Here is a 54,910-nt window from a genome sequence, read left to right as displayed (position 1 = left end):
TATATTTACAATGCTGCCGCAAGCGGTACGCCGATCGAAGAAATTTTTGAGTCATTAAAAATAGCCTAAAAATCTGTTTTTTTATTCAACTGTAAAATTATTCAAGTAAAAATGCACTATTATAGTACAAACTATAAATTTGATAATACTGGATATACAGTCCATTTGACTTATAAAGAATATATAAAATAATATCTTATCTTATATTATGAATATAAAACTTATAATAAGTAAAAAATATAATAGAGGTGAGAAAAATGACAAACTATAAATTTATTACAAATAATGATGAAAATACGCCATCAAACCCATCGAAGACAAATAATCCAGCGAAAAATAGGAAAAGGCATAAGCCTGTAAAAGGCCTTCCTAGAGTGTAAAAAACATAAAAATATACAGTACTAAATTTTATTGGTATGTTATAAGTGGTAGTTTTAATGTTAGAAAAAATTAAAACTATCACTTATTTTTTTATCATATAAAAATAATATTACCTAATAAGAGATACTATGAAAACAGCAGTAGCAACAGAAGTATATTTCACCTGGAATTCAACCACCATTTATAATAATGGAAAAATTGTATAAAAAAATCGAATAGAGTCTTGTTTGAAATTAATTTTAGATTAATTTACTAATATAGTCTAATGATAGGTAAAAATATATAATATTGTAATATAGTAAGTAATAGGTTATAATTGATTTTGAAAATTATAAATTAGCTTTGGAATGGAAATGATCATATGAAGGATATAAAAATTAATCAATGTATTAAATTTGGACTTGCTATGGTTTTATTGTATATTTTTTATAATATAGTTGGGATTGGATGTCCTATTAAATTCTTCACTGGTATTTCATGTGCTGGTTGTGGAATGACTAGAGCATGGATTCACTTAGGTCATTTAGATATTAGGGGAGCATTCCATTATCATCCACTGTTTTTTTTACCTATAATTTACCTTTTTTTATATTTATATAAAGACAAGATACCACATAAAACATTTATTTATGTAGTGGCTATTGGGATAACAATATTTTTAATAATATATATATTTAGATTATTAAATCCAGATGATATTGTTAACATAAATATTGAAAATGGTTTTATTTATAAGATTTTTAAATTTATACGAAAAGGGGAATTTTAATGATTAGCACAAATAGGGGACTTGGAAAATACATATTATTTACTATTTTAACTTGTGGAATATATAGTTACTGGTTTATTTACAAATTGGCTGAAGATGTTAATACAATATGTAATGGAGATGGAAAAAATACTGGAGGACTTTTAAAATTTATTTTATTATCTATAATTACATTAGGAATTTATTCGTGGTTTTGGTATTATAATATTGGTAATAGGTTAGCTGAAAATGCACCACGATATAATTTAAGTTTTTCAGAAAATGGAACATCAATACTATTATGGATTGTGTTAGGTTCTTTTTTATGCGGAATAGGTCCATTTGTTGCAATGCATATTCTAATTAAGAACACAAATGCATTAGCCTTTGCATATAATACACAAAAAATCCAAAAATAAATTATATAAATATCAATAATTTTGTTTAATAGTTAATTTCATGTTTAATTAATTTAACTTGAATTAGAGAATATATTAAAAGAATATAAATTAGAATATTGTAAATGGCTAATATACTGGATTTATTAGTCATTTTTTTAGATAACTGGGGCTATTTAAAGTAAGTTATAGGAGGAATTTTCCGACCTATAACTCTAAACATGGTTGCTCAATTAAATTTATATTATACTTTTAACTCATATTAATTTACCTTTTTAATGGGTATCCATATTTCACTTAAGTAGTCATCACCATCCATGTTTTCATTGGAATACCATTCAATTTCAGGACCATCTGCATGTTCATATCCTGAAGTTGGAAACCATTCAGTGTAGATTCTTTTCCATACACTTTGTTGAGCCTCTGGAAGTTTACCTCGACATTCAAATTTTACCCAAGTAAGTGATGGTACAATTAATTCTACGAAGCCTTCTGGTAATTCATAAGCTGATTCTACAGCTATCATATAATCAAACTCATCCGTGCGGAAATTACAACATACACCAAAATATTCTGTATGTGCATTCTTACCTAATTTCATGATTTTTTCACAGGTACCATCTTTGTAAATATCATCCCACATTTGTGGTATCAGTTTAAAGTTATCTCCGTTAAGTGTTGTTATAGGTCGCATTACACCAGCCAATCTAATTTCTTTAACGTCCTCATCAATACGATATTTCATTTCTTCCACTCCTTTGATTGTTATTTTGAAAGAGATTTTTGGATAGGATTTTAAGCTTGAACCTTTTTTCTTTGCTTCAGTTGGTGTCAATCCATTTAGATTCTGAAATGCTCTTGAAAAAGAACTTGGCGAATCATATCCATATTTAAGAGCAATATCAAGTACTTTGCTGTTTGTTTTTTGCAAATCAAAACCTGCTTGTGTTAATCTTCTTCGCCTTATATATTCAGAGAGACTAACATCTGCAATAAAAGAAAATATTCTCTGAAAATTATAACTAGAGCAGCATGCTTTTTGAGCAATCAGTTCATTGTCAATTGTGCCAACAAGATTTTCTTCTATATAATCAAGTGCAACATTCATTTTATCAATCCATTCCATTTATTTCATCCCCTCACAATTTAATCATACTAAATATAAATCTTTTATTCGCAACTATTCTTGCACAAATTTGCTACAATTATCATTTTAAGTGTAAATGCACAAAATATAAATCTTAAATTTACCGTTAATTATAAATTATAGCATATTTAAACAATATATTATCTAATTTCAAATTTTAAATTTACGCTAATTATATAAAGTTTTTGCACAATATTATGCTAATATTTATAAAGCAAGGTTTAAATAATAATTTAGAAATATTCACAAAAACAAATAAAAAACATTAAAAAAAGTACATAAAATGATAAAATTGAATAAAATAAAATTTCAAGCTAAAAGATTGAAAAAAATGTAAAAAATGAGAAGCATTATCATTTAGCTTAACTTTAACAAAGTTTGTGTTATAATATTATCTTAATGGCACTATTAAGTAATAGTAAATATAAACAGAATTAAAGTATAGTAAATAACATATTTTTAAATAATGTTAAGAAGTAAATGGAGGAATGACAAAATGTTTAAAAAAGTAAAAATATCGCAAAAATTAATTGGAATCAGTTTATTAAGTACATTATTTTTAATTGCAGTTGGTATTGTAGGTTTACTAAGTATGAATAAAATGAATATTAATACAGAACAAATTTATAACACTAATTTATTGAGGCTTCAAAAATTGTATTCCGTAAAAAGTAATATAAATTTAGGATTATCAGATATGGAACATATAATTAATAGTAATTTTAAAGGGGATATAAATAAGTCAGAAAAAGATCTTGAAAATCTATCAAGTTCAAATAATAAGCTTTTTGAAGAAATTGAGAAAATGCCGTTTTTGAGTACCAAAGAGGAAACGGATTATAAAAATGTAAAAACTGTATTATCAAAATATAGAGATTTGAGAGTAAAGATATTAAAAGATGTGGATAATGGCAATTATGAAGAAGCTATTACATTATATAACTCTGAATATGTTACTTTAAGAGAGGAAGTAGTAAGCAAGATAAATATCATTATAGACGATAATGTTGAAGAGGCAAAAAATACTTCGGAATCAAGCAAAATTGTTTTTAAAGATTCATATGAATTTTTAACCAATTTCATATTAATTTCTGCAGTAATATTAATTGCGTCAGGACTTTTTATGGCAATTTGGTTAAGAAAGAGAATAACACGAGTCGTAAATTTTGCTAATGATTTAGCAGATGGAAATTTAACAGAAGAAATTACAATAAGTAATTATGATGAGTTAGGTTATATGTCTAGAGGTTTAAATATTGCTATAGGAAATATGAAAAAGTTAATAATACAACTTACTAATGATATGGAGGATATGAGAGAGTCCAATGAGTCTTTAACTTCAACAATGGAAGAGATGTCTGCTACAATGCTTAACATTAATGAAGCAACTCAAGGAATTTCAAATACGAGTCTAGAGTTAAGTTCATCAACTCAAGAGGTCAGTTCATATACAATGTTAATAGAGAAATTAACAGAGGAACTCAATCGTAAAGCAAAAGAAAGAGAAGTAGATTCAAATGAAATAATGAATAGAGCAATGGTGATAAAAGAAAATGCAGAAGCATCTTCAAATAAGGCTATAAACTTATATAATGAAAAAGAAAGTAAGATTAAAAAAGCAATAGATGATATAGAAATAGTTAAAGAAATAGATAATATGGCAGAGGCTATTGGACAAATAGCAAATCAAACTAATTTATTATCTTTAAATGCGTCAATTGAAGCAGCTAGTGCTGGTGAATCAGGTAAAGGTTTTGCTGTAGTTGCAGAAGAAATTAGAAAATTAGCAGAACAATCAGGACAAACTGCTAATGAAATAAAGAAAAATATTGTTCAGGTAAGAGCTGTTATTAAAAATTTCATAAGTAATACTAATGATATATTAGTATTTATGGATAATCAGGTTAAACCAGATTATGAAAATATAAAATTAATGGGAAATCAATATGAGCAGGATGCTGAAACTGTTAATAAGATGGCAAAAGAAATATCAGTATCAGCTAGTGAAATTGCTAAGAATGTGTCAAATGTGAATAATTCCATAATTAATATTTCTTCAAAGAGTCAACAATCAGCCTCTGGCGTAGAAGAAATATTTGCAAGCATAAATGAAACTACTTCATCAGTTGATCAAGTTACTAATCAAGCTAAAGATACCTCAGAAATGGCCGAAAGATTAATTGAAATGGCACATAAATTTAAAATTTAATTAAGTAGAAAATTATTGAAAAACTCCTCTAAAATTAAGGTTTGGTGGAGTTTTTTTATTTTATATAGTTAGCTTATAGGATATAATGTAAATAAGAAGTGAGTAAGATTATTTAAAATAATATAAAGATTGGCGGAGAATGCTTATGGAATATGTAGTTGGAATAGGAGAATATATAATATCAGCCAATCAAAAAGATGTTGTTAAGACTTTTGCATTGTCCACATGTGTAGGTATAGTTATCTATGATGTAAATAAAAAAATACTTGCAATGGCACATGTTTTATTACCTAAGAGTATAAATGGGAAGGAAGCATATTCTTATAATTCAGCCAAATATGCGGATACAGCTGTTTTTAATATGGTTAGAGATATGAAAAGAAAATATAAGTGTAATATGTATGATCTTAAAGCATCGTTGTTTGGTGGAATTGATAGTGAAGTAAAAGATTATTTTAAAGTAGGAGAAAAAAATCTAGCTGTTATAAAAGAAATACTAAATAAGATGAATATAAGATATGATTCAGCTAATACAGGTGGAAGAATTTCAAGAACATTAATAGCATATACAGGTACAGGCGATATAGAGGTTAAAACAATGGCCATTCCTAATAATATGAAATAAGTTATACGGTGAAATTAGGAAAGTGACGTATAAAAAAATTAATATTTAGAGTATTTAAGAAGTGTCTAAATCTAAATAGAAATATTGAGATTTAGGCATTTTATGTTAAAAATGCTAAGGTTTAAATACGCTTAAATAGGTATTAAAAAGAGAAGTTGATAAGGTTAATATACTATCCAATAAAATAAACTATTTTTAACGTACTTTTAACTGAAAATAAAAGAAATATTGATAGATGGTAATTTATCAATAGTGCTAATATTATATTAAGGAAAGTACTCTAAATATTGTGATTAGCATCTTAAAGAAATAATAAATAGGGTAGGTGATGAAAATGAGCATATATTTATTTGCGATTATTGCAATAGTGTTTGTTGCCAACGCTAGTTTTCACGATCAGATTAAAGGGGTAAGCTCATATAGTAAGCTTGATAAAGCGGGGATACTTTTTAATATTATTTTGTCAGTGGCGTATCTTTCAGTATATGTTATAACTAATATTGTGTTTATGGCAAGTGATAAATCATATGAAAATCAATTTGAAGAAATACAAAGGGGATTTTCAGATTTTATTGAATTTGGAGTGATATTAGTTTGTGTAATAAGCATTGCTCTTTCGGTAAAACTTAGAAAAATGGGAAAAAGTATAATATCGTTTTGGATTCAATTTTTTCCTATGATTATTCTACTTACTAAATATTTGTAGGAAATATCAGGCATAGCAAAAAAAGAACAGAGTAGTATGCTTGTCATAAAATGATACCTATAGACTGAGCACATGAAAAAGTGTTTAGTTATAGGTATTTTTATGTAATGAAATAATAATGTTTTATGAAAATTAATCAAACTTCTTCTTCCTAAATACATAATTGGAATTTAGGTAAAAGAAGTTTTTTGTACAAAATGAAAAACAGAGTTTTTAAGAGATAATAAGAGAAAAAATCCTTATAGATTTAAAATATAAGCTTGTACAAGCTATTAACGATGAATATACTGGAAAAAAGACTCAATTAAAGTTGAAAAGTATACCGAAGAGGTATACTATATAAATATACGGTTTAAGTATACAATTAAAGGATTAATTTGAATATATGGATAATACAGTAAAGTAAAAGGCTTAGAGTTTTTAAACTTAAAAAGAATTTTAGGAGTCACTAATTTTAAAAAGTTTTGCTTGCTGTAACTAAGGCATGTAGCCTTATATAACTTATAAAAGGGTATTTACAAAACCGTATTCAATATGAGGAGGTGTATTTATGTTTTTTAAAACTACAGAACAACATGAAAATTTGAGGATGAAAATTAGAGCATTTGTTGAAGAGGAAGTTAAACCTATAGCATTTATGTTGGATCAAGAAAGCAAGTTTCCTTCAGAAGCAGTTCAAAAGTTAGCCGACATGGGAATGATGGGAATTCCATATCCAAAAGAGTATGGCGGAGCAGGTATGGATATAATTAGTTATGCAATCGCCGTTGAGGAACTATCGAGAGTGGATGGTGGTACAGGAGTAATTCTTTCTGCTCATACATCATTAGGAACATATCCAATTGCCGCCTATGGAACTGAAGAACAAAAACAAAAATACTTAATTCCCTTAGCGAAGGGAGATAAACTTGGTGCATTTGGCCTTACTGAGGAAAACGCTGGCAGTGATGCAGGAGGCACAGAAACTACAGCCGTTTTAGAAGGTGATTATTACACCTTAAATGGAGAAAAAATCTTTATAACCAATGGCGGTGAAGCTGATATTTATGTTGTATTTGCAGTTACTACACCAGATAAAGGTATTCGTGGTATAAGTGCATTTATTGTGGAGAAAGGCTCTGAAGGTTTTACCTTTGGCAAACATTATGATAAGATGGGAATTCGTTCTTCTGCAACTGCAGAATTGATTTTTAACGATGTAAAAGTGCCTAAAGAAAATTTACTAAGTAAAGAGGGAGACGGCTTCAAAATTGCTATGTCAACCTTAGATGGTGGACGTATTGGTATTGCGGCCCAAGCTCTTGGCATTGCACAAGGGGCTTATGAAAATGCACTTGAATATTCAAAAGAAAGAGTTCAATTTGGAAAACCTATTTGCCAGCAACAAGTAATCTCTTTTAAGTTAGCTGATATGGCAACAAAGCTTAGAGCTGCTAGATTACTTATTTATAGTGCAGCAGAACTTAAGGAAAATCATGAAAATTATAGTATGGAAGCTGCTATGGCAAAACAATACGCTTCTGATACTTGTCTTGAAATTGTCAACGATGCTCTTCAAATATTTGGAGGAAGTGGATATTTGAAAGGTATGGAAGTTGAGCGTGCTTATAGAGACGCTAAGATTTGTACAATATATGAAGGAACTAATGAGATTCAACGTGTTGTTATTGCTTCTCATATTATTGGTAAGATGCCTAAGAATGAGGCAGTAGCTAAAGTTTCAAAGAGTGAACTTGCTACAGGTTATCGCAAAAATATGATTTTTAAGCAAGGAACTTCTGAGGAGAAAGTTAATGCTCTTGTAGAAGCACTTAAGGCTGATGGTTATGATTTCACAGTTGGAATTCCTATAGATACACCTATCAGTAAGGCTGAAAGGGTAGTTAGCGTAGGTCTAGGCATAGGGGAAAAGGAGAATATGCACTTTATCGAAGAATTAGCAGCTCAAGCTGGTGCAGCCATAGGCTCATCACGTCCAGTAGCTGAAACTCTTAAATATTTACCATTAAATCGTTATGTAGGTATGTCTGGCCAAAAGTTCACTGGAAATCTTTATATTGCATGTGGTATTTCAGGGGCAGGTCAGCATTTGAAAGGTATAAAAGATGCTTCTACAATTGTAGCTATAAATATTAATCCTAATGCAAAAATTTTTAAGAACGCAGACTACGGTATCGTTGGAGATTTGAAAGAAATCTTGCCAATACTTACTGCTGCTTTAGATAATGGAGAACCAAAGAAAGAAGCGCCACCAATGAAGAAAATTAAGAGAGCTATTCCTAAGAAAGCAGTTAAAGCTTGGAAGCATTATGTTTGTAACGGGTGCGGTTATGAATACAATCCTGGCATAGGTGATCCTGAAGGCGAAGTAGCTCCAGGTACACTATTTGAAAATATACCAGAAGAGTGGACTTGTCCTGCTTGTAGTGAAGAAAAAGATATGTTTATAGAAGTCTGATTTTAAAAATAAACAAACATAATAATGTGTTTTAAGCGTGAAGGAGGAGTAAATTTTATGTATTGTGTAAGAAAAATAACAGAAGATCTTTATTGGGTTGGTGGAAATGATCATCGCCTTGCTCTTTTTGAAAATGTTCACCCTATTCCAAGAGGTGTTTCATATAATTCCTATTTACTTTTAGATGAAAAAACAGTACTTTTTGATACTGTGGATTGGTCAATTTGTCGTCAATTTCTTGAAAATATTAAAGAGGTACTAGAAAATAGAGCTTTAGATTATATGGTAATCAACCATATGGAGCCAGATCATGCAGCATGTATTGAAGAGATTGTTCTTCGATATCCAAAGGTAAAAGTTATATGCACTGAAAAAGCATTCATGTTTATGCATCAGTTTGGCTTCAACATAGAAAAAAATATAATACAGGTTAAAGAAGGTGACACTATGTCCTTTGGAAAACATAATGTTGCCTTTGTGGCTGCTCCAATGGTACATTGGCCAGAAGCCATGGTGACCTTTGACACCACTGATGGTATATTATTTGCTGCTGATGCCTTTGGCTCTTTTGGAGCTTTGGATGGCAAGCTATTTAATGATGAGGTAAATTTTGATAGAGATTGGATTGATGATGCCAGAAGATATTATACAAACATTGTAGGTAAGTATGGACCACATGTTCAAGCTCTTTTGAAGAAGGCTGGAGGTCTTACCATTAAGTATATTTGTCCACTACATGGACCAGTATGGCGTAATGATTTTGGATATCTTTTAGATAAGTATGATAAGTGGAGCCGTTATGAACCAGAGGAAAAAGGTATAATGATAGTGTATGCAACAATGTATGGAAATACAGAAGCAGCTGCCACAGATTTAGCAACAAGGTTAGTGGAAAAGGGAATGACAAATGTAGTTATGTATGATGTTTCAAAAACTCATGTATCTTATTTGATTTCTGAAACTTTTAAATATAGCCATGTAGTTCTTGCATCTGTAACCTACAATTTGAAGATTTATCCACCAATGCTTGACTATATAATGGATATGAAATCATTAAACCTCCAAAAACGTACTTTTACTCTTATAGAAAATGGTTCATGGGCTCCTCAATCTGGAAAATTAATGCGCGAACTTTTAGATGAGATGAAAGATATGACCATTTTAGATAATGAGATGTCGGTGAATTCTAGTATGAAAGAAGAAGATGGTGATGCAATGGATGCCATTGCTGATAGCATTATCGAGTCAATGAAATAATTTTAAAAAAATATAAATAAAGAAACAAAAAGCATTTTCTAAATTTCAAGAAAATGCTTTTTGTCGTCTTAGCCATAATATAAGTGGCTGCTTAAATATTTGGGACTTGTTAATTATTTTTTTCATAAAATCTATAACTAGTCCCTTTTAATTTTTATAGATTATTGTTAATTTGAGAATGTTTGTGTTCCCATATATTTACCGTTTCCGTAAATTACGCCTATACCAACTTTATTATATGAAGAGTTCATCATATTTGCTCTATGACCTGGTGAGTTCCACCATTGGTTAAATAATTCAACTGCATTACTAGTATTGTAAGCAATATTTTCTCCTGTTGAAGTATATTTATAACCTATTTTTTGTAACCAGTTTGTCCACTTTGTTCCGTCTGGATTTGTGTGGTCAAAGAAGTTGTTTTGTATCATATAGTTACTCTTATATCTCGCTACTTGTACTAAAGTGCTATCCATAGTTAATGGTTGTAGCCCTGCTTCTGTTCTTTTTGCATTCATTAATTCAAGAATTTTTTGCTCAGCAGAAGTTTGTACAGTTATAGAATAATTTGTAGGTAATTTAGGTAACCCCTGTACATCTACTGAATTTGTATTTACGGTGTTTGTAGAAGTTTTTGCACTAGTGTCTACATTATTTGTGCTCGTGCTATTTACTGAATTAGCTGCATTTGAAGTATTAGTTGTTGTTTTTTGATTATCATTTGAAGTGGTTACTGTAGACGTTTTATTATTATCTTTTACTACATTATTATTTGAATCAAATACTTTATCAATAACTGGAGATTTAGTTCCAGTAACTTGTCCGTTTGAATTAGTTGCATACGCTTTGTTATTTACTGTAACATTTCCTGTTTCCATTATACCTGATGAGTTTAAGCAATAAGTTTTATCATTAACTTTAATAACTCCTGTCTGCATTATTCCAGAATTATCAAAGTAATACCAATTACCATTATTCATAACCCAGCCTGTCTTTAAAAGATTATTAGAAATCATTTTGTAATAATCGTTTGTATTTGAATCAAAAGTTGCTGCAGATACTCCTAATGATGAGAAACTACCAATTGTTGTAGCTGCAATAAATGCTGTTACCATTGTTTTTAAAAAATTCTTTCTCATTAGTTTTTCTCCTTCTATATGTTTTATTTGCCTCCTTGATTTTTTTATAAACATTAAACATTTTTTGAATGTTTGCTGTTTTCAAGGAAGGACATGTTTCTATATTAACATCTTTTCGACATTATTCAACATGCGATATTCTTGATTAACCCTTTTAAAAGATATTAGCTCTAAATCTCTTGAGTATGTTCTTATATATTCCTTTATGCACCATGATATTATTCAATACCTTACAGTGCCATGGATAGACCCCTGAATTTTTTGTAAATAATTTAATGAGAGTTAATATTATTTATAAAAAATGTTTCAATTTTACTGGTTGGAAGCAAGTAAATGGATCATGATACTATTTTTCAGTGGATGGTTATAACTTCTTCTGCCTAATCCAAATAAATAATTATATTTAGGCAGAAGAAGTTTTTTATCAATAAACAATTCATGCTCTTTAGGATATGCTGAGGATGCTTATATTTGAATTAATTTGATTACTATAATATGATTAAACCACAGAACCTGTAAGTACATAGAATTGGTTTAATCGCACAAAATTATTTATAGAAGGTATAACTAATTATTCATACATATTTTTCTTAATGCGAAAAGATCTGCTGTATTAATTTTTGAATCTCCATTTAAATCTGAATTTGTTTTATTTATAACATTTTCAGGATTAAGTATATATTTTTGTAATTGAATATAATCTAATATATCAATTTTACCATCATCATTTACATCCCCTAATAATACTTTAGAATCATCAGCAGAATTAACAAACAACACATTACCTGCATTCACCATAGTTGACCAAGTATTGTTGCTGCTATCACACCAAAGGTTAACACCTTTTCTTACACCAGCAATTGCATCATTTACTTGTGCATCAAAACCTATAATTTGATCAATTGAACCTTTATTATTTAAAGGGATAGCCATTTCTACCATATAGCCAGTATCAGTTAGCTTAGTTGCTGATTTGAATAAAGCATTCTTTATAGCTCCATTTGCAGTACCACTTTGTTCATTATCATAATTTACTCTATATTGAGCATCATCGCTATCATAAGATGGTGCTTTTGCATTATTTTCATCTATAAATGCTTCAACGGAATCTTGGTCATATTTATTACCAGCAGTTTTATTTAAAGTATGATCAGTAACTTCATATAATGCATAAACATAATTTTCATCCCATAATAATTTAACATTAGCTTTAGCTGTATCTGCATCCTTCAAAATTACATCTGTACTTATAACATTAGCACTGCTCCATATATCATCTATGCTGCCATCAATAGTAGGAGTGCCTTTTTTAGCTTCTACTAATTTAGGCTCTTTACTAAGTGCTAATGTTCCACCGTTACTAAATGCTAAGGCGTCTTTACTAACATTATCAATCCAAACTACTGAAGAATTTAAATTTCCATTAGAATCATAATCATTAATTTTCATATCAAAGGTTAGTTTAGCGCCTATTGCAGCTTGGGTATTACTTAATGGTAATTTAGCTTGTATTTGATATCCAGTGCTTATTTTAGTAGTTTTTATTGTATCAGTGTTAGTGTTGCGGTTAACAGTATATTTATTATATTCACTATTACCGTTGTCTAAAGAGATATTAACAGTATCTGAGTCGTCAACTGTTGCATCAGTAACATCTACGAAAACATATAAATTATTTGCATCCCACATAGTTTTTACTTTTGCTGTAGCTCCATTTGTTCCTGTTACATATGTCTTAACAGAAAAAGGTATAGCCATCTGCCATTTTTTATCCACCACATCTCCTATTGTAGGTGTTGTATTTATTGTGTTTACTGTTTGTTTTGTCACAGTAGGTGTTGGTGGTGTTACAGGTATTGTAGGCTTTGGAAGACCAACAATTGAATAGTAAGCTGGTTTAGCTTGTAAATATCTATCAAAGAGTAATGGTGCATCTTTTCTACCTGCTACTGGAAAGCTATCTAGCCACGTATCATCATCTGAATTTCCCCATAACATAACTAAGCCTAAATTGCCTTTGGTAGCTTCAGTTTTAAACATATCAAATAGTGCTTTATATTGAGAGGCCTGTGTATCTAAAATATAATCATTTAATGTCTTTTCACTTTCACCGCTACTACTATAAATTGACATGTCCAATTCTGTAACTTGAACAGCAAAGTTTGGATTAATACTCTTTAAACTTGCAAATTTTTCAATACTTTCTTTGATTGTTGAAACAGCAGGGAAATACATATTAATATGCATTTGAAGACCTACTCCATCTACTGGAATGCCTTTTTGAAGCATTCTCTTAGTTAAATTATATAAAGTATCTCTTTTGGTAGCATTCCATTCTACATTATAGTCATTTATAATTAACTTAGCATCTGGATCAGCTTCATGAGCATATTTAAAGGCTAATTCAATATAATCACTATCATAACCATCGCCGTCAACATCTCCTACTATAGATTTCCACTTAGAAGCTCTTAAACCATTTGAATCAGATATAACTTCATTAGCAACATCCCAATAATCTACTTTTCCTTTATATCTAGCCATTACAGTTTCTATATGTGTTTTAAGTCTCTTTAATAACAATTCTCTTGAAGCAGGTTTAGTTGAATCACTTGGATCTTGAAAGAACCAATCAGGTGTTTGATTGTGCCAAACTAAAGTATGTCCTCTTAATAACATGTTATTATCAGCAGCAAATTGTACAACTTTATCTGCTTCATCCCATTTGAAATTTCCTTCAGTTGGCTGAAGTGCATCAGGTTTCATACAATTACCTGGTACTAACGCATTATATTGATATTTGATAAAATCTGAATGTACATCAGTACTATCAAGTTCAGTTCCAGTAACAGCAGTTCCAATTGGGAAATAATCATTAAATACATTTCTTAATTGTGGTATATCTTTTTGATAATTTTTTTCTATTTCTTTAATAGCTACATTATCTAAATAAAAATCAATTTTTTCGGCAGCTGTAATACTATCATTGGATTTATAAGGTAATTCTAAATATAATGAGTATTTAGATAAGTTTGCATCAGAAGGTATTGTGTAATCACCTTGTATTTCTGTCCAATTACCTTTTGTAGCTTTAACACTTGCAACAGATACATATTTTTCTGATTTATCTGCAGCAGTATTTGCAAATTTCAAATCAAAAATTTGATTGCTTGCTCCATTTGGATCATTATACATGATGTATAGAGAAAAATGATAAGTTTTTCCTTTAGTAAGAACATTAGTTAAATCCTTTACTGGACCTTCCCAAGTTTTTGTTCTACCTGTTACTTTTAATGAACTACTTCCATCTTTATGTTGTGATGAATCTTGTGAAACAATAGCGCTGCCTCTAGCATTCCAATTATCTAATCCATCCTCAAATGATTGATTATAGTCTTTAGCCCCAGTAGATTTATTTTCTTTTACTGAAACGGTTTCAGCTGATGCTACTATACAGTTAGTAGGAATGTACATTCCACTAAAAGTAGAAGCTCCAATAATTAAACTTATTAATTTTAGTCTCGTTTTTTTAGTAAACATTTTATAATTCTCCTTTATATATAATTTTAAATAAAAAGATTTATTTAACAAAATAATTAGTTTATTACATAATAACATGAAATTGGATGAAAAATGTGGAAAAAAATAGCAAATAAGCTATCAATTACGCTTTGTATAGACTATTTCACGATTGTAATATATATGGATATAGATTTTGCGGTAATGGATAGTTACTAAATTGAGTTAAATTAAAATTATATATAAACAAAAGGAGTGTTTATAATATACAGCGAAGGTTGATTTGAGAAGATGAGAGCAAAAAATATAAAACTGATGTATCACATTTATAAAGTGCTGCAATTGGAATGTATACAAAATGTGGTAAAATATTGATATCCAATGCTAGAGATATAAAAAAACATGAGAATAAAATATGGAATACAATTAAACAATAACTACAAATACAATAATATAATTTATGGAGGAGATTATTATGCAAAAAATAGTTCCACACTTATGGTATGACAAGGAAGCAAAGGAAGCTGCTCAGTTTTATATAAGTTTATTTGACCAGTCAAAATTGCTCAATGTGACATTAATAGAAAACACACCATCTGGAGATGCAGAGCTTATTAGTTTTGAACTGGCGGGACAACAATTCGAGGCTATTAGTGCAGGGCCCTTTTTCAAATTTAATCCATCAATTTCTTTAATGGTAGCTTGTAACTCTGTGGAAGAAGTTAATGCTAAATGGAAAGCTTTGTCTGAAGATGGGATGGAATTAATGCCACTAGGTGAATATCCCTTTAGCAAGTGGTACGGTTGGGTTCAAGATAGGTATGGCTTGTCCTGGCAATTGATGCTTATAGATAATAATCAAACAGTTCAAAAGATTACGCCCAACTTGCTTTTCTCAAATGAAGCATGTGGAAAAGCAGAAGAGGCAGTGAAGTACTACACTGAAATATTTGAAAATTCAGAAGCAGGAATTATTAGTAGATATAAAGAAGGAAAAGCAGCGTCACCAAGGGCAAAGATAAATTATGCTGCTTTTAAACTTTATGGTGTTGATTTTTCTGCAATGGATAATGGTTTTGATGTGGATTTTAGCTTTAATGAAGCATTTTCAATAATTTTAAACTGTGAAAATCGACAAGAGATTGATTACTTCTGGGATAAGCTTTCTGCTGTACCAGAAGCAGAATCATGTGGATGGGCAAAAGATAAATTTGGAGTATCATGGCAAATAGTACCAAGGATTATGAGTGAGATGATGAATTCTGGTGACAGAGAAAAAATACAGCGTGTGACCGAAGCATTTCTGAAAATGAAAAAATTAGATTTAGCAGTTTTACAAAAGGCTTATGATGGACTTTAAGGCTTGGAGATGAAAACTTAGAGGAATGAAAATCAATTGAACATAAAATATAACCAAGTGGATTTTCACTTGGTTATATTTTAGATTAAGATATTTAATTACCAAATCTGTTGAAATGTTGACTTTTAAAGCCTTCTTGCTTTATAGATTTATGTTTTGCATTAGGATTATGATTATGTCCTTCTTCAGTTATTGGAGTTTGATAATTGCATTTTTCCATTCTTGCTGTTTTATTATCTGGTTGACTATCTTTTGCCATTAAAATACCTCCTTAGCATAGTAGTTTTTACAGATTTAGTTTGTACAGTACTATATAAATTATCCACGTATCTTTAAAAATTAAGATAATAACAATTATGAAGACGTATAATACAGAGAATAGCTAGAAGTGATAAATTACAGTAACCAATCTATGTAGGCTAAAAAATTATGATAAAATAACTTCTTTATTTATAAAAAATTCATAGAAAAATGAAGAAATCATTGCAACTTTGTTAAATATGTATTAGTATTTAACAGTAAAAATTAAATTTTAACTGAAGATAAAGAGAAAATAATGGCTATAGTAATTCAGCCAATTACAAAATACTTGTAAGAAAAGGCAGTTTAAATTACATGCTTTTTGACTAAGATGGAGGGATAAAATGGATCAATTAACATCAGAAAATCAAAATTTATCAAGAGGGCTGAAAAACCGGCATGTTCAATTACTTGCAATTGGAGGTGCAATTGGTACTGGATTATTCCTCGGTTCAGGAAGATCAATTCACTTGGCTGGTCCATCTATTTTGTTTGCGTATATAATAACAGGAGTAATTTGTTTTTTTATTATGCGTGCCCTTGGGGAATTATTACTTTCTAACTTAAACTACCATTCCTTTGTAGACTTTGTATATGATTATTTAGGAAACGGTGCAGCCTTTATTACTGGATGGACATACTGGTTTTGCTGGATTTCAGTTGGTATGGCTGATTTAACTGCTGCAGGACTTTACATACAATATTGGTTCCCCAATATACCGCAATGGGGTCCCAGTCTTATTGTCCTTGTAATTTTATTAATAATGAACCTTACGGCAGTAAAATTATTTGGTGAAATGGAATTCTGGTTTGCCTTAATTAAAGTTGTTGCAATTTTAGCACTAATTATAATCGGTACATTTATGATTATTAAAGGATTTTCTACAGATGCTGGTGCATCAAGCTTTTCAAACCTTTGGAGTCATGGAGGCTTGTTCCCAAATGGAGTAAGCGGTTTTATTCTTTCTTTCCAAATGGTTGTATTTGCTTTTGCTGGAATCGAATTAGTTGGTTTAACAGCTGGTGAAACCGAAAATCCTGAGCATGTTATTCCAAAGGCTATTAATAATATTCCAATTAGAATTATTATTTTCTATATAGGAGCACTTGTGGTTATTATGAGTATATATCCATGGAATTCAATTAATCCAGATAAAAGCCCATTTGTGCAGGTGTTTGCAGCCGTAGGAATTGCAGCAGCAGCAAGTATTGTAAATTTTGTTGTATTAACCTCAGCTTCATCCGCTTGTAACAGTGCTATTTTTAGCACAAGCCGTATGGTTTACTCTCTTGCGAAAGAAAGTAATGCGCCTGAGTCAATGAAAAAATTAACTTTTAGCCAAGTACCTTCTAATGCTACAATGTTTTCAGCAACTGTTATCTTGATTTCAGTTATTTTGAACTACATTATGCCAGAAGGGGTATTTGTACTAATTACAAGCATATCAACCTTCTGCTTTATCTACATTTGGGCAATTATAGTTATCTGCCATATGAGATATCGCAAGACTAATCCTGAGCTTGCTTCAAAGAGCAAATTCAAAATGCCACTTTATCCAATAATAAACTATATAATTCTAGCATTTTTTGCTTTTGTTATAGTTGTATTAGCACTTAATAAGGAAACTCGTGTGGCTCTGTTTGTAACACCAGTATGGTTTATAATGCTTGGAGTGATTTATAATATACTTAAATCAAAAAAGAAAAATGGGGAAGAGGTTGAAAAAGATATAGTATAGGATAATTAATACCTCTCAGATCAAAAATTTAGAAGATTAATTGCTTTAAGAGAACTTGCAATTATAGATTTTCAGAATAGATTTTCAGAATAGATTGAATGATGCTAGTCATTTTAGAAAAGTGCTTATCTTATTGGGATAGGGCACTTTTTTTGCTTTTAACTTCCACATTAAGATTAAGTAATTTAACCTTAACTTTTAAAGGATATATATAAAGCTTATGTTTAAAAATTAATTTAATTTAGGTTCATGAAGTTTTGTTTTACAGATATAGGGATTGAAATTTTACATAAATTGTAGGAAAATATATTTATAAGAATATTCGGAATGTTTTTATAAGCAAGAGTTTTAAATTAATTATCAAAGATTTACTTGAATGGTATTGAGTTTATTTTAATTGAAAAAGGAGAGAGAAAAATGAGTAAACATCTTTCAAAAGAAATACGTGTTCCAATTGAGGCTGATAATCCATCAATTATGAGAATTGAAGAAAAATGTATTAAATGTCGTCAGTGTAAAACTATATGCAAGGACTACATAGGTGTTCTTGATTATTATGATTTAAGTAAAACTAATGATATTCCAATATGCATAAATTGTGGACAATGCGCAAATGTATGTCCAGTAGATAGTATTGTAGAAACTTATGAATTTAGAGATGTAATAAATGCAATTAATGATAAAGATAAAATAGTAATTGTTAATACATCTCCATCAGTTAGAGTTACTTTGGGTGAAGAATTTGGAATGGAAGAAGGAGCTTTTGTTCAAGGGAAGATGGTTGCATTACTTCGAAAATTAGGAGTAGATTATGTTCTTGATACTAACTTTGGAGCAGATCTTACAATTATGGAAGAGGCAAGTGAATTAATAGAAAGAATTAAAGAAAACAAACAATTACCACAATTTACAAGCTGCTGTCCAGCATGGGTTAACTTTGCAGAAACTTATTATCCTGAAATAATTCCTAATATATCAACTTCAAAAAGTCCTATAGGTATGCAAGGTCCAACAGTAAAATCATATTTTGCTGAAAAGATGAGTATAGAGCCTAAGAAAATAGTCAATGTTGCCTTGACCCCTTGTACTGCTAAAAAATTTGAAATACGAAGAGATGAAATGAAGGCAGCTTCTAATTATCTTAATATAGATGATATGAGAGATATGGATCATGTAATTACTACTAGAGAATTAGCCTTATGGGCTAAAGAAAAAGGAATTGATTTTAATTCCTTAGAAGATTCAGAATTTGATAAAGTAATGGGAGAAGCATCTGGTGCTGGTGTTATTTTTGGAAATACTGGAGGTGTTATGGAGGCGGCTCTTCGTACAGCATATGAATTTGTTACCAATGAAAAGGTTCCAGACACTTTATACGAACTTAAACCAGTAAGAGGAATGGAAGAAATGAAAGAAGCAAGCTTTAAGATTGGAGATTTTTCGGTAAATGTAGCTGTTATTTATGGTACTAATAATGTAAGAAAAATGATGGACAAACTAAAAACTTCTGATAAACAATATCATTTTATAGAAGTAATGACATGCCCAGGCGGTTGTATAGGTGGTGGAGGTCAAACTAAGCATAGGTTGAATAAAATTAAAGGAGCAAATGAAAAACGTATTATGAGTTTATATAATAAAGATAGTAAAATGCAGCTTAGATTAAGTCATAAAAATCCTGAAATAGCAATGCTTTATGAGGATTTTTATAAAAAGCCTTTAAGTGAATTAGCAGAAAAAATGCTACATACTTCTTATTATAGTAGAAGTAGTGATTTAGGAGAAAATTAAAAATAAAGAAAACAGAGGCGTGATTATAATAATGGAGGTTGTAGAAAAAATTCCAGAGATGAATTATAGAAAAGACAAAAAAGGAAATAATTTATCTATACTAGGTTATGGTTGTATGCGATTTACTAAAAAGGGAAATAGCATTGATATTGATAAGGCAGAAAAAGAAGTTATGGAAGCAATAAATAATGGAGTCAATTATTTTGACACAGCTTATGTTTATCCAGGCAGTGAGGCTGCATTCGGTGAAATTCTAAAAAGAAATAATTGCAGAGATAAAATATGTATTGCCACAAAGCTTCCTCATTATATGGTTAAATCAAAAAAAGATTTGGAAAAGTATTTTAATGAACAATTAAGAAGACTTAATACAGATTATATTGATTATTATCTTATGCATATGCTTACTGATGTGAAGACATGGGAACGCTTAAAAACATTAGGTGCTGAGGAATGGTTAAAGGAAAAAGTTCAGAAGGGGCAAATTCGTAATGTTGGCTTTTCTTATCATGGAAATACAGAAACTTTTATACAGTTGTTAGAGGCCTATGACTGGGACTTCTGTCAAATTCAATATAATTATTTAGATGAGCATAGTCAGGCAGGAAGAAAGGGGCTTCAAGCTGCCAATAAAAAAGGACTTCCTGTAATTATAATGGAGCCATTAAGAGGCGGAAGACTAGTCAATTTATTGCCTGAGAAAGCTAAGGAGATAATAAATGATAATTCAAGGAAGTATACCCCTGCAGAATGGGCATTCCGTTGGCTTTGGAATCAGCCTGAAGTTACCTGCATACTGTCTGGAATGAATTCTCTAGAAATGGTTCAGGAGAATATAAATATTGCAAGTAATGTAAAAGCAGGTGAATTCACTGAAGAAGATTTTCAGTTAATAGAACAAGTTAAGAACGAAATCAATAGAAACATAAAAGTAGGTTGTACAGGCTGCGCTTATTGTATGCCATGTCCTAAAGGAGTGGACATCCCTGGAGCTTTTCATTCCTATAACATGATGTATGCTGAAAATAAGAAAAATGGTAGGAGAGAATATCTTATGTGTACTGCTCTGCGAAAAAATACAACCAGTGCTTCTCAGTGCGTAGAATGTGGCAAATGTGAACAACATTGTCCACAGCATATTGAGATTCGAAAAGAATTAAAGAAGGCTCGTAGAGAGTTGGAGACACCTATTTATAAAATTGCTAAAACTGCGGTGAAATTATTTAAGGTGTATTAGAAGGGGAGTTTGGAGAGAATTAGAACTAATTGTTGGAGCAAAATGCAGATATGAAGATTCAATAAAAACTTTTTTCCAAATTAATTTAGAATAGAGAAAATGGAGTTTTATGTAGAGCTTGTGGAATATAACGAGGAAGCACCAGTCACTTTAAAGCCTATGCTTATAGAAGCAAAAGGGAAATTTCCTAAGCAGTATGGTGAAGGATATTAATATCATATTTCCTGCTTATATCTTCTTTAAATATGCAATTATGAAGGATAGGCTTATGCTCCTAGTATCAAAAATAAAATAAAAAACATATAGTTTAATTATATTAATGAATTAGGAATAGTTATGAGAGCTGAATTAAAAAATATAAGAGATAAAATTTTATATAAAATGCCCCAAATTAATGAAGTATCATATACATGGGCACAACCTTTGCAACATAATTTAAAGCCTAGCATGATAGTATATCATCATACTGTAGAAACTAATTTTACTCCTCAAAAAATAGATGAAATGCATAAGAAAAGAGGCTGGGCAGGTATAGGTTACCATTTTTATATAAGAAAAGATGGCACCATATATAGAGGGAGACCAGAAGATGCAGTAGGTGCTCATGCCACTTGCGTAAATGATAGAGCCTTTGGTATTGCTTTAGAAGGAAATTTTAATATTGAACAATTAACTCCAAAACAAATGAGTAGTCTTCTTGCATTATCAAAATATCTAATTAAAAAATACAATATTAAGGATTTAAAAAGGCATAAGGATGTAGCAAATACAGAATGTCCTGGGAAAAACTTTTGTTTTGAAGAAATCAAGGCAAAATTAAATGTAACCTAGATTTATGTCTTAGAAGCTAAATTACAAGAGGAAGGCAATATTGTTGAAATAGAAACAAGAATTTAATATAATATTGTTAATGTACCAACGGCAGGGAGGAGACATACCATGAACAAAAAAGAACAGGTCAAAATGGATTTCAGGGGCTTATTTAACAAGATGACTTAGCTTAATAAGCTTAAGATGGAAGACAGTCTTAAGGGGTATAAGTCTTCTAAAGTACATTGTATCGAATACATTGGAAGAAATGTAGATTCCAATGTGATGAAACTTGCGGAGTCCTTTTATATGACTAGAAGAGCCATAAGTAAAATAACTAAGAAGCTCATAGAAAAAGGCTTTATCGAAAGCTACCAGAAGCCAGATAACAAGAAAGAAATTTATTCTAGATTTACTGAGCAAGGGAAAGTAAGTCATAAAATCCATGAGGAACTGCTATATTTATTTCCACAATTCAATTTTGAAGATATTAAAAATATTTAGTTTTTTATAGGAATGTAGCATTATTACTAAACTATGATTTTAACTCAATAGTTTCAAGTATTTTAATTGAGACTATGGGATTATATTGATCATATGATACTTTAACTTTGAATTCTTCATGTATCATAAAATAGTATATAACATCATGGGATAGACGATAAATATTTTATAAAAATTATTGTTTTGTATAACCTGCTGGGGCGTTAACAAAATTGTGGATTTATTTACAATTTTATTAACGCCCCAGTAAAAAATATAAGAGTTAAAGTAACTTAATCAGCGATTCTAACTCTTCAGATAAAATTTTAGCAAGCTCAAAATCAGTACGTTGTAAAGCCAATTCTATTTTCGTTTCAACTGATTTTTTCTTTTGTTCAATTTCTAAATAGTCTTTATCAAAAAACTTCGTATAAATCATCCTTCTAAATTTTCGCATATTCATTTTTCTAATTGTCTTATCCTCAATGATTAAAACATAATCCATACAGTTTATTATAGAATAGTAATCATGAGAAATCATTAGAATCGCACCTTTATAATTTTTTATGGCTTTTTCAAGCGCTATTTGCGAATAGGTGTCTAAATGACTTGTTGGCTCATCGAGAAGCAACATGTTTGCTTTACTTGCAGAAATTTTAGCCAATTGCAATATATTCTTTTCTCCACCAGATAAAGATTCTATCCTTTGGTTTATGATTTCTTCGTCAAAATCATAGTTTGAAATATATGAGCTAATCTCTTCATAAGTTTCAAATCCTGCATCTAAGAATTCTTCAAGTATTGTATTAGACTCAGTTAGTATTTCTCCTTGAAGTTGAGATAAATAAGCTACTTCAATGTAAGAATTTATTTCAATAGAATCGTGATTATTTTTAAAGATGTCTCTAAGTAAAGTCGTTTTACCAGTACCATTTGAACCTACAAGAGCTACTTTATCAGTAGATTTAATCTCAAAACTAACATTTTCTAAAAGCATCTCATCAAAGCTAGTACTGTAATCAGTAACGTTTAAAGCAATGGTTTCTTCGATTTTATTATTAGTAACTAAACGGATGCCTGGTTGTTTAATCTCTACAAATGGTGTTTTAATTCTACGCGCTTCTAATCTTTCTTGAAATTTCATTCTAGCTTTTAGATATTTTCCAGCAGAAGTTTCACCTGTAATTTCTGCTCTATCTCTTAGTTTCTTGATTATGTGCTCGTTTCTCTTAATTTCATCATCATCAGCAATAGCTAATTCTTGCAACTCAATTTTAGTTTGAAGTAATGTGAAATTATAATCAATATATCTTCCATCAAACTCTTGGAGTTCCATATTTTCAAGGTGAATAATTTTATTAAAACAATGATTCAATAAATATCTGTTGTGTGTAATAATTAACATCATTCCCTTATGAGAATTAATTAGATTTTTAAGAGAATTAAGGTTTTCAAAGTCTAAAAACACATCTGGTTCATCCATAATCATTAAGTCTGGACTATTAAGCATTTCCTTAATAACTTGAATAAGTTTAAACTCTCCACCACTAAGTTCAGATACCATTAGATCTTTAAGCTTATTTAGGTTTGCAAGATTTAGTTTCTTAATAAGGTTGCTTTCGAAATCATCGCCACCAATTGCATCAAGTGATTCTAAAGCTTGTTGGTACTTTATTAGTAAAGTATCAATATCTGAAGATGTTTCCATTTCAGTACAAATAGAGGCTATTTCATCTTGCAGCTTAATAAATTCTTCCCCTATATATTCGAAAACTGTAGTTTCTTTTGTTTTGTCTACTTGTGAGAACTGACTTACATATCCAATTCTACAATCGGGATCTATCTCTAATTTACCATCGAACATATATTTTTCTGGATCCATAAGTATATCTATTAGTGTACTTTTTCCACTACCACTTGTTCCTATAAAAGCGCAATGTTGATCATCTTGAAGCGTAAATGAAATTTTATTATATAGATCTTTTTGCGGAAATGAGTAGGATAAGTTATCAACTTTTATCATATTATTACCTCGCTTTATCATTTGAAAAGAGCCTATAAAAATAAGCTCTTCAATATATATAATCTTCATGATTTTATAACTTGGAAGATTATGTAGTACCGATATTCTATTTTGGTTTACCGCTTAAAGCATAACATTTTTTTCGGCTAATTTCAATTAAAAAGCAAAAGCTAATCTTTTTGATAAAAGAAAATGATGTGGAAAAATTAGTTGTTTTTTTGGTTGCTTTGCGAAATCTAATATTGAAATAAATAGTTGTCGCAAGGTAGTATGGGACTCCTTTTCTAAGCATCTATGTTGTCAAATGTTCTATCCTCAAAAAATTGGTATCTGGGAAAAAGAACATGAAATAATTGGAGTAGTTCATTAAATTCATATTTTTCTTATTTAGGATAACAATTATTAAATGATAAATATGGCTTGCTGTTAAAGGTAAGCCATATTTTATACGCTGCTATTTTTAAGGTATTCATAATAATAATAATAATAATGAATAGCCTCACCAACAAATGAAAAACTAGTTACATCTTGAGAAACGTTGCAACCTTTATCAGTCAATTTACTTTTATCACATATAACTGATATGTCTGGTTGAATTATGTTTTTGCTATATCGTACATCTTCATCATCTTTTTTAATATTACATCAAAGAGGGCAAGATAAACTTTATCACATCTCCTTTTTTAACTTATATTATGCTATTATAGAATTACATTATAAGGAAAGTTGGGGAGAAAAATGAATAATATTGTATTTCTTAATTCAAGCAAAATAAATTTTGATAACAAACTGGATTTTTCATTACTAGATAAGTTGGGCAAAGTTACTAAATATGAAGATAGTAGTAATGAGGAAATTTTAGAGAGAGTTAAGGACCAAGGAATAGTAATTACTAAAGAGATGATAATTGGAAGAGATTTAATTGAGAAATTTCCTCCTTGTGTTAAATTAATATGTGAAGCTGGTACTGGTTATAATAATATTGATCTTGAAGCTGCAAAAGAAAAAAATATATTTGTATGTAATGTGCCAGGCTATAGTAGTGAAGCAGTAGCTCAGTTAGTTATTACATTTATATTGAACTTAACTTCATCATTATCAGAGCAGCAAAGGATGATTGAAAATAAAAATTATGATAACTTTACTAAGTATCTTCAAGTGCCTCACTTTGAAATACAAAATAAAACTCTTGGAGTTATTGGCGCTGGAGCTATTGGTCAGCAGGTAATAAAAGTAGCTAAAGCTTTAGGAATGAACATACTTGTATACAGCAGAACTCCCAAAGATTTAGGGGATTCAACTATTAAATTTGTTAGTCTTAAAGAGCTTCTTAAAGAGTGTGATTTTATCACTTTGCACTGTCCTTTGACGACTGATACAAAGCATCTTATTAATAAGTCCACATTAGAACTTATGAAGCCACAAGCTTGTATTATAAATACTTCAAGGGGTGCTATTATCAATGAACTTGATTTAATTGAAGCCCTTAGGAATAAAAAAATCTCAGGTGCAGCCCTTGATGTTCAGGAACAGGAACCTCCAGAATTAAATAATCCACTTTTTAATATGAAGAATGTTATTCTTACTCCACATATAGGCTGGAGATGCCTTGAGTCAAGACAAAGACTTACAAATCTATTGGCTGATAACATTGAAGGATTTATAAAGGGAAGTCCTATTAATATTGTTCACTAATATTATAGAAAAATGATGAAGAATTTTTGCTAAGATTTCAAATAAGCCGTTTATTGCTTAAAAAGATAGACGGCCTTCTAATTTATTATCAAAATAAGTAGTTGTTTTAAATTAAATATTTCCATTGTCGTAAACATTTCCTCAAGATCTTAAAGGGTCTTTTCTGAATTTTATAATTCCTTTTAATTTAGAATTGGGAAAAGTATTTTGAAAAGATCATAATGTTATTTGAGAAGCGTTTGCTTCTCAAATAGAAATAAAAAATGGTCAAATGGAAAGCTGTCTGCTGCTTTTAGAGGGAGAACCTGTTATAAGTTATGGGCCTTTTGTAATGACATCTGATAAAGAAATTAAGGATGCTTTTGCTGATTATAGAAGCACTGGCTTTGGAGGATGGCCATGGGAACGTGATGATTTTGTTCATCCAAGAAAAAAAGGAAGATTTGCACAATATCCTGATGGTAAAATAGAATATAGATAATATTTATATATAAGCATTAAGAAAATTTATCAACAACTATATATTTTTCACCAACAGGTACAACTAAAAAAATTATTAATTCAATTGTAAAAGGTATGGGGGTAGTTTGCAATAATCCTATGAAAAAGATAAATATTGAAATATTATAAGAAAGATTGTAATTTTAAACTACAAACGTTATCATGAGGAGATATGAAATAATAGAACTTATTTCTAAATTAAATGTATTTAGGATTGTGCTAAAATTATAATAGTTATTTTTTATCAGCATAGGATTAAGTTTGGAGTGAACAATTATGAGTTATATTGAAAAAGGCACCAGAGAATTTCACTTGACTAGTATGGCGCTATTTGCTGGTGGCTTTAATACTTTTGCAATTTTGTACTGTACGCAGCCATTGATGCCGTTTTTATCAAAAGAATTTGGGGTATCTCCTACAGTTGCTAGTTTATCATTATCAGTTACAACCTGTACTTTAGCAATAAGCATGTTGCTTTTTGGATCAATATCTGAGGTTCTAGGACGTAAGCCAATTATGTGCTTTTCTCTTTTTGCCACATCAATACTTGCTGTGTTATCAGCTTTTGTTCCTAATTTTAGCAGTCTGCTTGTTATAAGGTGTTTACAGGGTTTTGTTTTGGCAGGATTACCTGCTATAGCTATGGCTTACATTAGCGAAGAAGTTGATAAGTCAAGCTTGGGAATGGTCATGGGCTTATATATTAGTGGTAATTCCATTGGAGGAATGAGTGGACGTATTATAATAGGGGTTATTACAGACTTTTTTAATTGGAGATTAGCTTTAGGATGTATTGGCATTTTAAGCCTTATGGCCAGCTTTTTATTTTGGTTTAAGCTGCCTAAGTCAAAACATTTTGAAGCAAGAACTTTTGAGGTTAAAAAACTTATAAAATCCAGTGTGAATCACTTAAAAAATCCAAAACTTCTTTGCTTATATTGCATTGGTTTTTTAATTATGGGAAGTTTTGTATCCTTATATAATTATATTGGTTATCAATTAGTTGAGCCTCCATATAATCTTAGCCAAACCTTAGTGAGTTTTATTTTTGTAATTTATATTGTTGGAACTTTCAGCTCTACATTTATGGGACGGTTAGCTGATAAACATGGACAATATAAAATTCTATTAGTGTCATTAGTTATAATGTTGTTTGGAATAAGTATAACTTTAAATGGAAACCTATTTTTGAAGATTTTAGGCATAGCAGCTTTAACCTTCGGATTTTTTGCAGGACATTCAATTGTCAGTAGCTGGATTGGCAAAATATCAACCCATGACAAGGCACAAGCATCTTCTCTATATTTATTATTTTACTATGTTGGTTCTAGTGTAGGTGGAACTAGTGGTGGAAGGTTTTGGTCCCTATATGGATGGAGTGGAGTAGTAGGGATGATTTCAGTATTTTTAGTAATTGCATTTGTAGTTTTATTTACTTTAGCAGCAATTACAAAGCATGTATATTGTAAAGGTGAGAAATTTCATGTGAATATCTAAAACTATGGCATATAAAAAGAAACCGGAAAGCCCATTAATTTAGGAGCATCATATCCATTTTCAGTTAGTACGTAAACTAATATGTTCTTTTTAAATTATTAAAAGATTATGATATAGTAATATATATATTTTAATTAAAAATAAAGAAATAAGGGAGATATATATGTTAGCACCTAATAAAACTACAAAAGTATATGATCAAGTTATAGAACAAATTAAAAGTAAAATAAAAAGTGGAGAAATCAAAAAGGGAGATAGATTACCATCAGAAAGAGAAATGGCAGAATCAATTGGTGTGTCGCGAACATCAGTAAGGGAGGCAATAAGAGCCTTAGAGGTGGTTGGTTTGGTAGAAAGCAAGCAGGGAGCTGGGAATTACATAAAAACTAACTTTGATAATTCGTTATTTGAGCCTCTTTCAGTAATGTTTATGCTACAGGAAAGTTCTGTTAAGGAAATGTATGACTTAAGAGAAACATTAGAATTACAATGTGCCAAATTATCAGCTGAAAATATAGAAGATAATGAACTTGCACTTTTGACTGCAATAGTAGATAGAATGTATATTGCAGGAAGTGAAGAGGAAAGTCTTGAATTGGATATTAAGTTTCATTACTTAATTGCAAAAGCTTCACGAAATGTATTGTTAATAAATGTCCTTGATGTTATATCCCAGCTTATGGATGAATTTATTCAAAAATCTAGAATGCAGATTTTACATGAAGGGAATACTAAAGAAAGTCTATTGGAAATACATGAAAATTTACTTAGAGCTTTGAAATGTAGGGATGAATCAAAAGTGTGTAATGCCATGAAGGAGCACTTTAATTTAATTAGAAAATCTTACGGGTATGATAATTAGTCACAATCAAAAAAATACTTGGATTATCAATGTGGTTTATGTTGATAATCCAAGTATTTTTTTGATATTTTCAAACAACTAACATTTAAAGAAAGAATTTTAATCAGAATAATATTTTGTTAAATTAATAACAATTGTTTACAAGGAAGATTTAGGAAGGTATAATTAATTTATAAATTGGTAGTACCAATTTATAAATGGTATGATAAGTATGTGCAAATTTATAGGAGGAAAAAATTATTAATATCTTAGTTTGTATTAAATTTTGATCCTAAGCATATGTTAAATCCAGAAAAAGTATGTGAATAAAATTGCTAATATTATTAAATTAATGTAAAGAGTAAAGGAGAGGAAAAAGTTATGCAGATTCTGTTATGCGTAAAGCAAGTTCCAGATGATTCGATTGAAATCCATTTGGATAAAGAAATGAAAAAGCCTAATTTAAAAGGAGTTAGTTTAGTGGCAAATGCATTTGATACATATGCATTAGAGCTAGCGGTTCGTTTTATTGAGGCGCATGGAGGAAATGTTAGTGTATTAAGTGTTGGATCAGAGGATTCTATAAATACATTAAAAAATTGTCTTGCTGTAGGAGCTAAAGAAGCATTTTTTGTAAAGGATGATTTATATGCAGATTTAGATGCTATGGGAACAGCTGATGTTTTGACAGATGCTATTCATAAGCTTGAAAAAGAAAAGGGAGATAAATTTGATTTAATTCTTTGTGGAAAGGAATCTACAGATGAAATTACTGCTCAGGTAGGAGCTATGCTTGCTGAAAAATTAGGATTAGGATATGTTAGTAGCGCTATTGAAATCGATTTAAAAGATAATGGAATAAAGGTGCATCAAGAAACTGAAGAAGGATATAATTTAGTTTCTTTAGAATGTCCGGCTGTAGTAACAGTAAGTAAACCAGATTATGATCCACGTTATCCTACTATTAAGAGTAAGATGGCAAGCCGTAAGGCAGTTATTAAAGCTTACTCAGCAGCAGAAATTGGAGAGGTAAAACAAACAAAAGTGCGCTGCATAGAATATATTGAACCTCCAAAGAAAGAGGCTGGCATAAAGATTCAAGAGAAAGATGCTGTATTAGCAGTAAGTGTTGCTATGGAACAAATGAAAAAAGATAAGGCAATCTAATTAAGGGGGAAACAAACGTATGAAAGCATTATTGTTTATTGAGACAGATGGAGAAAAAGCATTAGGTGGAAGTCTTGAACTTATTAGTGCAGCAAAAGCACTAGATGCAGAAGGAACAGCAGTTGTAGCTGGTAACAGAGCAATTGCAGATACAGTAGCTGCTTTAGGAATTCCGGTTATTTTTATAGATACTGCCACAGACTGTGATACTTTGACAGAAGTATTAGCACAAGCTGTTAAGGAAGAAAATCCAGATCTTTTCTTATTAGCTAACACAACACTTGCTAAAGATCTTGCTCCACGTATTGCAGGACGTATTTGTCTAGGTTGTGTAAGTGACGTAATAGAATTAAGAGAAACTGATGGTAAAGTTATATATACAAGACCAGCCTATGGAGGTACAGTTTTAGAACATATTGAAGTGAACGGGCCAGCTGTAGTTACAGTTAGAAATGGGAGTTTTTCAAAGCCAGAAAATACTTCAAATGCAGTCGTTACAGAAAAAAAGGTGGAAATCCCTGCAGATGTTATTAAGGCAAAAATTGTTGACACAGTAAAAGAGATTTCTGAATCAGTTAATTTAGAAGAAGCTGAGGTTATTGTCTCTGGTGGACGTGGAATGGGAAATGAAGAGAATTTCAAACTTGTTGGAGAATTAGCACGTGTACTTGGTGGTGTAGTAGGTGCAACAAGACCAGCAATTGAAAGTGGATGGATTTCTCGTGCACATCAAGTTGGACAATCAGGAAAAATAGTAGCACCAAAACTTTATATTGCATGTGGTATCTCTGGAGCAACACAACATACATCTGGAATGTCAGGAGCTAATTATATTGTTGCAATTAATAAAGATGAAGATGCTCCAATTTTTGAAGTGGCTAATTTAAGTATAGTTGGAAATGTAACTGAGATTCTGCCTGTTATGATTGAGGAAATGAAGAAAGTAAAAGAAAAGTAGATAGGTTTAGTAAAGAGAAATATGCAGAAGTTGCAGTAATTCCAAATACTGCAGAAAGAAATAAGAATAATAATGTATATAAATTCACACTTGTACATTTAAAGAACTATTGATAGAACATAAGTGGATAAGAAACGCAGTATATAAAAAAATAATTAAATTAGAATATATGTAAAAACAGTATTCGATTAGCAAGTGAGAAGCAAGAGAATTATAATGTTATGGTCATATCAATTTTGAAAGGGTTACACACTTGAAAAGTATATAAGAGGAGGATAAGAGAATGCTGTTTTTTAAATTCTTAATGGCTATATTACCAATAATTTGGCTCATAATTGCACTTAGCCGATTAAAAATGCCAGGTTATAAAGCTTGTTCTATTGCACTTGTTCTTACCATGTTTTTAGCTATTTTTTTCTGGAAATTAAGTGGAGTTTCCACTATGACAGGAGTACTGGAAGGAATACTTAACGCATTGTGGCCAATTTGTTTAGTTATTGTTGCAGCTTTATTTACATATAATTTGATTTTACGTACAGGCGCAATGGATTTTATAAAAGAAATGTTAGCTGGAGTTTCCATGGATAAAAGGGTTTTGACATTAATTATTGGATGGGGATTCGGTAATTTTATGGAAGGAATGGCCGGCTTTGGTACAGCAGTTGCTATTCCAGCATCAATGCTTGCTGGTCTTGGATTGAATCCATTTTCAGCAGTTATATCATGTTTGGTTGCTAATAGTACACCAACTGCATTTGGATCAGTTGGAATACCTTTAGTAACGGTTTCTGCAGTGACAGGAATTGGAGCGAACACCTTGGCTGCAAATACAGCAATAATTGAAGCGATTCTTATTTTTGTCAGTCCATTTGTTATGGTATTCATTGTAGGTGGTGGAATAAAAGCATTAAAGGGAGTATTTCTTATTACAGTAGTTGCTGCATTATCATTTACAGTACCTGCTTATATTACAGCAACAGCAGTTGGAGCAGAACTCCCTGATATAGTAGGATCTATCTGCTGTATGATATGTACAGTTGTTGCAGCAAAAATCTTTAATAAAGAACCTCAAAAGGAGTATTGCATTGAAATTGGTGATAAACAAAAAAAACAAACTTTATCATTGGGTAAAGCCATGCAAGCATGGTGTCCATTTATTTTAATATTTTTAATGTTAATGTTCACGTCTACATTATGTGCACCAATTCATGATGCAATTGCAGTATTTAAAACAAGTACAAGCGTATATGCTGGTAAAGGTGGAAATACGTTGACTTTTAGCTGGATTAATACACCGGGTATTATTATTTTTATTGCTGCAATTATTGGAGGTATCATTCAAGGTGCAAAAATATCAACTATGTTTGATGTATTTAAAGGCACATTAAAAGCAAACTGGAAAACAATTGTTACAATTTGTGCAGTTATGTCAACAGCAAAGGTAATGAGCTATAGTGGAATGATTTCAGATATTGCAAGTCTTTTAGTTGTAGTTACAGGAGGAGCATATCCGCTTATATCACCATTAATTGGAGCTATTGGAGGTTTTGTTACAGGTTCAGGTACATCAACTAGTGTTTTATTTGGAGGATTGCAAGCGCAAACAGCACAAAATCTTGGACTTTCTGGAGGGTGGATGGCAGCTGCAAACACACTTGGAGCAGGTATTGGAAAGATGATTTGTCCTCAAAGCATTGCAATTGGTGCAAGTGCAATTAATCAATCTGGTTCAGAAAGTAAAATTTTAAGAAGTGTATTTAAATATTTTGTGTGCTATATAGTTATCGGTGGAATCGTATGTTTTATAGGAACACTTTAAGGCATAAACTGCAAATCGACTTTTATACTAATTATGTTAGGAAGGAATGAGTATTATGGATGAGTATAATCAATTGACAGAAGAATTAATTAAGAAATTAAAGGAGGCGGCTCCAGGGCATATTTTGACAGGTGATGATATTAATGAAGATTATTGCCATGATGAAATGCCTATTTATGGAAAGAAAGCTCCACAAGTTGTATTTATGGCACATTCTACAGAGGAAGTTTGTAAGGTAGTAAAAATATGTAATGAAAATAAGATTCCAGTAACTCCAAGAGGAGCAGGAACAGGTCTTGTAGGAGGGGCAGTTCCAATTTTAGGGGGAGTTTTAATTGATATTACAAAGATGAATAAAATACTTTCTTATGATTTTGAAAACTTTGTTGTTCATGTAGAAGCTGGTGTTTTATTAAATGATCTTGCAGAGGATTGTGCAAAACAAGGCTTATTATATGCTCCAGATCCAGGTGAAAAGTTTGCTTGTTTAGGTGGAAATGTTGCAACAAATGCTGGTGGAATGAGAGCTGTCAAATACGGGGCAACACGTGATTATGTACGTGCAATGAAAGTAGTTCTTCCAACAGGAGAAATTACAGACTTTGGAGCTACAGTATCAAAAACAAGTTCTGGTTACAGCCTTTTAAATTTAATGATTGGCTCAGAAGGTACCCTTGGAATTATTACAGAACTTACTTTGAAAATCATGCCAGCACCAAAGGTAGTAGCTAGTTTAATTATTCCTTTTGAAAATTTAGAGGATTGTATTTCTACTGTTCCTAAATTTAAAATGGAACATATGAATCCACAAGCACTAGAATTCATGGAAAGAGAAATTGTTTTAGCTAGTGAAAGATATATTGGAAAGAGTGTATTCCCACAAGTAATTGATGGAGTAAATGCAAATGCTTATTTACTTGTTACTATAGATGCAAGTAATGAAGATGAATTAAATGACCTTATTGAACAAGCAAGTGAAATAGTATTAGAGGCTGGAGCAATTGATGTTCTTGTAGCAGATACCCCTGCAAAGATAAAAGATGCATGGGCAGCTCGTTCTAGTTTCTTAGAAGCAATTATGGCAGAAACAAAGTTATTGGATGAATGCGATGTTGTAGTTCCAGTAAATAAAATTGCTCCATATCTTGCCTTTGTAAATAAAGCAGGGGAAGAGTGTGGAATAACAATTAAAAGTTTTGGACATGCAGGAGATGGAAATCTTCACATATACCAATGCAGCAATGATTTAGAAGAAGCAGAATTTAAAACAAGAGTTGATAAATTCTTTAAGATCATTTACGAAGAAGCGATTAAATGTGGTGGTCTTGTTTCAGGAGAGCATGGAATTGGTAGTGGAAAGATGAGTTATTTAGCAGATAGCATTGGAGAAGTAAATATGGAATTAATGAAAGGCATTAAAAAAGTCTTTGATCCAAATTTTATTATGAATCCAGGTAAAGTATGCTGTCCATTAGATGGTTTAAATTAATGAATCACAATCAAAATACAATTGATATTCCATAAAATAAAAAGGAAACAAAAAGAGAGGTAGGAAATTAATATGAATTTTAAACAAGATGAAAATCATGAACAATTACAAGAAATGTATAGAGATTTTGCAGAAAATGAGGTAAAACCAATTGCAAAAGAAATAGATGAAAGTATGCGTTTCCCAGAAGAAAATGTAGCCAAAATGGCTGAAATGGGCTTACTTGGAATTCCATTTCCTGAAGAATACGGCGGAGCAGGCATGGATACCTTAAGTTATATACAATGTGTAGAAGAATTATCTAAATGCTGTGCAACAACAGGTGTTATAGTTTCAGCTCACACAAGTCTTTGTGCAACACCAATTTACACATATGGTACAGAGGAGCAAAAAGAGAAATATTTAAAACCACTTGCTTTAGGAGAAAAATTAGGAGCCTTTGGATTAACAGAACCAGTCGCAGGAACTGATGCTTCAATGCAAAAGACAACAGCAGTTTTAGAAGGCGATAATTATGTATTAAATGGAAGCAAAATATTTATTACTAATGCAGGATATGCAGATATATATATTGTTTTGGCTATGACAGATAAGAGTAAAGGAACAAAAGGTATTTCAGCATTTATTGTTGAAAAAGATTTCCAAGGATTTTCAGTTGGAAGTCATGAATTAAAGATGGGAATCCGTGCATCTTCTACATGTGAATTATTTTTTGATAACTGCATAGTTCCAAAAGAAAATCTTTTAGGAGAAGAAGGCAAAGGATTTGGTATTGCAATGGCAACTCTTGATGGAGGCCGTATTGGTATTGCTGCCCAAGCTCTTGGTATTGCAGAAGGGGCAATAGAGGAAACTGTAAAATATGTTAAAGAACGTGTTCAATTTGGGCGTCCTATTGCACAATTCCAAAATACACAATTTGAATTAGCTCAAATGCGTGCAAATACAGAAGCTGCAAAGCTTTTAGTATATCAAGCAGCAAGTGCAAAAGATGATCATGAAAAATTTACACATCTAGCAGCTATGGCAAAATTAGTTTCTGCTAGAAATGCTACTGATGTAACTAATCGTTGCTTACAATTATTTGGTGGTTATGGATATACAAGTGATTATCCAATTGAAAGAATGATGCGTGATGCCAAAATAACAGAAATCTATGAAGGAACATCAGAAGTTCAAATGATGGTAATTTCAGGATGGATGCTTAGATAATATATAAATAATTAATATGCTCTCTAGTTAAACACATGAAAAAATAATGGACAAGTATATGATGGTATTAGTTTATTATTTTTGATTGTGAATTAAACCTATATAAACAAACTATGAAAATAACAAGTTCAACTATATAATGCAGGGAACTTGTTATTTTTTTGTTTTTAAAATGATGATTGTTTAATTCTTTTGCTAGCGCTGATATAGTCATTACTTATGGTAGTAAAAACACATAGTAGAACTTAAAATATGCCCAGATAAAACTTGGAAATGATATGTTTTATTGGGAGTTTACGTAAAGTAGACTCTTATTTTATCACATATAACTGATATATCTGGTTGTGCTTAATAAGTTACATATTGTGCTTTGCACTCTTTTTATATGTGTATATTTCTACTATCAATTACGTTTTCATCATTATTTTTAAGTATTACATCAAAAGGGGTAGGATAAACTTCACACGAACCATTATTGGATTCAATATATTGCTTTATTTAAAAAAGTATTTCTGATAATATTTCTTGGTGAATTCTACTTGGAGCTTGGATCATATTAATAATTTTACCTTCAATTATTTCAATTCTTTCATTTTCATCATAGGTGAGATAATCTTTATATTGGATATATTACATGAAAAAACCTCCTTGATTTATAGTATTGCCCTCTTTCATAATCTTTTAATAAAATAATAGCATTAATTGAGAGCTAATTCGATAAATAAAGAAAGAATTTATGATAGTGTTGAAGGAAGGTATGAAGCTGTAGTAAGTGATATTAATAAATGATTAAGATTAATGAAGTATCATATACATGGGCACAACCTTTTCAACATAATTGTGTAAAGTTATTGGATTTAAATGAATAAAATATATACTTCACAAGAAACAATAATATTGAATAATGGTATTGTTTCTAAAAGCACAATCTGCTATTGGTGGGAATTGATACCTATTAAGAATTATATGTTTATAATATAATTAAATGAGGAATTATATTTATAATATGTTTTATGGAGGTAATAAAATGGATGAGAAATATGTAAAAAAGTCAGTGAAAGAATTAAAAGAAAATTTGACAGAAATACAATATAGAGTAACCCAAGAAAATGCTACAGAAGCACCATTTAATAATGAGTACAATAGCTTTTATGAAAAAGGAATATATGTAGATATAACAACAGGAGAGCCTTTATTTATGTCTTCTTACAAGTTTGATTCGGGTTGCGGATGGCCTGCCTTTTCAAAGCCTATAACAAGAAAAGTTATTAAAGAAAAAAAGGATGAAAGTCATGGTATGGTACGAACAGAGGTAAGAAGTAATATCGGTGATGCTCACTTAGGGCACGTATTTAATGATGGACCAGAAGATGCAGGGGGGTTAAGATATTGCATTAATTCAGCTGCACTTAAATTTATTCCTATGGATAAAATGAAGGAATTAGGTTATGGAGAATATTTAGATGAACTAGATATTTAAAAATTAAAAAGTGTTTTTAGGAGATAAGGAGGAAAAAATGAAAGAATAAATCTAGTGTTCCAAGGCATAAAAGATTGAGAAAGTTATCGACATTACAAGCAGCAAAATGCTGAATACCGAAATATAATAGGCAAAATTTAGTTAAAGGGTATAGTAAACATTTTGCAGTAGGATAAAAATTTGGCTTTAAAATAATAAAAAACCACCATTCCTTTGTAAATCCAATTTACAAAGGAATGGTGGTTTATTTATGATTAATGATTAAAAATATATTACAGTGAATGAAAAGTAAGAAAAACATAATAAATTAATTCAGTAATGAGGATAGCAAATTTTTTGCATCTCCAACTCAATAAAGTGCAACAAAATACAATAAAATGCAATAAAATACTTGACGATGGTGAAAAGAATTATTATAATTTGACTATAGATTAATTTTGAAAGGGTAGATTTTTTATGGAGAATCAATTTTATACAATAGATAAAATCGCAGAAATACTAGGTATGCATCACAAAACTATAAGAAAGTTTATAACAGAAGGTAAGCTTGCAGCAAGCAAGGTAGGAAAACAATGGAGAATTTCAGGTCATGATTTAAGTCTTTTTATGGAAAAGAATAATGTTAATATAAATGATAAAAATATTGCCGAAGAATCAAATATTGATTTTCTTACTAATGGAGAAGTTAAAGAAACTGAAAAGCGAAAAGTAAATGTATCTACTGTTGTTGATATAGATGATGTAGATAAAGAAGAATATTTTAGAATATCCAATACTCTTATAGCAATAATAAACTGTAAAGACCCTAAAATGGGGAAATCAACAATTAATATGAAATATGATGAAAAAGAAAACAGGTTAAGAGTTTTATTATGGGGGAATATAAGCTTCATTGAAGAAATTCTAAATTCTATCTCTATGCTTGTGGAACAAAGAGATTTATAAGGAGAGAGAACTTGTTGAATTATAGAGTAGTAAATAAAAATAATATTAAATATATTGAGTTTGTTTCTGGAGCATGGAAACTTTCTTCAGAGCAAGATGTGGTGGATTGTATATCCATTTGTATGGAAAATGATGTTTATACAATTATATTTCCTTCAAATGTATTATCTGAAGATTTTTATAATCTTAAGACAAGACTTGCAGGCATGGCATTACAAAAATTTATAAACTACCATGTAAAAGTTGCGGCTATTATAGAAGACGAAGAAATATATAATGATAGATTTAAAGAAATGATTATGGAGGCTAACAAAGGAAACAATTTTAGAACCTTTAAGAATATTGCAGATGCCGAAAGTTGGATTTCAAATTTATCATACTAAGGAGAAATAGAAATAAATAAGACAATAATATTTGAAGGAATAGAAGAAAATTTGCAATTGTAAAAAGATTAAAAAATGTACACTAAATATTTAAAGGAGGGTTTATAACATGCATTCAAGAACAAAGGCAAAGATAAGTGAAGAAAAATTAATACAAATGATTGAGGTTGCTGGTATTAAGGACTTAGTTAAAATCGAGGAGTTAACAGGTGGAGAATTTAATGTTGCATACATGATTTATACAAAAGCTGCAAAGTATATACTAAAAATCGGACCAAGCGAAGGAACAATTACGCTTACACATGAAAAAGGTATCATGAACGTTGAGCTTTGGGCATATGAACAAATTAGAAAGTATACCAATATAAAAATACCTCAAATAATACATAGCGGCCATGAAGTAATAGGTAATCACTGGTTTATCATGAGCGAGCTTCCAGGAAAATTATTATGTGATGTAGATCTGACTGAAGAGCAGATGTATGGCTGGCAATATCAATTTGGTCAAGCATTAGGACAAATACATAACATTAAAAATGAGAAATTTGGTTTTACACAAGTACGTATGCACAACACTTGGAAAGATGCTTATTATGATATGATATTTACCCTAATAGAAGATGCTGACAAGCAAGGAAATATGCTTCCAGAACTGTCGGAAATACTTCGCTTTATAAGAAAATGGGAAGCAGCTCTTGAGGAGGTAAAAGTTCCTAGACTTATACATTATGACTTGTTTGATAACAATGTATTTATTGACGAAACAGGAAATTTTGCTGGTCTTATAGATACGGAAAGATGTTTCTTTGGCGATTACTATGCTGATTTTTTTGCCATAGATTATCTTGGTTACCTTGAAAATAATAAAGGGTTAATAGATGGATATAACTCCGCTGCAGAAGAAAAAATTCAATTTACCCCACATGCAAGAGCAAGAGTTGCACTTTCGCGCTTGTTACTTGGAATTATTATGTTTACGGAGGGAACCACAAGACTTGCACTTTCTGATCCACAGCACTGGGAAAGAAAGCATCTGGCATGTCTTATAATCAACTTTGCTTTACATGAACTTGACTAAATTAGGAGAGCAGTTTCTTTGAATATTACAAAGAAAGGTACAATAGTACTTTTTGGGAATAAAGGCACATTTTCGGTCTATTATTTTGTTAATTACTTAAGAGAGGCTTTCAAGAAAGCTAAAAGTATAGATATAATTACAGTCTAAAATTAAATCATATAATAGGAGAGAAAGAGGCTGACTTACGTACAGTCATTTGTATTAAGCACGCTTAATTTCTAAATAATTTATATATTTCATTATAATTACAATGGTAATTAATAAAATAAAAATCTTATAATCATATATATTCATATAAAATTCCAGGAGTTTATGTATGCAGAGTATAGAGAAGAGGATGAACATTTTTATGAAACCAATGGGAGATTAATATTATGATGAGTACTTTGGATTTACTCAAAAAGAAATTAGTAAAATCATTGATGATTATGGTTTAGGAGAAAAAGAAGAACTAACAAAATCTTGGTATAATGAATATATTTTTGGGCAAGTATAGGTATATAATTCATGGAGTGTTGTAAAGTTTGTGAAAGATTTATATAAGAATAAAAATATCTTTCCTTCATCATAGTATTAGATATAGAAGCCTATTGATGATTCAATGTATACTAAAGTAGTAATCAAGATCTTAGTGTTAACCTCTTGATTATTACTTTAGTATACATTATTCTTTTTATAAGGTTCTATAAAAAGAATAATGTATTTATCATGTAATTTAGGGAATCCGAGTTGTTTTTAATGATGAATAATAGTCAACTACATATAAGAAGTACGCCTCCATTTGGAACTAAAAAGGTGGTGAAAGAGCTACAAGAGACGACTTGACTTGCATGACATCAAATAACCAATTAAACTTTCTTCAACATATATACAGAAGTTTAAAGACAGATGGAAAAGCAAGAGTAGCAGTAGTATTACCATAATAGAGTATAGATACAAGAAAAAGATTAAAGGATGGATTTTTAAGTGAATAAAATTAGAAATACAATAAAAGATTTTGAAAAATTTATAAAATTTGTTGAGGCTGAAAAATCTATATTATCAGCGGCTCAAGAAGTATTGAGCAGAAAAGATTGTTATAATTTAAATATGTTACTTGAAAATAACAAAGATGTAGAAAAGCCTAGCCATAATCAAGATAAATATTTTGCAATAGATTTAATGTTTGAATTATCTCTTTCAAGTAAGCTTTTTATAAAAGTTAGTGATGAAAAAGGAAAAGTTCGACTTGTAAAAACAGAGAAGTTAGAAAATTATTTAAATTTAAATGAATATGAAAAATATGTTTTTATGCTGCAAACCTACTGGACTAAATATGATTTTGAAATAAAATTTGATAGACTCCACAATATAGTAGCTTTTTATAATATTTTAGCTCGTATAGCTAACGCAAAAGAAGGAGATACAATTGTAAAAGAAGTAATGAATATTTCTAATATAATGTATTCTACAGGTGCAGCATTTTTTCATCATTTAAAGTTTTTTGGTTTTGGTGAATTAGAATTAATTGATGGAGCAAAAGGTAGATATGAAGATTCAATAAAAAGTTTTTCGCCAAATCAATTTGGAATAGAAATATGCAGTTTTCTTTTGAAAGAGGTTATTCAATATTGGAATAGAGAAGATGTTATATTTTTATTAGAAGCTATGAAAGTAAAAGTTAAAATTAATAAAGAAAAATACATATTTGATGTTTTCAAAAATATTTTTAAAGAAAATACTGTAAAAAATACAGTAGAGGTAAAGGGTAAAATAAATAAAGGTGGAAATTACACTTTTAAAGTAAGCTTATCAAAGACAATATGGAGAAAGATAGATTTATCATATAAACATACTTTAGGAGATTTACATAGTGCTATTCAAAAGGCATTTAAATTTGATGACGATCATCTTTATGCATTTTATATGGGAGGAAATCGAAAAACAGGAAAGACGATAAATTGTAAATATGTAGAACATGAAGGTGATATAGCAGAAAATACTACCATTGAAAGTTTAGAACTTTATAAAGGTGAGCGATTTTTATATTTATTTGATTTTGGAGATGAGTGGGAGTTTAACGTAGAATTAGTGGAATATGATGCTGAAGCACCAGTTATTTTAAATCCTATGATCATAGAATCAAAGGGGAAATCACCTGAGCAGTATGGTGGAGGTTGGTAAGACTCAAAATTAATAAAATAAACATTAGGGGAGCATCAAAGGCTTCTACTAATGTTTTAAAATCAATGAGCTAAATAAAAGGATGAAGTTAGGAATGACGTATAATGATTTTATTAAAGTGGTAGATGAAAAATTGTAGAGGAGAAGATATCGTGATAGAACCATCAAAAATAAAAGAAGAATTTGAAAAGGTCGAGAAGGATTATTCAGTTTACTTAGCAGAATTGATTTTGCAAGTGTGTGTCCTGTAGTTTTTGAAATGCTTGAAAGACTAAAGGTGACTTATGCTTTTAGAAGAAGAGGATATTATTAACAAAAAGTTCCTGTAAAATGCAATAATAGGTGTTATAATAATATTTAAAGAATATTTTTTGAAAAAGGTGAATTTTATGGAAGATAAAATTAAAATTTCATGTCTTTATAGTGGTGCCATAAATTTTGCTATGCAGCAAAATTATGTGCCTATAATTAAAAATCTAACGGTACATAATGATAGTGATGAAGAAATGAAAAATTTAAAGCTTAAAATTCGTTTTGAGCCTAATTTTGCTTATGAATATGAAACCCATATTGAATGCATAGAACCTAAGCAAGCAATAGAAATTACACCAGTAAATATTAAGCTTTCATCACAGTTTTTATTTGAACTCACAGAAAAAATTACTGGAACTATCTTCTTTGAAGTTATAAGAGGAGAAGAAAAAATATATAGTCATATGGATGATATTGAAATTTTAGCTTATGATGAATGGGGTGGTACTCGAATAATGCCAGAGGTGGTATGTGCTTTTGTAACGCCAAATCATCCTAAAATTTCTGAAATTATTATAAAGGCAAGTGAATTTTTAAAGGAATGGACAGGTGATCCATCTTTTACGGCGTACTATACTAGAAATCCTAATGTAGTAAAAAAACAAATGGCAGCTATATATGCAGCCCTTCAAAAAGAAAATATAAATTACAATGTTTCTCCAGCCAGTTATGAAATAATAGGACAAAGAGTCAGGCTTTGTGATAAGATTTTTGAAGAAAAGATGGGGAATTGTTTAGATTTAACCTTATTATATGCAAGTTGCCTTGAAGCAATTGGATTAAATCCATTAGTGATTATGATAAAAGGTCATGCTTTTATTGGATGTTGGCTTGAGGAAGAAAGTTTTTCAGAAGCTATTCAGGATGACATAACAGTACTAACAAAAAGATTAGCAGATGGAATTAATGAAATCTGCTTAGTTGAAAGTACAGCTCTTACGAGAGGAAAAACGATAAATTTTGATGAAGCAGTAAAATTGGGAGAAAGCAACATATTAGATGAAAATGTATTTGAATTATTAGTAGATGTTAAGCGTAGTAGAGGCAGTGGAATAAGACCAATTCCAATGAGAAAAAATTTAAATGGTACCTTCGAATTAGTAGAATTTGAAAAAAGAAAAGATGAAGAAGTTACAAATGCCCCAAAAGAAATGGAGCTTTTGCCAAAGGTTCAAAATGTAGATAAAGTTGAAGTGTCTAAGCAGCAGCTTTGGGAAAGAAAGCTTCTGGATTTAAGTTTAAGAAATACTTTATTGAGCTTTCGTATAACAAAAAGTGCCGTTCAGTTAATGATAAATGACTTATGCAAGTTAGAAGATGCTTTAGCAGATGGAAATGATTTTAGGATAATGGCAAGGCCTAATGATTTTGATAATGCTTTAAGAGATACAAAAATCTATGAAATTGAAAATTCAAATAGTGTTCTTGATACTTTAATTAAGAATGAATTTAAGAGTAAAAGAATTAGAACTTTTTTAGATGAAAGAGAACTTGAATATAAGTTGACAAGTCTTTATAGACAGGCAAAACTTAGTTTAGAGGAAAATGGTACAAATACACTTTACTTAGCATTGGGATTTTTAAAGTGGTATGAATCTGATCTTAGCGAAAAGCTTAGATATGCTCCAATTGTTTTGATACCAATTGAAATAGTAAGGAAAGTGCAGCAAAAAGGATTTGTTATAAGAATTAGAGATGAAGAACCACAAATGAATATTACACTCCTTGAAATGCTACGACAGGATTTTGGAATAAATATTGGTGGATTAGATCCTTTACCTACAGATGATAGCGGCATTGATTTGAAGCTTGTGTTTAATATTATTAGACAAGCTGTTATGAGTAAGAAGAAATGGGATGTAGAAGAATTTTCATATATAGGTGTTTTTTCATTTAGCCAATTTGTAATGTGGAATGATATTAAAAATAGAGCAGAGGATTTAAAGAAAAATAAAATTGTTGCTAGCTTAATTTCAGGTAAGATGGATTGGCAAGCTCAAGAGGTATTTCTTTCTTCAAAACAATTAGATAAGAATGTAACACCTTTAGATATGGCAGTTCCTACAAGTGCAGATTCATCACAATTATCAGCAATATATGCAGCCTCAAAAGGAGAAAGTTTTGTTTTACATGGACCACCAGGAACAGGCAAATCTCAAACAATAACTAATATGATTGCAAATGCGTTATTTCAAGGAAAATCAGTTTTATTCGTGGCAGAAAAGATGGCTGCTTTAAATGTTGTGCAAAAAAGATTGGAAAATATTGGAGTTGGCCCATTTTGTTTAGAATTGCATTCTAATAAAGCGAAGAAAAAAGATTTTCTAAATCAATTAGAAAAGGTACTTCAAGTTGGTAATATTAAAGAGCCAGAAAATTATAATGAAAAAGCTGAAAGATTACATGAACTCAGAAAAAATTTGAATAATGTAATTTCAGAAATACATAAAAAGCAAGAGTATGGTGTATCTTTATATGATGCCATATCAAAACATGAGAAATACATAGATTATAAAGGTAATATTTCTTTTAGCCAAGAGCAAATAAACAGTTTAACTTATGAAAAACATCAAAATTGGATAGATGAATTATCGAAGTTCAAAGTTGCAGGAATTGAATGTGGTGGAGTTAAAGATAATGGACTCAAAGAAATTACGAGCATAACTTATTCAATTGAAACTAAAGAAAAACTAACTAAAATTCTAGAAGATTATATTAAAGCTTTGAAGGAATTAAATATAAGTTATCAGAGCATTTGTGAAAAGCTAGGATTTGATTTTGTAGATGAACATTTAAATATTAAAAATATTAATGAATTGACTGAAGTAATTAATAATTCAGCTTACATACCTAAAAACTTATTTTTAAATTTTGAATTAAAATTAATGGAGCAAAATGTAAGGAATATTTGTAAGGTTGGAAGACGTAAAGATGAATTAGAAAATCAAATTATTAGTAAGTTTGAAGATCAAGTTTTTAAATATGATGTTCAAACAGCTGAATTAGAATTTAAAAAAGCTAATACAAGTTGGTTTATTAAAAGGCTCATGTCTCAAGGAAGGTTAGTAAAAGAATTAAAATTATATGCTAAAGAACCTGGAAATATTAGCAAAAATAATATTGAAGAATTATATAAGCTTTTAAATGAATATAAAGAAAAAGAAGAAGAAATCAGTAAAACTGACATAAGAATTGTAGAAGGTTTTGGAGCCTTATGGAATTCAACAAAATCACATTGGAATAAATTAGAAAAAGCTTTTGATGAATGTGTAAAACTTCAAGAAGCAACTGCAAAAGCTTGCAAAAATAATTCAGAGGAAAATAAAGTTAAAGATAAATTAGGCAAGGAGCTTTCTAATTTAGAAAACTTTAAAAACTATAATAGGGAGTTATTTGAAAGTATTTTAAGAACATTCAAAGCTTGTAGTAGTGCAGAAGAAGAATTAAACAAAATTTGTGGAATAGATTTTGAACAATTAAGAAAGCAAGGATCATGGATTTGTTTAGCTTTAGAAAAGTCAGAAAAATGGCATTCGAATTTAGATAAATTAAAAGAATGGAGCGTTTATTTAAAGGAAAAATCCAAGCTTATTTCAATGGGTTTAAATAATGTTGTAGCAGCATACGAAGAAGGTAAAACATTAGAAAATAATCTAGAAGAAAGTTTTTACTGTAATCTTTCTTTATCATGTGCTATTAATATTATAGAAAAAAGCGAATCACTTAAGGAATTTCAAGGAGCTATATTTGAAGATATAATAGAAAAATATAAAAATCTATGTAAGGAATTTGAAGATATAACAATACATGAGCTTATTTCAAGATTATCTTCTAAAGTACCTAATAATGCTGCTAACTCGTCAGCATCATCTGAGATTGGTATACTGCAAAAGGCAATTAGAAGTGGTGGAAGAATGCTTTCTATAAGAAAAGTATTTGATAGTATTCCTAATCTTATAAGAAGACTATGCTCATGTATGCTAATGAGTCCTATATCAGTTGCACAATATATTGATCCGAGCTTTCCAAAGTTTGATTTGGTCATCTTTGATGAAGCATCTCAAATGCCAACATGCGAGGCAGTAGGAGCTATGGCTAGGGGGGAAAATGTTATAGTTGTAGGTGATCCGAAACAATTACCTCCAACAAGTTTCTTTACAAGCAATAGGTATGATGAGGATAATTATGATAAGGAAGATCTTGAAAGTTTACTTGATGATTGTTTAGCATTATCAATGCCTCAGGAGCATTTGTTATGGCATTATCGATCAAGGCATGAAAGTTTGATTGCTTATAGTAACTTTAAATATTATGATAATAATTTATTTACATTTCCTTCACCAAATGATTTAGTTTCAGAAGTAAAATTTGTTCAAGTAGATGGATATTATGATAGAGGGAAGACAAAGCATAATAAAGCTGAGGCAGAGCATATTGTAAATGAAATATTAAGGAGACTAAAAGATCCAAAGCTTAGAAAGGATAGTATTGGAGTTGTAACCTTTAGCTCAGTTCAACAAAATTTAATTGATGATATGCTTGTAGCAGCATTTCAAAAAGAACCTAAATTAGAAGAAATAAACTTAAATTCTAAGGAGCCAATTTTTATTAAAAATTTAGAAAATGTTCAAGGTGATGAAAGAGATGTAATACTATTTTCTATAGGATATGGACCAGATCAAGAAAGAAAAGTGGCGCTAAACTTTGGACCAATTAACCGTGATGGTGGATGGAGAAGACTAAATGTTGCAATTTCTAGAGCAAGAAAGAAAATGATTGTATATTCAACTTTAAAGCCAGAGCAAATTGATTTAGCAAGAACAAGATCAGAAGGAATAGCAGGGCTTAGAGGCTTTCTTGAATTTGCTCAAAAAGGAAGTAATGCATTAATAGTTAAAAATGGTGATGCTAGGGAAAAAGAAGCTGGTATAGAAAACATTATTTCAAATAGAATAAGTGAGCTTGGTTATAATACAAAGTGTAATATAGGATGTTCAGGATATAAAATTGATATAGGTATAGTTAATCCCAAAAATAAAAATGAGTATATTTTAGGAATTATGTGCGATGGAGAGAACTATAAAAATTCCGGAAATGCGAAGGATAGAAATATACTACAGCCAAATGTTTTAAATGGTCTTGGTTGGAATTTATATCGAATTTGGATAATTGATTGGCTAGAAAATCCTAAAAAAGAATTAGATAAAATAAAAAATTTAGTTGATACCCTTATAAAGGCAAAAGAAAATGAACCCAAAATTCACGAAGAATCAATTGAAGATAGTAAGCATAATATTTTAGTTCAATCTGTAAAGGTTGAGGAGAATACTGCAAGTAATGTTGGTTTTAAATATGAAGCATATAAGATTCAGGAAGAAATAAATGCATTAAATTACTATAAAGAAAAGAAGCTGGAAATAATAAAAGAAGGCGCAGAAGAATTTTGTTTAAATGAAAATAATAGTTTTATTATTGAGCAAATTAAAGCTGTTATAAATGAAGAAGCACCGATAAGTAAAAGACAACTATGCAAAAGAATTCTTACAGCTTGGAATATAAGCAGACTAGGTGCAAGAATTGATAGAAGGTTTGAAGAATTATTTATAATCAGTAAAATTAAAACCACAATTTCAAACGATACGAAATTCTTTTGGAGAGAGGATCAAGAACCAAGTGAATATGATGTTTATAGAATAATTGGAAATACAAGAATAAAAAGAACATTAGATGATATTTCTCCACAAGAAATATCAAATGCCATTAAATTCATTCTTAAAGCACAAATCAGTTTAATTAAGGGAGACCTAACTCGTGAAGTTGCTAAGACCTTTGGATTTGTAAAAGTAAATGAAACGATTGAAAAAGCAGTTACGAATGGACTAGAAGAAGCTGAAAGAAGGAATTACATAAGCATTGCTGAAGATGGAGAAAGAATTGTAGTTGGAGAATAATCATGATTGATATTAGCAGATTTATCTCTTCACTATTTTGATAATAGAACAACAAAAAATATAGTTAAAGAAATAAGGAGAGTATTAAAACCTGAGGGCTGCTTAATTGGAAGAGTAAATTCCATAAATGATTTTAATTTTGGAGCAGGATGTGGGAGAGAAATAGAAAAGAATTTCTATTTGACAGAAGGTGTATATAAGAGTTTTTTACTGAAGAAGATATACGTTTTTATTTTAGTGATTTTGTAATTGAGGTTTGTGAAGAAAATAGTGTTTTAAAGTATGGAAATGAAAAAAAGGTAATTGAATTTATGGTAAGTAAGGTATAACTTTCAGTAAAATGATAATGAATTATTGGAAGTAATTTATATTAAAATAAATAGCAATGAAAAGAGAGGGAAGTAGTGAAAACATATAATAAATTAGTAAGAGATAAAATTCCAGAAATAATAAAATCAGATGGACGCGAGTGTGATACTTTAATTGTAGCAGGTGAAGAAAAGTGCAAGCTTTTAGAAGCAAAATTACAAGAAGAAGTTAATGAATTTTTAGAGGATAAAAATTTAGAGGAATTAGCTGATGTAATGGAGGTTTTATTTGGGCTTGCGGATAGCTTGGGTTATAGTGAAGAGGAACTTATGAGGGCTAGGGATAAGAAAAGAGAGGAACGTGGGGGATTTAAGGAAGGGATTGTACTTAAGTCTGTTAGGTAATTAATGAAGTATTATATACATGGGCACAACCTTTGCAATAAAAACCTCGATTTCTCGAGGTTTTATTGTTTTAAGAATATAACAATATATATAAAAGTATGTTTTGCAGGTTCTAAACTTTTGACTGTGCAGAATTAATACATTATAATTGTATCAATTATTGATTAAAGGAGAAGGAGAATATGTTTTTATTTGGTAGAAATAAGTTAAAAGTAAGAAGCGAAGAAGATGAAGATGGAGTTAATACTTTTGTAAACTACTCTGGAATAAAACAGAAGGATATTTTTAAAGTAAAGGTTTTAAATGAGCTAATGGGGGATGATTTCTGTCTAGGAATTTTAGATTCTAAATTATTATCTTTCAAAACTCAAGAAGAATTCCCAATTTCAATTGCAGAAATAATAGAACACTTAGATTTTACCAGAGTAGCATATAAAAAAATTGAGACAAAGAAAATACCTGAGGTATCTGTCTGGGGAGTAACTATTAAAAAAGGAGCTAAGAAAACCGATAAGGATTACATAATTGGTTTTGTTATAAATAAAGATAATCTTAAGAAGATAGATGAGTATGTAAATAAATTAAACTTATATTATTTTATAGATAAAACTGGTCTTGATGAAGAAGCTTTACTTCAAAAGTTTGAGGAAAATTATGAAGATGTAGATGAGATGAGAAAAGATTTTTACTGCCAAATTTTTAATAATAATTATATTGATCAATTTGTTGTTTTATCAGGAAGTGAACCAGCAGCAGAAGTTAAAGAAATAGCTAATAAATGCTATTCTGAGTTATAATGATTTATTTTGTTATAATAAATTTATCTTGAATAGAGCTGTTAATGATAATATGTATACGATACGAAATTTATAAGAAAATAAATGAAGTATCATTTCTATTTCTAGTATTGGAATCTGAAATTATAGTGGGTGGACTTTTGGAGATGAAAAGAGCAAAAATTGGATATTAACTTTAAAATGTTATTAAATACTATTGATTATTATTATCAATTGTGTTAATATTGAAACATAGAAAATAAATGTTTGGAGGAAGAGAAAATGAAACATGAATTACCAAAATTAGAATATGAATATAATGCTTTAGAGCCATATATAGATGAAACTACAATGACAATACATCATTCAAAACATCATGCAGCTTATGTAAATAACTTAAATGCAGCACTTGAAAATTATCCAGAACTTCAAGATAAATCAGTTGAAGAATTGGTTAAGGATTTAGAGAGTATTCCAGCAGAGATAAGAACTTCTATTAGAAATAATGGAGGAGGACACTTAAATCATTCTCTATTCTGGAAGTTATTATCTCCAAATGGAGGACAGGAAAAAGGAGTTCTATTAGAAGCTATAACTGCAAAGTTTGGAAGTTTTGATGCATTTAAAGAAGCTTTTGCAAAAGCTGCTGCTACAAGATTTGGTAGTGGATGGGCATGGCTGGTAGTTAACAAGGATAAGGAGTTAGAAGTTGTATCAACTGCAAATCAAGATAGTCCAGTTAGCGAAGGCTTAAAACCAGTACTAACTTTAGATGTTTGGGAACATGCATACTATTTAAAATACCAAAACAGAAGACCAGATTATGTTGGATCATGGTGGAGTGTTGTTAATTGGGATTTTGCTAATAAATTATATGAAGAAGCAGTAAAATAAAATTTATGTCATAAAGAAGTCTACTTGGATATACATTCAAGTAGATTTTTTAAGTTTGTAGAAATTACAAATAATAATAAAAGCTATAGCAGGATTAAAGCCTAACCTAGAGATGATTTAGGTTAGGCTATTTTTTAGAATAAAAATCTATTTCTAGGTCATCATAGATTTTTACTTTAACTTAAAATACGATCTACATTTTCCCTATCAATTATTTCTACTCTTGTCCATATATTTTCTGATTCAGGCTTATTTCCATTTACAAGATAGTTATATAAATGTATTGTTGAATCATGACCTTGACTAAATGGATCTAATCCAATTTCACAGGTAATAATATCTTTTTTAATATAATCACAAGTTACAGTATCTACATCATAAACTCTGATTTATTTCCAACTATAACTATTCGCCCTGTCCCATTAACTTTATTTTTCATAATTTCCCCAGCAATTGCGCCTGCTTCATATGCATTAGGTCTTACACAAGCTAATCGTTTGCTAGGAGCTGTAAAATCAGCATTGAAGGTCATAACTGGTATTCCTTTTGAAACAGCTTTATCAACACTAGGGATATTCTTAGCATTTCCACCATGCAAGCATATTCCATCATATTTATTTACAATGCACTGTTCAATGGCTTTAATATAATCATTTTCAAATTCTTCAGCATTGTTAAAAGGGACTATAATTATTTCAACATTAGTTTTTTTAGCAATTAGTTCCCTTTTTGCATATTGCACACCATTAAGTATTGTATTCCAAAAAAAACTACCTTTTATTCCAGGAAGAATGAAAGCAAGGTTCAAATTCTTCAAGTTTGAATTATTAATTGGCTTTACTCCAATATCAAAAATAGTTGTTGAATTTTCTATTTTTTCAATAAATGCATTTAAAGAAGAGATTGTTTCATTTATTTCATGAAGTTCTGCAACCTCTTCTTCAATAACAGCAACTGCTGATTCAGTTGATTCAGAAACAGAAGATGAAAATTTATAAACCTTTTGGCTCATCAAGTATGTTTCATTAGAAATTGAGTTAATATTGGTAACCTCTGAAACTACTTCATTTACCTGTTTTAAAATTTCTGAATTTTTATCATATATATTATTAAATACATCTTGTACTTTAGAAAAAGTTTCTCTGCCTTTTTCAAAATCATCAATACTCTTAGTTATGCTTTTTTCAACTTTAGTACTGTTTTCTAAAACATTTAATATTATTGAATTAATCTTACCAATTTCATCTTTAGCGGATTCAGAAAGCTTTGTGATTTCATCGGCCACAACAGAAAAACCTTTTCCAGCTTCTCCAGATCTAGCGGCTTCTATAGACGCATTAAGTGATAAAAGTTTTAAGTTATCACTAATTCCAATAATAAAATTAGTGACATTAGTTATTTCAGAAATACTTTTTTTTAGCATTGAGATAAATTCACCAGTATTAGACATACTATCAGATATCATTAACACACTTTCATAGTATGTATTTAAACTTTCTTTTCCTTCAATAGAAATAGAATTAGAACTTAACGTCATTTTTTCAACATCATTTATATTTTTAGAAATATTATTTATTATATTATGAATGCTATTAATCTTGGATACAGTATCATTTACCAATATCAATTGTTGTTGAGCATTAGAAGCTATATCCTGTATAGATCCAGCCAGTTGATCATTTCCTCTACAAGTCATGTCCATACTTGTTGAGGAAGTTTCAATAACCTGTGACAAGGTAGTAATATTCCTCTTCGTATTATCAATAAAAAACAATAAGTTGGTTTTTAATTGATTAAAAGCTTTTGCAAGAATCTTAAAATCATTATTTTCCATTATAATAATATCACTAATATTTAAATTTCCTTTAGATAGCTCTATTGAACTATTAATTAAGCTCTTCATTGAACTCATAAGTGTATTGAAAGCTAATAATACCAAGCATAATAGAAATAATGAAAATATCAAACAGCTTAAAATAATAATCTTTGAATTTCCATATAAATTGTTGAAAGAAAATACTATTAAAAAAAACAAAGAAGTGATCAATAGTATAATTGAACTATAAATAATGCTTTTTATATTTAAAGCTTTTAATGGATTAAAACTTAGATTCTTACTTCTTTTCATAAATATTGCCTCCTTTTAAAATAACGATTTTATAATTGATATTATGTAAATTTTTGACAACTTTTACAATTATATTATACTCTATTAGATCTAATTTGCATATGTACTTCTATTAAGTATATGCAATCAGCATTTTAATGGAGGAAAAATGAGTGATGTGGTACGATATTTATATATGATGTTACAAATTGAATAATTACGGGAAAAGTAATTATAAAAACAAGAAATATCTGGATTTAATTGGAAGGATTGTCGTTTGCATGATTTCGATGTTATTAATGAAAAAGGTGAACTAGTATTAAAAATTATTAGTGAGTATGAAGATTTCCATGGCTTTTTTGAATACTGCATCCTCAATTTTATTATAATCCATATTAAAACTCCTTCCAAGTAGCTGTTATTTTAATTTTTCAATATAAATGATAAAATATAGTTATGGTATATTTTCTTAGTTGATAGAACTTCTTTAGGAACTCAAGCAATGGATACATTTAAAGAAGTTAAGATAGATAATTTAAAAACTTTAAATCAAATTTATAATATTAATGGACTTTTTATGAAAAGTTTTTTGATATAAGTAGCAAAATTATAGGGTATAATATAAGAAAAGCATATTTAAATAGAGTAAAGATGAATATATTTAAGTAATTATTTTTTTAGCGGACCTATATATGCCTAAAAAAGGAGAGTGAAATCATGACAAAAAGATTCAATACAACAGGGGTATGTATACAAAAAAAACATTATATGGTAGATATATCACGTAAGATAGATGAGATAGAAAAGCTTGTAAGTCAAGAATTTTACTTTGTTATAAATAGACCTAGGCAGTTTGGAAAGACAACAACGCTAAATGAATTATATAAAAGATTAAATAGCAAATATAAAGTGATAAGAATGGATTTTGAACTTATTGGAGAAGACTTTTCGTCTGAAGAAAGATTTTGCACTACTTTTATAAATTCTATGGCTAGATTTATAGAGATGGAAATAAAAAAAGCTTCAACCTTAACAGAACTTTCTTATATAATAATGGATGTGACCATAAGTGAGGAGATTGTACTTATTATAGATGAAGTTGATAAAAATTCTAATAATAGATTGTTTTTAAGTTTTCTTGGAATGCTGAGATCTTTATACTTGAGCAGGGAGCAGGAACTTTCAACTACTTTTAAATCAGTTATATTAGCTGGAGTGTATGATATTAAAAATTTGAAGATAAAAGTTAGAGATGATTCTGAGATAAGATATAATTCACCATGGAATATAGCAGTTAATTTTAATGTGGATATGAGTTTTAGTGAAATAGATATAATTACTATGCTAAATAATTATGCGGATGAAAATAATTTAGTATTAGATATAGAAGTGATTAGTAAGGAGATATACAAGTTTACTTCAGGATATCCTTTTTTAGTATCAAGGATATGCCAAATTATTGATGAGGACTTATTATGTGAAGTCAAAAGAGAATGGACAGTTTCTGATATACAAAAAGCTGTGAAAGTGTTGTTAGAAGATAAAAATACTTTATTTGATGATTTAATCAAAAATCTTGAAAATAACTTAAAGTTGTATGAATGTTTGTATAACATATTAATTTGTGGTTTACCAATTTCATATAATATAAATAATCCTGTTATAGATTTGGGATATATGTTTGGATATTTGATAAAAGATGAAAATAACAATATAGCTGTATCAAATCAAATTTTTAAGGAAGTTATTTATAATTATATGATTTCTAAAACAGATACTATGGCTATGTCTAGATATAATTTTAAAGATAATTTCATAAAAGAAGATAACACTCTTCATATGGAGCAGGTTTTACTAAGATTTCAACAATTTATGAAAGAAAATTATAGTACTAGGGATACGGAATTTTTAGAAAGACAAGGAGTTCTTTTGTTTTTAGCTTTTATTAAACCTATAATTAATGGAGTAGGCTTTGATTATAAAGAGGTTCAAATTTCTGAGGAAAGACGTTTAGATATAGTTATTCAATATAATAAATGTAAATATGTTATAGAAACAAAAATTTGGTATGGAGATAAAGCACATAAGAAGGGATTAAATCAATTAAAAAATTATCTTGAAATAGAAGGATTAAGCACAGGATATTTATTGATTTTTAATTTTAATGAAAATAAACAATACAACAGCAGTAGATATTTGATAGAAGATAAAGATATATTTGAAGTTGTTGTGTAAGGGCATTGGATTTAAATGAGAGTTTATGCATAGTAAACTCTCATTTTTTATATTTAAATATAGTTATATAAGAGTTTATGTAGAGTAAAATCTTATTTTTGTGTGGTGAAAGATATATACAAGAAAAATAAAGAGTCTATTCAAATTAGACACCACAATATTACAATATATGATATTATAGTAAATAGATGTTTGTTTTATTAGATTTTTATACTAAAACTTAGGGGTGTAAATGTCAATATCAAAATGGTTCTTTCCATAGTTAGTTGAACTTCTATTTAATCTGATATATTATTATAGAGATTTATTATTTTGAAAGTAGGATTTTTAATGGATAACTTTATTAAACTTTTAGATAAAAACCTTA

General features: G+C 29.7%; 40 protein-coding genes and 2 pseudogenes. 36 read left to right on the top strand and 6 right to left on the bottom strand.

Annotated elements, in window-relative coordinates:
- Nucleotides 1-257: 257 nt before the first annotated feature.
- The 3 genes from CLPUN_RS29225 to CLPUN_RS14425 all read left to right on the top strand — a co-directional run bounded on the left by CLPUN_RS29225 (nucleotide 258) and on the right by CLPUN_RS14425 (nucleotide 1,548).
- On the top strand, nucleotides 258-380 hold the full coding sequence (locus CLPUN_RS29225) for a hypothetical protein (protein WP_278281658.1): 123 nt from the start codon (nucleotides 258-260) through the stop codon (nucleotides 378-380).
- Nucleotides 381-742: 362 nt separating this feature from the next.
- Entirely contained in the window at nucleotides 743-1,150 is a 408-nt protein-coding gene (locus CLPUN_RS14430; protein WP_077847955.1) for a DUF2752 domain-containing protein, read from the top strand.
- Nucleotides 1,150-1,548 carry a DUF4234 domain-containing protein gene (locus CLPUN_RS14425; protein WP_077847954.1) on the top strand — a complete coding sequence of 133 codons (399 nt, stop codon included), beginning with the start codon at nucleotides 1,150-1,152 and terminating at the stop codon, nucleotides 1,546-1,548. The genes CLPUN_RS14430 and CLPUN_RS14425 overlap by 1 nt, the downstream gene beginning before the upstream one ends.
- A gap of 241 nt (nucleotides 1,549-1,789) precedes the next feature.
- On the opposite strand, the gene CLPUN_RS14420 is transcribed toward CLPUN_RS14425, so the two are convergent.
- Nucleotides 1,790-2,653, bottom strand: a complete 864-nt coding sequence (locus CLPUN_RS14420) for an AraC family transcriptional regulator (RefSeq protein WP_077847953.1) — start codon at nucleotides 2,651-2,653, stop codon at nucleotides 1,790-1,792.
- Nucleotides 2,654-3,170: 517 nt separating this feature from the next.
- Between CLPUN_RS14420 and CLPUN_RS14415 the strand changes: the two genes are divergently transcribed.
- The 5 genes from CLPUN_RS14415 to CLPUN_RS14395 all read left to right on the top strand — a co-directional run bounded on the left by CLPUN_RS14415 (nucleotide 3,171) and on the right by CLPUN_RS14395 (nucleotide 9,929).
- Nucleotides 3,171-4,883: a methyl-accepting chemotaxis protein gene (locus tag CLPUN_RS14415; protein WP_077847952.1), complete on the top strand. Its 1,713-nt coding sequence runs from the start codon at nucleotides 3,171-3,173 to the stop codon at nucleotides 4,881-4,883.
- A 145-nt stretch (nucleotides 4,884-5,028) separates the two neighbouring features.
- Nucleotides 5,029-5,508 (top strand): chemotaxis protein CheD, encoded by a 480-nt coding sequence (locus CLPUN_RS14410; protein ID WP_077847951.1) that lies wholly within the window; start codon nucleotides 5,029-5,031, stop codon nucleotides 5,506-5,508.
- Nucleotides 5,509-5,842: 334 nt separating this feature from the next.
- Nucleotides 5,843-6,214, top strand: coding sequence for a hypothetical protein (locus CLPUN_RS14405; protein WP_077847950.1), 372 nt, complete (start codon nucleotides 5,843-5,845; stop codon nucleotides 6,212-6,214).
- Nucleotides 6,215-6,764: 550 nt separating this feature from the next.
- The gene (locus CLPUN_RS14400; RefSeq protein ID WP_077847949.1) at nucleotides 6,765-8,672 is read left to right on the top strand and encodes an acyl-CoA dehydrogenase family protein; all 1,908 of its coding nucleotides are present in this window, start codon (nucleotides 6,765-6,767) and stop codon (nucleotides 8,670-8,672) included.
- Nucleotides 8,673-8,729: 57 nt separating this feature from the next.
- On the top strand, nucleotides 8,730-9,929 hold the full coding sequence (locus CLPUN_RS14395; protein WP_077847948.1) for an FprA family A-type flavoprotein: 1,200 nt from the start codon (nucleotides 8,730-8,732) through the stop codon (nucleotides 9,927-9,929).
- A 167-nt stretch (nucleotides 9,930-10,096) separates the two neighbouring features.
- Here CLPUN_RS14395 and CLPUN_RS14390 read toward each other — a convergent pair whose 3' ends face one another.
- Together CLPUN_RS14390 and CLPUN_RS14385 are read right to left on the bottom strand one after the other, a co-directional pair.
- Entirely contained in the window at nucleotides 10,097-11,065 is a 969-nt protein-coding gene (locus CLPUN_RS14390) for a CAP domain-containing protein (protein ID WP_077847947.1), read from the bottom strand.
- A 567-nt stretch (nucleotides 11,066-11,632) separates the two neighbouring features.
- On the bottom strand, nucleotides 11,633-14,605 hold the full coding sequence (locus CLPUN_RS14385) for an endo-1,4-beta-xylanase (RefSeq protein ID WP_158078775.1): 2,973 nt from the start codon (nucleotides 14,603-14,605) through the stop codon (nucleotides 11,633-11,635).
- Between the two features lie 454 nt (nucleotides 14,606-15,059).
- Between CLPUN_RS14385 and CLPUN_RS14380 the strand changes: the two genes are divergently transcribed.
- Nucleotides 15,060-15,944, top strand: coding sequence for a VOC family protein (locus tag CLPUN_RS14380; protein ID WP_077847945.1), 885 nt, complete (start codon nucleotides 15,060-15,062; stop codon nucleotides 15,942-15,944).
- Between the two features lie 94 nt (nucleotides 15,945-16,038).
- On the opposite strand, the gene CLPUN_RS28115 is transcribed toward CLPUN_RS14380, so the two are convergent.
- Nucleotides 16,039-16,203: a hypothetical protein gene (locus CLPUN_RS28115; protein ID WP_198944345.1), complete on the bottom strand. Its 165-nt coding sequence runs from the start codon at nucleotides 16,201-16,203 to the stop codon at nucleotides 16,039-16,041.
- Nucleotides 16,204-16,588: 385 nt separating this feature from the next.
- Here CLPUN_RS28115 and CLPUN_RS14375 point away from each other — a divergent pair, with 385 nt between their 5' ends.
- The 5 genes and pseudogenes from CLPUN_RS14375 to CLPUN_RS14355 all read left to right on the top strand — a co-directional run.
- Nucleotides 16,589-17,983, top strand: a complete 1,395-nt coding sequence (locus CLPUN_RS14375) for an amino acid permease (protein ID WP_077847944.1) — start codon at nucleotides 16,589-16,591, stop codon at nucleotides 17,981-17,983.
- 417 nt (nucleotides 17,984-18,400) lie between these two features.
- Nucleotides 18,401-19,774 carry a [FeFe] hydrogenase, group A gene (locus CLPUN_RS14370; RefSeq protein ID WP_077847943.1) on the top strand — a complete coding sequence of 458 codons (1,374 nt, stop codon included), beginning with the start codon at nucleotides 18,401-18,403 and terminating at the stop codon, nucleotides 19,772-19,774.
- A 31-nt stretch (nucleotides 19,775-19,805) separates the two neighbouring features.
- Nucleotides 19,806-21,011 carry an aldo/keto reductase gene (locus CLPUN_RS14365; RefSeq protein ID WP_077847956.1) on the top strand — a complete coding sequence of 402 codons (1,206 nt, stop codon included), beginning with the start codon at nucleotides 19,806-19,808 and terminating at the stop codon, nucleotides 21,009-21,011.
- Nucleotides 21,012-21,347: 336 nt separating this feature from the next.
- Complete coding sequence (locus CLPUN_RS14360; protein WP_077847942.1) at nucleotides 21,348-21,842, top strand: peptidoglycan recognition protein family protein; 495 nt, start codon at nucleotides 21,348-21,350, stop codon at nucleotides 21,840-21,842.
- Nucleotides 21,843-21,950: 108 nt separating this feature from the next.
- Nucleotides 21,951-22,277: pseudogene (locus CLPUN_RS14355) on the top strand (MarR family transcriptional regulator); the annotation flags it as partial.
- 310 nt (nucleotides 22,278-22,587) lie between these two features.
- On the opposite strand, the gene CLPUN_RS14350 reads toward CLPUN_RS14355, so the two are convergent.
- Nucleotides 22,588-24,327 carry an ATP-binding cassette domain-containing protein gene (locus tag CLPUN_RS14350; RefSeq protein WP_077847941.1) on the bottom strand — a complete coding sequence of 580 codons (1,740 nt, stop codon included), beginning with the start codon at nucleotides 24,325-24,327 and terminating at the stop codon, nucleotides 22,588-22,590.
- A gap of 738 nt (nucleotides 24,328-25,065) precedes the next feature.
- Between CLPUN_RS14350 and CLPUN_RS14345 the strand changes: the two genes are divergently transcribed.
- From CLPUN_RS14345 to CLPUN_RS14245, 21 genes and pseudogenes are all read left to right on the top strand, one after another.
- Nucleotides 25,066-26,022 (top strand): NAD(P)-dependent oxidoreductase, encoded by a 957-nt coding sequence (locus CLPUN_RS14345; RefSeq protein WP_077847940.1) that lies wholly within the window; start codon nucleotides 25,066-25,068, stop codon nucleotides 26,020-26,022.
- 250 nt (nucleotides 26,023-26,272) lie between these two features.
- Nucleotides 26,273-26,503 (top strand): pirin-like C-terminal cupin domain-containing protein, encoded by a 231-nt coding sequence (locus tag CLPUN_RS14340; protein ID WP_341425381.1) that lies wholly within the window; start codon nucleotides 26,273-26,275, stop codon nucleotides 26,501-26,503.
- A 296-nt stretch (nucleotides 26,504-26,799) separates the two neighbouring features.
- Complete coding sequence (locus CLPUN_RS14335; RefSeq protein ID WP_077847939.1) at nucleotides 26,800-28,020, top strand: MFS transporter; 1,221 nt, start codon at nucleotides 26,800-26,802, stop codon at nucleotides 28,018-28,020.
- A 163-nt stretch (nucleotides 28,021-28,183) separates the two neighbouring features.
- On the top strand, nucleotides 28,184-28,882 hold the full coding sequence (locus CLPUN_RS14330; RefSeq protein ID WP_077847938.1) for a FadR/GntR family transcriptional regulator: 699 nt from the start codon (nucleotides 28,184-28,186) through the stop codon (nucleotides 28,880-28,882).
- Between the two features lie 360 nt (nucleotides 28,883-29,242).
- A complete protein-coding gene (locus tag CLPUN_RS14325; RefSeq protein ID WP_077847937.1) occupies nucleotides 29,243-30,028 on the top strand; it encodes an electron transfer flavoprotein subunit beta/FixA family protein in 786 nt (261 codons plus the stop codon).
- Nucleotides 30,029-30,047: 19 nt separating this feature from the next.
- Nucleotides 30,048-30,986 carry an electron transfer flavoprotein subunit alpha/FixB family protein gene (locus CLPUN_RS14320; RefSeq protein ID WP_077847936.1) on the top strand — a complete coding sequence of 313 codons (939 nt, stop codon included), beginning with the start codon at nucleotides 30,048-30,050 and terminating at the stop codon, nucleotides 30,984-30,986.
- 283 nt (nucleotides 30,987-31,269) lie between these two features.
- Entirely contained in the window at nucleotides 31,270-32,805 is a 1,536-nt protein-coding gene (locus tag CLPUN_RS14315) for an L-lactate permease (protein WP_077847935.1), read from the top strand.
- 55 nt (nucleotides 32,806-32,860) lie between these two features.
- A complete protein-coding gene (locus tag CLPUN_RS14310) occupies nucleotides 32,861-34,294 on the top strand; it encodes an FAD-binding oxidoreductase (protein ID WP_077847934.1) in 1,434 nt (477 codons plus the stop codon).
- A gap of 72 nt (nucleotides 34,295-34,366) precedes the next feature.
- Nucleotides 34,367-35,506: an acyl-CoA dehydrogenase gene (locus tag CLPUN_RS14305; protein ID WP_077847933.1), complete on the top strand. Its 1,140-nt coding sequence runs from the start codon at nucleotides 34,367-34,369 to the stop codon at nucleotides 35,504-35,506.
- Nucleotides 35,507-36,533: 1,027 nt separating this feature from the next.
- Nucleotides 36,534-36,986, top strand: coding sequence for a peptide-methionine (R)-S-oxide reductase MsrB (msrB, locus tag CLPUN_RS14295; protein ID WP_077847932.1), 453 nt, complete (start codon nucleotides 36,534-36,536; stop codon nucleotides 36,984-36,986).
- 456 nt (nucleotides 36,987-37,442) lie between these two features.
- Nucleotides 37,443-37,931, top strand: a complete 489-nt coding sequence (locus CLPUN_RS14290) for a helix-turn-helix domain-containing protein (protein ID WP_077847931.1) — start codon at nucleotides 37,443-37,445, stop codon at nucleotides 37,929-37,931.
- A gap of 14 nt (nucleotides 37,932-37,945) precedes the next feature.
- Nucleotides 37,946-38,314, top strand: a complete 369-nt coding sequence (locus CLPUN_RS14285; protein ID WP_077847930.1) for a DUF4180 domain-containing protein — start codon at nucleotides 37,946-37,948, stop codon at nucleotides 38,312-38,314.
- Nucleotides 38,315-38,423: 109 nt separating this feature from the next.
- Entirely contained in the window at nucleotides 38,424-39,392 is a 969-nt protein-coding gene (locus tag CLPUN_RS14280; protein ID WP_077847929.1) for a phosphotransferase family protein, read from the top strand.
- An 18-nt stretch (nucleotides 39,393-39,410) separates the two neighbouring features.
- Nucleotides 39,411-39,539 carry a hypothetical protein gene (locus tag CLPUN_RS29220; RefSeq protein WP_278281657.1) on the top strand — a complete coding sequence of 43 codons (129 nt, stop codon included), beginning with the start codon at nucleotides 39,411-39,413 and terminating at the stop codon, nucleotides 39,537-39,539.
- A 615-nt stretch (nucleotides 39,540-40,154) separates the two neighbouring features.
- A pseudogene (locus CLPUN_RS14275) lies at nucleotides 40,155-40,312 on the top strand (SAM-dependent methyltransferase); the annotation flags it as partial.
- A gap of 46 nt (nucleotides 40,313-40,358) precedes the next feature.
- Complete coding sequence (locus CLPUN_RS14270; protein ID WP_077847928.1) at nucleotides 40,359-41,555, top strand: IS1096 element passenger TnpR family protein; 1,197 nt, start codon at nucleotides 40,359-40,361, stop codon at nucleotides 41,553-41,555.
- Nucleotides 41,556-41,944: 389 nt separating this feature from the next.
- Nucleotides 41,945-47,818, top strand: a complete 5,874-nt coding sequence (locus tag CLPUN_RS14265; protein WP_077847927.1) for a DUF3320 domain-containing protein — start codon at nucleotides 41,945-41,947, stop codon at nucleotides 47,816-47,818.
- 6 nt (nucleotides 47,819-47,824) lie between these two features.
- On the top strand, nucleotides 47,825-48,067 hold the full coding sequence (locus tag CLPUN_RS14260) for a class I SAM-dependent methyltransferase (RefSeq protein WP_242954138.1): 243 nt from the start codon (nucleotides 47,825-47,827) through the stop codon (nucleotides 48,065-48,067).
- A 155-nt stretch (nucleotides 48,068-48,222) separates the two neighbouring features.
- Nucleotides 48,223-48,531 carry a nucleoside triphosphate pyrophosphohydrolase gene (locus tag CLPUN_RS14255; protein WP_077847926.1) on the top strand — a complete coding sequence of 103 codons (309 nt, stop codon included), beginning with the start codon at nucleotides 48,223-48,225 and terminating at the stop codon, nucleotides 48,529-48,531.
- Nucleotides 48,532-48,713: 182 nt separating this feature from the next.
- Nucleotides 48,714-49,328, top strand: a complete 615-nt coding sequence (locus CLPUN_RS14250; RefSeq protein ID WP_077847925.1) for a hypothetical protein — start codon at nucleotides 48,714-48,716, stop codon at nucleotides 49,326-49,328.
- A gap of 261 nt (nucleotides 49,329-49,589) precedes the next feature.
- Nucleotides 49,590-50,201, top strand: a complete 612-nt coding sequence (locus tag CLPUN_RS14245) for a superoxide dismutase (protein WP_077847924.1) — start codon at nucleotides 49,590-49,592, stop codon at nucleotides 50,199-50,201.
- 370 nt (nucleotides 50,202-50,571) lie between these two features.
- Here the strand turns inward: CLPUN_RS14245 and CLPUN_RS14240 are convergent, their stop codons facing one another.
- Nucleotides 50,572-52,329, bottom strand: a complete 1,758-nt coding sequence (locus CLPUN_RS14240) for a methyl-accepting chemotaxis protein (RefSeq protein ID WP_077847923.1) — start codon at nucleotides 52,327-52,329, stop codon at nucleotides 50,572-50,574.
- A gap of 696 nt (nucleotides 52,330-53,025) precedes the next feature.
- On the opposite strand from CLPUN_RS14240, the gene CLPUN_RS14235 reads away from it, so the two are divergent.
- Nucleotides 53,026-54,543 (top strand): GxxExxY protein, encoded by a 1,518-nt coding sequence (locus CLPUN_RS14235; RefSeq protein ID WP_077847922.1) that lies wholly within the window; start codon nucleotides 53,026-53,028, stop codon nucleotides 54,541-54,543.
- The last annotated feature ends 367 nt before the right edge of the window (nucleotides 54,544-54,910 follow it).

Source organism: Clostridium puniceum (assembly GCF_002006345.1).
GTDB lineage: Bacteria > Bacillota > Clostridia > Clostridiales > Clostridiaceae > Clostridium > Clostridium puniceum.
This window is presented reverse-complemented; position numbering and strand designations above follow the sequence as displayed.

Bases quoted from the DNA above. Each gene is read 5' to 3' on its own strand.
- CLPUN_RS14345 (WP_077847940.1), top strand. From the start codon at position 25,066: ATGAATAATATTGTATTTCTTAATTCAAGCAAAATAAATTTTGATAAC.
- CLPUN_RS14350 (WP_077847941.1), bottom strand. From the start codon at position 24,327: ATGATAAAAGTTGATAACTTATCCTACTCATTTCCGCAAAAAGATCTA.
- CLPUN_RS14405 (WP_077847950.1), top strand. From the start codon at position 5,843: ATGAGCATATATTTATTTGCGATTATTGCAATAGTGTTTGTTGCCAAC.
- CLPUN_RS14375 (WP_077847944.1), top strand. From the start codon at position 16,589: ATGGATCAATTAACATCAGAAAATCAAAATTTATCAAGAGGGCTGAAA.
- CLPUN_RS14385 (WP_158078775.1), bottom strand. From the start codon at position 14,605: ATGTTTACTAAAAAAACGAGACTAAAATTAATAAGTTTAATTATTGGA.
- CLPUN_RS14280 (WP_077847929.1), top strand. From the start codon at position 38,424: ATGCATTCAAGAACAAAGGCAAAGATAAGTGAAGAAAAATTAATACAA.
- CLPUN_RS14290 (WP_077847931.1), top strand. From the start codon at position 37,443: ATGGAGAATCAATTTTATACAATAGATAAAATCGCAGAAATACTAGGT.
- CLPUN_RS14330 (WP_077847938.1), top strand. From the start codon at position 28,184: ATGTTAGCACCTAATAAAACTACAAAAGTATATGATCAAGTTATAGAA.
- CLPUN_RS14325 (WP_077847937.1), top strand. From the start codon at position 29,243: ATGCAGATTCTGTTATGCGTAAAGCAAGTTCCAGATGATTCGATTGAA.
- CLPUN_RS28115 (WP_198944345.1), bottom strand. From the start codon at position 16,203: ATGGCAAAAGATAGTCAACCAGATAATAAAACAGCAAGAATGGAAAAA.
- CLPUN_RS14400 (WP_077847949.1), top strand. From the start codon at position 6,765: ATGTTTTTTAAAACTACAGAACAACATGAAAATTTGAGGATGAAAATT.
- CLPUN_RS14310 (WP_077847934.1), top strand. From the start codon at position 32,861: ATGGATGAGTATAATCAATTGACAGAAGAATTAATTAAGAAATTAAAG.
- CLPUN_RS14380 (WP_077847945.1), top strand. From the start codon at position 15,060: ATGCAAAAAATAGTTCCACACTTATGGTATGACAAGGAAGCAAAGGAA.
- CLPUN_RS14390 (WP_077847947.1), bottom strand. From the start codon at position 11,065: ATGAGAAAGAATTTTTTAAAAACAATGGTAACAGCATTTATTGCAGCT.
- CLPUN_RS14320 (WP_077847936.1), top strand. From the start codon at position 30,048: ATGAAAGCATTATTGTTTATTGAGACAGATGGAGAAAAAGCATTAGGT.
- CLPUN_RS14365 (WP_077847956.1), top strand. From the start codon at position 19,806: ATGGAGGTTGTAGAAAAAATTCCAGAGATGAATTATAGAAAAGACAAA.
- CLPUN_RS14395 (WP_077847948.1), top strand. From the start codon at position 8,730: ATGTATTGTGTAAGAAAAATAACAGAAGATCTTTATTGGGTTGGTGGA.
- CLPUN_RS14315 (WP_077847935.1), top strand. From the start codon at position 31,270: ATGCTGTTTTTTAAATTCTTAATGGCTATATTACCAATAATTTGGCTC.
- CLPUN_RS14415 (WP_077847952.1), top strand. From the start codon at position 3,171: ATGTTTAAAAAAGTAAAAATATCGCAAAAATTAATTGGAATCAGTTTA.
- CLPUN_RS14245 (WP_077847924.1), top strand. From the start codon at position 49,590: ATGAAACATGAATTACCAAAATTAGAATATGAATATAATGCTTTAGAG.
- CLPUN_RS14410 (WP_077847951.1), top strand. From the start codon at position 5,029: ATGGAATATGTAGTTGGAATAGGAGAATATATAATATCAGCCAATCAA.
- CLPUN_RS14425 (WP_077847954.1), top strand. From the start codon at position 1,150: ATGATTAGCACAAATAGGGGACTTGGAAAATACATATTATTTACTATT.
- CLPUN_RS14265 (WP_077847927.1), top strand. From the start codon at position 41,945: ATGGAAGATAAAATTAAAATTTCATGTCTTTATAGTGGTGCCATAAAT.
- CLPUN_RS14240 (WP_077847923.1), bottom strand. From the start codon at position 52,329: ATGAAAAGAAGTAAGAATCTAAGTTTTAATCCATTAAAAGCTTTAAAT.
- CLPUN_RS14420 (WP_077847953.1), bottom strand. From the start codon at position 2,653: ATGGAATGGATTGATAAAATGAATGTTGCACTTGATTATATAGAAGAA.
- CLPUN_RS29225 (WP_278281658.1), top strand. From the start codon at position 258: ATGACAAACTATAAATTTATTACAAATAATGATGAAAATACGCCATCA.
- CLPUN_RS14305 (WP_077847933.1), top strand. From the start codon at position 34,367: ATGAATTTTAAACAAGATGAAAATCATGAACAATTACAAGAAATGTAT.
- CLPUN_RS14235 (WP_077847922.1), top strand. From the start codon at position 53,026: ATGACAAAAAGATTCAATACAACAGGGGTATGTATACAAAAAAAACAT.
- CLPUN_RS14360 (WP_077847942.1), top strand. From the start codon at position 21,348: ATGAGAGCTGAATTAAAAAATATAAGAGATAAAATTTTATATAAAATG.
- CLPUN_RS14370 (WP_077847943.1), top strand. From the start codon at position 18,401: ATGAGTAAACATCTTTCAAAAGAAATACGTGTTCCAATTGAGGCTGAT.
- CLPUN_RS14335 (WP_077847939.1), top strand. From the start codon at position 26,800: ATGAGTTATATTGAAAAAGGCACCAGAGAATTTCACTTGACTAGTATG.
- msrB (WP_077847932.1), top strand. From the start codon at position 36,534: ATGGATGAGAAATATGTAAAAAAGTCAGTGAAAGAATTAAAAGAAAAT.
- CLPUN_RS14430 (WP_077847955.1), top strand. From the start codon at position 743: ATGAAGGATATAAAAATTAATCAATGTATTAAATTTGGACTTGCTATG.
- CLPUN_RS14250 (WP_077847925.1), top strand. From the start codon at position 48,714: ATGTTTTTATTTGGTAGAAATAAGTTAAAAGTAAGAAGCGAAGAAGAT.